Consider the following 57044-nt stretch of genomic DNA (forward strand, 5'->3'; position numbering starts at 1 on the left):
GGGGGATGGTTTGCTCATCGAACAGTCTAAGGCACAGGCGGGGCCGTGTAGGACAGGAAAAACCGCACGGGCCCCGTGCTGCCCCATGCCGGCCCCGCGCTCGCCATCCCGCCGATACTTCGCCAAAACCGATTAATGTCGCCGGATTAATCGCGGGAGCCTTCGCGTGGAGGTGTGCATTACCCCTTCCATGACCCGCGATTATGCCAAGACGCTGACCTTCCTCGCCCTGCACCTGATCGTGGGCTTTACCGTGGCCTATCTGTTCACCGGCTCGATCGCGCTAGCCGGAGGCATCGCGCTGGTCGAGCCGCTGGTAAACGCCGTCGTATTCTTCTTCCACGAACGTGCCTGGGAACAAAAGAACCGCCCCGCCCTGCTGGGCGTGCTGCTGCACAGGCACGGCGCGGAGGAGCGGTCGCGGGTGGGGTAGAGGCGAGGTAGTAGTCGCTGAATTCGGCTCTGATAAAGACGACGAAAGCTCAGACATCGCCTGTATAGCCAACGCCGGCACCATCCGCGCTTCCAAAGATGATTTACGTGCCGCAGGGGACCTATGGGAGGCAACCCGCCGCCGCTCAGCAAGACGGATTGGTGACGAACTTTGTAGGCGCTAGGTTGGGCGCTAACCTTAAATTGGCCGAGGTGACAAGCGCTATACAGTAATGCTGCCAAAATTTCAGTCTTACGCGGGTTCAAACGGTATCGAGAAATTGTTCGTGATATTTCTTGAGGCGCGCAAAATGGACATCAAGGGCGACCGCCATTTCTTTCGAGCTCTTCACATTCAAAAAGTGGTCGACCAGTCGCAAATAATGTTGGATTTGGCGAGGCAAGCGAGCTTCCGGCTCTTTGCGACGGGCAATTTCTTGCTCACTCAAAACCATAACCGTTTCTTCGCATTCGGCGAACTGAAAGCCGACGCTTGATGCGAGCACAGCTCCGTTCATCAATGGAGATTGGACATGAAAATGGTTGAAGAGGCCATTTTCCAGAGTATTTATTTGTTCGACCGCGTCGACTGGCCAAGCTTTGACAGAGGCGATCTCCCAGACATCGATTTGCCTATTGGCAATGACATCAGATCTGGCAGAAGTGAGATGCCTCTGTACCCGCGATCTTATGCCATCTGTCGATTGCCCGATGTAGATTGGGACATGATCGAGATCACAGAGAGCATAGACACCTATAGCATTTGTAAGTTCTGAGAGCGCTTTCGCTCGAAAATTCAGACTTTCGCCAAATTTTGGTTTTTCTGCCATGCAGCCTGCGCTCCATCCATATCTCTTTTAAGGGCCGGCATTAATACATGTTGACTCAGAAACTCAACGACGGGGACCGCTACCCCATCGCCAGAAAGTTGAAATGCATCATTAGGATTGGCGGGTAGTATATAATCATCACTAAGTCCCATGAGGCGAGCTGTTTCTCGTGGTGTCAGCAAGCGAGACTTTACCTCGCCCTGCCCGACACTAAATATAGTCTGCCTGCTCGACCCACCTCCAGGCGTTCTGAGGCACCCAGCCATACCGTCGAAACGAACTTCAATTCGTTGCCGTCGCCTGCCATTCTCGACACGCGTACGTCGAAATGCAGCACCAATCGCGCAATTATTATCGCCGATACGATCTTCAATTTTCGTTCGATTGGTCACGTTCATCAGTTCAAGAAGTTGCTGTGTTTTATCGGCCGAATGCCAACTTACGTCTCCCTCAAGGATATCTGCGAGATCCGCGTTGCGCTTCGGAGGATTGGGGAGATCCCACCAGTTCCAGCGTTCATTCAAAAACGAAGGGAACGATGCTACCGCGTTTTGCATGACATTCGGGTGCCACATGTCATTTGCGGTTCCACCGTCCGGCAGTCGGCACTCGCCTTCCAGAAAGCCAATCAAAAACACGCGTGGCCGCGACTGCGGCACAAAGTGTGATGCATCGATCACAAATCCGCCGATGTGATAATTTTCAATGGCAAGCGCGCGGCAGATGGTTTCAAAATCGCGTCCATCTCGTGAGGTTAAAAGGCCTCGAACATTCTCGAGGACGATTGCACGAGGCTTTCGACGCTCTTCAGCAAGCTCGGTGATTAGACGCCAAAAAGACCAAAATACATTAGACTTGAGCCCGTTTAAGCCTGCACCATTCCCTGCCAATGAGAAATCTTGACAAGGTGATGATGCCCACGCGAGGTCGCATCGCTCGGGCAAATCAGCAGTTGAAACCGCGCCCACATCTCCGGGAAAGAGATCTTCGTCGCCCCAGTTTTCGCGATATGTTTGACATTTCTTTCGGTCAAAATCGTTCGCGAAAGTGCATTTCCAACCGTTGCGCAAACCTTGGCGCGCCATACCGCCACCCGCAAAGAATTCGTAGAAGTGGAGTTTTTGGGTCAATTTGGTTTCCCGATACTGCTCAGAACAAACAGTGAATAACGTATTTAGGTTTGTCCAGAGCCGATGCATCGATTTCGGCGGGATTTTCCCGATCCCGCCAAGGCAGCATCTAGCCCTTCCCAGCTACACCTCATTTATGTTTCCAAGCCCTTCTGTGCTTGCTCGCTTCGAAAAGGGCGTCACCGCTCACCCCCGCTCATCACCCCCATCCGAAGCCAACCGCCGATGTTCGTCCACACTCCGGCGCATTTCCTGCGCCTGCAAGTGGAGCGCCTTGTTCGACAGGCGGATCTCGCGGCTTTGCTGGAAGAAGCCGAGGACCAGCCACAGGAAGGCGAGCGGGCTGGAGACGCCGCCGAGGAAGTCGCCCAGCTCGTTCAGTTTCAGGTCGGCGGGGTTCTGGCCCTGCACCACCAGGTACAGCGCCACGCCCACGACATAGACCGCCGACAGCGCCAGCCCAATCAGCGGCAGGCGGCGGCGTTCGCGGCGCTCCGTTTCCGGGTCCAGGATCGCCGCCGCCGGTGTTTCCGCCGCCATGCGCCTACACGTCGTCCTTCGTGACCAGCGTGTCGGCCTCGTCCTCGTCCAGGTACAGCTTCTCGCCCTTCGCCTTGTAGAGGCGGCTCATCTCTTTCATGCCTTCCAGCGCGGCGGCCTTGCTGGCCTCGGCGGTGTCGGCGCCCCATTTCTCGCTTTCGAGGAAGCCGTCGGCGCTCTGGTTCTGGCGCGAGGCGAAGTCGCGCACTTCCTGGCTGATCTTCATGCTGCAGAATTTCGGGCCGCACATGGAGCAGAAATGCGCGGTCTTGGCGCCTTCTGCGGGCAGGGTCTGGTCGTGGTAGTCCTCTGCCGTTTCGGGATCGAGCGACAGGTTGAACTGGTCGCGCCAGCGGAACTCGAAGCGGGCCTTGCTCAATGCGTCGTCGCGGACCTTGGCCGCCGGGTGGCCCTTCGCCAGGTCGGCGGCGTGGGCGGCGAGTTTGTACGTCACCACGCCGACCTTCACATCGTCGCGGTCGGGCAGGCCGAGATGTTCCTTCGGCGTGACGTAGCAAAGCATCGCCGTGCCGTACCAGCCGATCTGCGCCGCGCCGATGCCGCTGGTGATGTGGTCGTATCCCGGCGCGATATCGGTGACGAGGGGGCCGAGGGTGTAGAACGGCGCTTCGCCGCACACCTCCAGCTGCTTGTCCATGTTCTCCTTGATCTTGTGCATGGGCACGTGGCCCGGCCCTTCGATCATGACCTGCACGTCGGATTTCCACGCGCGGTGGGTCAGTTCGCCCAGCGTGTAGAGCTCGGCAAACTGCGCCTCGTCATTGGCGTCCGCGATGCTGCCGGGGCGCAGGCCGTCGCCGAGGCTGTAGGCGATGTCGTACGCCTTCATGATCTCGGTGATCTCGTCGAAATGCTCGTAGAGGAAGCTTTCCTTGTGATGCGCGAGGCACCATTTCGCCATGATGCTGCCGCCGCGCGACACGATGCCGGTGACGCGTTTTGCCGCCATCGGCACGTAAGGCAGGCGCACGCCCGCGTGGATGGTGAAATAGTCGACGCCCTGCTCCGCCTGCTCGATCAGCGTGTCGCGGAAGACATCCCAGGTGAGGTCTTCGGCCACCCCGCCGACCTTCTCCAGCGCCTGATAAATGGGCACGGTGCCGATGGGGACGGGGCTGTTGCGGATGATCCATTCGCGTGTGTCGTGGATGTTGCGGCCCGTCGAGAGGTCCATGACGGTGTCTGCGCCCCAGCGGATCGACCAGACCATCTTGTCGACCTCGCTCGCCACGTCGGAAGCCACGGCGGAGTTGCCGATATTGGCGTTGATCTTGACCAGGAAATTGCGCCCGATCGCCATCGGCTCGCTTTCGGGATGGTTGATGTTGTTGGGAATGATCGCGCGGCCCCGCGCAACCTCGTCGCGGACGAATTCGGGGGTGATGATCTCGGGGATCGCCGCACCGAAATCCTGCGTCCCTTCGCGGTTGGCAGCAATGGTCTCGCGCGCCATTTCGCGGCCCAGGTTCTCGCGCTCCGCCACATATTCCATCTCGGGCGTGATGATGCCGCGGCGGGCATAGTGCATCTGCGTGACGTTCTGCCCTGCTTTCGCTCGCAGCGGACGCTTCACGACATTCGGGAACGCGGGCACACCCCCACTGCGGTCGGGGCCCAGTTGGCCGTTATCCTCCGGCTTCACTTCCCGCGCGTCGTATTCCTCGACATCGCCGCGAGCTGTGATCCAGTCGCGCCGTAGCTGCGGCAGGCCCGCCTGGATGTCGATACGCGCCGCCGGGTCGGTATAGGGCCCGCTGGTGTCGTAGACCCGCAAGCTGGGCTCCCCACCCTCCAGGTCGATCTCGCGCATGGCCACGCGCACGCCGCTGCCGGTGCGCGCGCCGACATGGACCTTGCGGCTGCCGCGAATGGGCCCGGTCGTGACGCCGATTTCGAGAGGGGAATTGATGTCTGCCATGGGGAGGATCCTTGGGTTTGCGAAAATCAGATGGTCTGCAGCCGCGAAAGCGCGACGAAGATGAGGGCGGCGGCAAGCATGGCGTCCAGCCCGGCGATGAAAGTGGTCTTGTCCCCTGTCAGCACCCGGCGACCGAGCGCCGTCACGCGGTCCGGAGCGGCAAGGAAGAACAGCCCCTTCGCCACCGCCAGCCCGCCGATGACGGAGATGAAGATGCTGAGCCAGTCCCCGGGTCGCCACGGCGAGGCGAGATAGATCGCCGCACCCAGCGTGAAGGTGAAGGCGCCGGTCAGGAAGGAAAGCGCCGGACTACGCTCGAAATCGTCCAGCAGCCGCGCCCAGCCGCCGGGCGCGCGCAGTTCCGCCACGCAGACGGCCAGCATGTAGAGGCCGAGGAACAGCGCGATCCACGCCGGGGTATCCGCAGTGCTCGCCATGACAGCCTCTCCTCTCGCATGGCAGCAGGGCAAGGGAAGCGAGGCGGCTCACCACTGGCGATCACCAACCCTTCCCTCCGCCGGTGCTAGCCGGTTCAGGTTCGACGGGTCGGAGGATGCCAGCCCTCCCTCTCAGCGCAAGGCGCGCTCCCCGGGGATGGCACGGGTGTAGATGCTGCGGGCACCGGCGTAAAGGACGAACGCCCTGCCTCGGTAACTCCGCAACGGACTGCCTGCAAAGCCTCCAAAAAGCCTGAAGTAATAATGTTTTATTTTTGTGCACTATTATACTATTAAGACGTTCTGAAACCATTCATTTCCGCGCTTGCCAAACAATAATTGTAATTTTACTTTAGCTGGGTCGGGAGGGTCCCCGCACTGGGATTCCAAAGTATGAAAAGTTCACTTCACGTCGCGACAGCGCTGCTGCTCGCTATCTCTTCGCTCGCCTTTGCCACATCGTCGGCTCAGGCGGGCGAATGCTTGCTCGACACCAACGACAACGGTACAGCCGACGATCTGGACACGGACGGCGGTGCGTCGTCGACCGGCGATGACGGAAGCATCGCCTGCGGAACGGGCGCAAGCGCGAACGGCTTCGCGGCTACAGCGTTCGGCGGCAATGCCAGCGCTGCGGAAATGAGCGTGGCTGTCGGCTTCGCTGCGCAAAGCGAATTCATGAATACTGCCGTCGGTCACGAGTCCCAGACACTGGGCGGTCAGGCTACGGCGATCGGGACATTGACGCGAGCCAATACGTTCAATTCGACCGCCGTCGGTTATGCCGCGGAAGCGCGCGGAGAAGACGCGGTCGCCTGAGGCACCGGTGCGATTGCGGATGCCTTCGGCACGACCGCTGCAGGCGTCAATGCGACCGCCATCGGTTTCGGGAACATAGCGCTGGGATCGCAAAGCCTTGCGTTCGGCGAACTGAGTTCGGCAATCGGATCATTTTTCGCAACCTTTGCCGACTCCGCCACAGTTATTGGCGCAGGCGCGAACGCCAACGCTATCAACTCGGTTGCGCTGGGTGCGGCAAGCTTTTCTGATCGGGACAACACCGTATCCATCGGCTAGGTCGGCGCCGAGCGCCAGATTACGAATGTCGCAGCCGGCACGGAAGGCACAGATGCGGTCAACCTTGACCAGCTTAATACTGCCATGGGCGCAAGCGGAAGCGTGTATGTCGACATCAACGGCACAGGCGGCCCGGCAAATGCCGACGGGTTCGAAGCGATCGCGATCGGGTCCGACGCGCTTGAACTGGGCTTCAGTGCGATTGCCATCGGCAATGCAAGCAGCGCCATTGATAGTGGCACGATAGCCATCGGGCAGTTCGCTTTTGCGACCGGTGATTTCTCCAGCGCGCTGGGAGAAGGGGCGGCCGCAACCGGCATAAATGTCGTGGCAGTCGGAGCCTTCTCGCAGGCCAACGGCTTCATTTCCACCGCAGTGGGTTCGAACGCTTCTGCGAATACGGATAATTCGACGGCCATCGGATCGAGCGCGGGTGCGAACTTCGCCAATTCCGTTGCTCTGGGAGCGAAATCACGAACGGACAGGGAAAATTCGGTGTCGGTCGGCAACACCGACTTCGACGGGCAGCGACAGATCACCAATCTTGCAGCGGGCACCGCGGATACCGATGCCGTCAACGTCGCGCAGCTCAACGCTGCGGTCGCCGGTGCCGGTAGGCTTTATGTCGACGTAAGCCCCGTGGGCGCCCATGCGCAGGCCAATGGCAGCGGATCGGTCGCCATCGGCTGCGAAAGCGTTTCCAATAGCGATTTCTCGGTCGCGCTGGGGTTCGATACGTCGACCGAAGGTGGCATTGGCGGGGTCGCAATCGGCGTCGGTAGCAGCGCGCTCGATACAGGCGGCGTGGCGATCGGTCTTATTTCGTCGGCAGGCGCTTTCGGCGTTGCGAACGGCGTGGCTGCGAATGCGTCCGGCCCGGGATCGATTGCAATCGGCGGCGATGTCGATCGCAGCGGGCTCGGCGCATCGGCGAGCGGTACGCAGGCCATCGCGCTTGGCGGCGACAGCGAGGCGTCGGGCTTCGGCTCCGTTGCGATCGGTTACGGCTCGTTCGCTGGGGAGGATAACACCGTATCCTTCGGCAATGCGGACACGCAGCGCCGCCTCGTCAATGTGGCGGATGGCGTGGACGACAGCGATGCGGTGACCGTGCGCCAGCTCAACAATGCCGTGGAAGGTGCGACCAGCACGGCGGCTGCTGCACGGGCCCGGGCGGACGATGCCTTTGCCCTGGCAGAAGATGGCAATGCGCTGGCGCTGTTGAATCAGTCGGATATTGCGGACAACACCGCCGCGATTGCGGGCAACACGGCAGATATCGCAGCCAATACAGCGGCAATTGCCGGCAATACGGCCGCCATCAACGATGTGAACGACCGCGTTGATGCAAACGAGGCAGCGATCCAGTCGCTGTCGGGCAGTCTGCCCTATGTCGACGTCAATTCGGACGCGGCACCGGCCTCTGCCACCGGGGCGGAAGCCGTCGCCATCGGCGGCGGAGCGACGGCCGGCGGCGAAGGCGCGGTGGCGCTGGGGGGAGCGGCCGATGCCTCTGCCGACAACGCCGTGGCGCTGGGCGCCGGTGCGACGTCCGCCTTTGCGGGATCGACCGCAGTCGGTGCCGGTTCCGTGACGACGGCAGAAAAGCAGTTCATGCTGGGCGCATCGGGCAGCGCGGTCGTGGTGGCCGATATCGCCAGCTCCACCGCAGCGCAGACGGGTCCGGTCGATGCCGTGACCATCGATGCCAGCGGTGTCCTTGGCCGGGGCAGCTTCGCCTCTGTCGGCGGGCTAGCCGCGGCGAACCAGCGGATCGACTTGCTCGGCACGCAGGTCGGCGCGCTGGGCGCCCGGACAACGGCGCTGGAAGGGCAGGTTTCGACCCTCTTCGACCTCACGGAGACTGTGGACAAGGACGCGCAGCGGGGCATCACCTCGATCGCTGCTGCCGCCCATCCCCACTTCCCCAGTGAAGCAGGCAAGACCAGCTACGCCAGCAACGTCGCGCTCTATCGCGGCGAAGTCGGCTTCTCGGCCGGCGTGATGCACCGCCTCGAAGGGGATTTCGACGTGACGGCGGGGGTCAGCTACGCCGGCGGCAATTCCACCGCCGCACGCGTCGGTATCGCCGGCGAGTTCTGAGGCCGGTTCGCATAGCAGGGCGGGCGCGGCTTCATCGCCGTCGCCCGCCCACCGCAAACCATGGCTTCGATACCCTTTTGCTATCTGGTTGAAAAAATGAGTAGGTAGCCCGCGATCGTAGCGGGTCAGGAAATCCCGCGTCACTTATTGGGGGTTATTCGACGAATACCAATACTCGCCGCGCAAGCGCCCTGCTACTTGCCACCTCTGCTTTTACTATATTTGTCGCCCCCGCTTCGGCGGACGAAACCGCGGACTGTAATATCAGTGCCGGACCGGATGCCACCTTGGGGACCGACGATGACGGGCTGGAATGCGGGGTAGGAGCGACCGCTCCTTCGCAAAATGCTACCGCTGTCGGGAACGGCGCAAGTGCAGCCTGGTTCAATTCGACCGCCATCGGTTTCGGCACCTATGCCGGGTCCTATAGTACTGCTGTAGGTTCGGGCTCCATCGCAGACAGCAACGGAGTCGCTGTAGGCTATCGAGCTTTTGCTGATCAAGGTTATGCCATCGGAATCGGCTGGGGTGCTTCTGCACTCCGCTCAGGCGCGATAGCTATCGGGGGTTTGGTCTCCGGTCACCCGACCGGGTCAGGGGCCAACGCTGCCGAAATCTTCACCATTGCGATCGGCCCCAGCGCACAGGCGTTGCAATTCGGTGCGATTCCCCTTGGCGGAAACAGCGATGCTGTGCAGCTTTACGACATGGCAATCGGTGTCGACACCTACGCGGAAGGCGGGGGCTCCATTGCCATCGGTAGCGGAAATTCAGCAAACGAAGGCGGAGCCCGCGCGACCGGTGGCGCAGATATTGCTATCGGAGCGCTGGCAGTGGCGCGCCCAGAAGCGACTGAGTCCGTAGCGCTTAGATCTGAATCGGTAGCTGTGGAAGAGCGCACCGTCTCCGTGGGTAACGCCGATCTCCAGCACCGTATCGTGAACGTGGCGCAAGGGGTCGACGATTTCGATGCGGTCAATGTCGCGCAACTGAATGCGGCACTTGCCGCAGTTGACGGCGGAGGGTTTGCCGCAGCCGATTGCTTTGCCGCGAATTCCATCAGCACTACAGCCAGCGCGACCGGAACCGGCACGATCGCAATCGGCGGTGGAACTTTATCGACTGCAGCCAATGCCATCGCGTTCGGGACTTCTGCAGGCGCCGAAGGAACTGGCAGCCTTGCCATCGGCAGCGATATGTTCGCTGGCAGCACCAATTCCATGGCAATCGGAAACTATGCCTCTGCCGAGGCTGTCGGCGCGGTCGCCATCGGCAGCACTGCGCAGGTCTTCGGCACGAATGGCCTAGCGATCGGCAGCGACGTGGATGGCAATGGGCAAGGTGCCTTCGTCGATGCAGAAAACGCAGTAGTATTGGGGGGCGAAACCCAGGCTCTGGCAGCGTCAACCGTGTCCCTTGGCGCAAATGCTTCGGCAAGCGGACGCGGTGGATCCGCGATCGGCGCCGACAGCCGGGCGACAGCGGTCAGTTCCACGGCGATCGGGGCCGGCGCGAGCGCAACGGGAGCGACCGCCATCGGCAGCGGTGTAACCGCGGCTTTCGAACAGTCTACGGCGATCGGCAACGGCTCATCCGTCGGGGCGAACCTTGCAACGGCCATCGGCGCGCGCTCCTCCGCACCGGGCCTTAACTTGGTCGCCATCGGCCCCCTGTCAAACGCCAGTGCCGGCGGCACGGTCGCTATCGGACGAAGTGCATCGGCCACCGGAACGCTGGGCGCAGCGACCGGACAGCAGGCGACGGCCGACAACCGTGGTTCGGCCTATGGCACACGCGCCAATGCCACCGGCACCCGTGCCACCGCCCTTGGATTTGAAGCGAACGCTACCCAGGGCTCTGCGACCGTAATAGGCAGCGGGGCCAGCGCGGTCCATGCGAATTCGACCGCAATTGGCGCCGGCGCGGTAACGACCGCGGCCAATCAGCTTGTCCTAGGTGCAAACGGGATGGCCGTCGTCGTTGCAGGCATCGATGCGGGCACATCCGTGCAGGAAGGGCCGGTCGACGTCGTGACCGTAGATGCGAATGGCGTCCTGGGACGTCAGCAAGTTGCGACAGCGGGTGCCCTGCGCACGGTAGAGATGGCGGTCGAACACATCGCCGCTGTGACAGGGGCGCAGTTCGATGCGCTGACAGGGCGCGTCGCGTCGCTCGAAAGCGGGCTGGATGCCATGTCCTTCCGCCTTGACGACCTGGATCAGCGGATGAGCGGCGGGATCGCGGCTGCCGCAGCATTGGGGAGCGCGATTGCCATGCCGGACAAGCGCATCACCATCGACGGCGATATCGCAACCTATAACGGCGAACAGGGCTATGCTGCTTCCGTTACCGGTCGTCTGTCCGATTCCTTCGCCATCGGCGGTGGGATTGCAGGCAATAGCGGCGATGGTGAGGTCGTGGCCCAGGCCGGCTTCGCCGTCGGGTTCTGACGACCCGGCGAAACCCGTCCGGATATAAGAAGGGCGGCTCTTAGCCGAAGCCGCCCTTAATCTCTCTTCGACGCGTCCGGATTTCGTGCAAAAACTGCACGGGCGCGCCGACTGCAGGAAACCGGCGGCCTGCGGCTCAGCGCGGGCCCATACCGGCGGACTGCATTTCGGCAGCGGACATCGTTCCGTCGCGGACCTGGTCGTAGCGATCGAAATTGTCCTGCGTGCGGATGCGGTATTCTATCAGGCTGATGATGCCATCGCCGTCGCGGTCGAAATCGCGCACCGTCGGGACTGGCACGTTGGTGATTCCGGCAGGGTCGGCAAGGGCAGCAAATTCACCCGGCGACAGCGCACCGTTACCGTGCGTGTCGAGCTGCTGGAACGCGGCCCGGTTGACCTGCAACGCGGCGGCCTGCCGCAATTGTTGACTGCGCTGGGCGATCTCGCCTCCGGTGATCGTGCCGTCCTGGTCGCTGTCCAGCGCGGTGAACTGCGCATCCATCTGCGCGATGAACTGCGCGCGGGTCAGGCCCTGGTCCGCTTCCTGCGCGAACGCGGCTCCGCTCGTTGCAAGGGCGCTGAGCGTCGCGGTGGCAACAATGGCGGCGGAAGAAATCTTCATCGGTCGGTCTATCCCCATAGAATGCGCTAGGCTCGTGCGCCCGTGTGCATAGGCCATCGGGTTAGCAGATGAAAGATTGCGCCAGAATGAGCAGCCGGCGACCCAAACAGGAAGGGGCGGCGGCCTGCGCGGCCCCGCCCCTTCCCGGTTCACTGGTGCGTGGTGCGATCTACGACTGACTGGCGACCCAGCGGTCGATCTTGGCTTCCAACACCGGCAGGGGCAGCGCGCCCGTACCCAGCACCTGTGCGTGGAATTCCTTGATGTCGAAATCGTCGCCCAGCGCTTCTTCCGCCTCTGCGCGCAGTTCCTGGATCTTCAGCGCGCCGACCTTGTAGGCGAGGGCCTGCGAGGGAATCGCGATGTAACGCTCGACCTCGGCGACGACTTCGGTCCGGGTCATGCCGCTGTTTTCCAGCATGAAATCGATCGCCTGCTCGCGGCTCCACCCCTTGGAATGGAGACCGGTATCGACCACCAGCCGCATGGCGCGCAGCTGTTCGTCCTGCAGCGTGCCGTACCGGTTCCACGGGTCCTCGAAGAAGCCCATCTCGTAGCCCAGCGTTTCCGAATACAGCGCCCAGCCCTCGACATAGGCGGTGTTGCCGCCGAACCGGATGAAGGCGGGCAGATCCTCGTTTTCCTGCGCCAAGCTGATCTGGAAGTGATGCCCCGGCGCGCCTTCGTGGAGGTACAGCGTGACATTGCCCGTCGTCAGGCGGCTGGGCAGGTCATAGGCGTTGAAATAGAACGTGCCCGGCCGCGATCCGTCGGGCGCACCCGACTGGTACGAACCGCCCGCGCTGAACTGTTCGATCGCCGGGTCGTAGGGCTTGATTTCCAGCGGCGTCTTGGGAAGCAGGCTGAAATAGTCGCCGATGCGGGCGTCCACTTCCTCGCCAATATCGTAATAGGTTTGGGTCAGCGCCTCGCGGCTTTCCGGCTTGAACTGCTCGTCCGTGCGGACATAGTCGAAGAATTCGTTGAGCGTGCCGGTGAAGCCGACCTCGTCCTTGATCTCTTCCAGCCCGTTCTTGATCCGGGCGACTTCCGCCAGGCCCAGCTCGTGGAGGTAATCGGCCTCCAGCGGCAGGGTCGTGGTGCTTTCGATCAGCTGGGCGTAGAGTTCTTCCCCGCCCTTCATCTGCGACAGGCCGACGCTGGTGCGCGCGACCGGCAGGTATTCGTCACGCAGGAAATCGCGCGTCTTTTCCGTGATGTCGTAGATTTCCTGCGTCTTGGCCCGGTACGCCTGCGTCAGCCGGGCCTTGTCCGCGTCGGAGAAATCCTCCGGCATCGCCTTCACCGGCGCCCAGTACTGGGACTCTTCCAGCGGGATGGCGAGCTGCGTGTCGTACTGGCTGATGACCCGTTCGATCGTCAGACGGGTTTCCAGCACGCCTGTTTCCATGCCTTCGCGGAACTTGTCGATCGCACGCTCGCCGATGGCGATGTAATCGTCATGACGCGACAGGTTGTTCTCGTAATCCTCGACCGTCTTGAACGGTGCTGCGCTCTGCCCGCTGGCAAAGGTGGGATAGAAGGTGTGGAAGCCGCTGAAATGATTGATCGGGCGCACTTCGGTCAGGGCGCGGATCTCGTCCGTCGTGCCTTTCAGTGCCTGTTCCTGGTTGTAGAGGAACACGTCGTAGGCGAGCTTGTCGGTTTCCGACAGCTGGCCGCGATCAATCTGCTGGAGCAGCGCCATGTTCAGCTGCGTGTCGGTGCGCTGGGCGAGGAAGAAACTGTCGGTCAGGAAATCGCCCAGCCGGTCCGCCCGCCGCATATCGCCGCGAAACAGCCCGCTGATGGGGTTGAGCGCGAGACTGCGTTCGTCGGATTCGGCAAACAGCGCCTCCAGCTTCTGGCCTTCCGTCATGGCGGTTTCAGCCTCGGCCGCATCGATATGGTCGTCGGCCAGTGCGGGCGCGGCCGGCATTGCGAGCGCGGCGGTCGCCAGCAAGGCGGTGCGGATCAGTTTCATTTGGGTCCCCTGTGCAATCAAGTCATTCCGATGGCGGAAGACACTTCCGCCCTACCATGCCTGTCTATCGCAGGCAGGCCGGGCGGCGAAGATGCACTCTATCAAGTGCTTGGCTGTCCCGACGAGCGGTTATCAGTCGATCACGCGCCCACGCACCATCGTCCAGTCGACATTTTCCAGCACGGTCACATCGGTCAGCGGATTGCCCTCCACCGCGATGATGTCGGCGTAATAGCCGGGGGCGAGCCGCCCGATCTCGTTTTCCAGCCCGATGACCTCGGCCGCGACGGTGGTTGCGCTGGCCAGAGCCTCGCGGTTGGTCAGGCCCTGTTCGCGCAGCAGGGCGAATTCCTCTGCATTGCGTCCGTGGGGGAAAACGCCCGCATCCGTGCCGAAGGCGACCTTCACGCCGTAATCGCGCGCGCGGCTGACCAGCGTTCCCATATAGCTGGATACCTGCCGGATCTTTTCCTCCACCACCGGGGTGTAGAAGCCCGTGCCGAGATTTTCCGACACGCCTTTCAGTGCCATCAGGGTGGGGATCAGGATCGTGCCCTGCTCGCGCATGACCCGCCCGGCCTGTTCGTCGATATAGGTCCCGTGTTCGATCGTCTGCACACCGGCCCTCGCGGCAGCCTCGATCCCGCGTGCACCGTGGGCGTGGGCGGCGACCTTCAGCCCCAGCGTTTCGGCGGTATCGACGATGGATTTCATTTCGGCGTCGGAAAAATGCGCTTCCAGTCCGCGCCCCTGCTGGCTCAGCACGCCGCCGGTTGCGGTGATCTTGATGAGGTCGGCGCCGTATTTCGATGCGGTGCGCACGGTTTCGGCGCATTCGACGGCGCCGGTGCAGGTGAAATCGCTCGCCAGTATTTCCCCTACCCCGCGGCGGAAACCGTTGGTGTCGCCGTGTCCGCCGACGATGGCGATGGTTCGGGCCGAGGTGACGACGCGCGGGCCAGGCATCATGCCTTCCTCCGTCGCGCGGCGCAGCATCTGGGTGACCTGGTCGGTCCGCGAGCCGAGGTCGCGCACGGTGGTGAAGCCTGCGCGGGCCGTGACGCGCGCATTCTTCGCCGCGACCAGCACGTTCCATTCGGGCGGCGTGGTGGCGGCGCGCCAGAACTCGCCGCTGGGATCGCCCGATAGGTGCGTATGCAGGTCGATGAGGCCGGGCAGCACGGTATGATCCGGCAGGTGAACCCGGTCCGCACCGTCCGGCACGGGCGCAAATCCGTCGGCAATGGAAACGATGCGCCCGTCCGTCACCGTGATCGTGGCGGGACCGCTCAATTCCCCGTCCGCGCTGTCCAGCACGGCGCCGGCGTGGATGATGGTCGTATCCGCCAGCGCGGGCGTTGCCATTGCCAGCGTGGCCACCCCTGCCAGCATGATCCTGGTTAACTTCATCGCTTTCCTCCCCTTGTTGATGCGCCCGCAGCCCGTTCCTTCGGCCCGGTTTGCGCTTGTTTTCCCGTTCGCTATAGGCCTGGGCGAAAGATTTCAAACGAGAGAGGTCCCTCCCCGATGCAAACATTCTTCAAGACGCCGCGCTGCTCCGCGCACACCGTGCGCACTGTGCGCACCGCGCTGCTGACCGCCAGCCTGCTGGTCCCGGCCGCCGCCCTCGCCCGCCCGATGACGGCAGAGGACGTGGCGAAGCTGGAAGCGGTCGGGGCCGTCGCCGTGTCGCCCGATGGCAGCCGCGTCGCCTACACCACCGCCAGCCTGCCCGATGTGACCGCCGGGGAAAAGGACGGCACCACGACGCAGGAACTCAAGATGGCCTTCGGGCCCGACAATGCGCGCAGCTTCCTGCCGGACGACATCAGTCCCTCCAACGTGAAGTTCTCCCCCGATGGCCGCATGGTCAGCTTCGTCTGGGCGAAGGATGACGAAGACCGCGCCGTCTGGGGCATCCCGGTCGATGGCGGCGCGCAGCGCAAGCTCGCCGAAGTGGACGGCGCGAACGTGCTGAGCCACGAATGGTCCCCCGACAGTGGTTCGATCTACATGCTGGCCGGCGCCGCAGAGGACGAACAGCGCGAGGAAGAAGCCGATGCCGGCTTCGTCTCCATCGTCTACGAGGAAGAATCCAGGTTCAACCGCCTGTTCCGCGCATCGGTCGGCAGCGATGTCGATGCCGATCCGGTCCGGATCGACGTTCCGGGCTACGTCAGCGCGGTTCGGATCGCACCGGGCGGACAGACGGCCGTGATCGACAGCGCGCCCACCCCGCTGATCGACGACAGCTACACGCAGAAGCGCAGCCACGTGCTGGACCTCGCCACGGGCACGGTCCGGACCACGTTCGAAACGCCGGGCAAACTGGAGGACGTCGAGATTTCGCCCGACGGGTCGCAGGTCTCGATGATTGCCGGGGTCGACATGAACGATCCCGCCGCCACGACGCTGCACCTGGGCTCCATCGCCGACGGCAGCTACCGTGCGCTCAATGCGGGCGCGGCAGAAGCTGCGGTCGATGCCGAGTGGCTGGCCGACGGACGGCTGGCAGCAATCATCCATGTCGGCGCCGATGCCATGCTGCGTATCTACAATGCCGATGGCAGCGTCGCGGAAACCGTCGATCCGGGCGAGCTGATCCTGACCGGGATGGCGCGCGGCGGGAACCGGCTGATGGTCTGGGCCAACAGCCCTTCCCACCCGACGGAACTGTATGAATACGCGAACGGGACCTTCACCCGTTGGACCAATCACAATGCGTGGCTGTCGGACATCGACATGGGCACGCAGCGCACGGTGACCTACACCGCGACCGACGGCCAGCAGGTCGAAGGCATCCTGATCGAGCCGGTCGGCGGCCCGGCGCGCGGCGGCAGCCCGACGATCATGATGGTCCATGGCGGGCCGGAAGCGCATTATTCCAATGGCTGGCTGACCGCCTATTCCATGCCGGGCCAGATGGCGGCGGGCGAAGGCTATGCCGTCTTCCACCCGAACTATCGCGGTTCGACCGGCTACGGCGTCGATTATGCCAAGCAGCACCAGGGTAACTACACCGATCCCGAATTCCGCGACATCGTCGATGCCAAGAAGCACCTCGTCGCCGAAGGCATCACCGATCCGGACCGCACCGGTATCACCGGGGGCTCCTATGGCGGCTATGCCAGCGCATGGGGCGCGACGCATTATTCGGACGAATATGCCGCTGCCGTGATGTTCGTCGGCATTTCCAACCAGACCAGCAAGTTCGGCACGGGCGACATCCCGTTCGAGATGTACAACGTCCACAGCCGCGCATGGCCGTGGGACGACTGGCAGAAGATGCTGGAAGTCAGCCCCATCTACTACACCGACCGGGCGAAGACCCCGCTGCTGATCATGCACGGGCTGGAGGACACGCGCGTCGATCCGGGCCAGAGTTACGAGCTTTACCGCTTCGTGAAGATCCGCAATCCCGATACGCCGCTGCGCATGGTGCTGTATCCGGGCGAAGGCCACGGCAATCGCAAGGCATCCAGCCGTTATGACTACAACAAGCGGATGCTGCGCTGGTTCGACACCTATCTGAAGACCGGCGACCGCGATGCGGAAATGCCTGCCAGCCGCCCGGTCCTGAACCTCGGCGACGAGGACGAGAAATAGGAAGCGCGTAAGGGGCGGGCAGATGCGTGGGTTGTTGGGACTGGCGATTGCCGCCATCTTCCTTGCCATCGCGGCCCACCCCGATCTCCTTATCCTATTGGAGCCAAGCCGCACGGACGAGCTGCCGCTCACCATGCGCATCCTGCTCGGGCTATCGGGCGCCGGTTTGGGCTGGGCCGGCCTCTACCATCTGCGGCTGCGGGCAGACCGTCGAAAAGCGTATGCCGGGGGACGAATCGTGGGAAGCGAGGCCCGGCTTGCGGCGCGGATCGGTGAAGACGACGACACCGCCACGCTGATCGTCGAAGCGGGGGCGATCAACTGGCTCATCAGCACCAACTTGAAGCATCTCCCGCGCGAGAGGTTGGAGGCAGGCGAAAGGATCGCGGTGGTCGGCTATCTCGACTCACAGGACCGAATGGTCGCGCTCGATCATGGCGAACACCAGCTGATGCCGCTTTCGCGTGGCAAGCCCATGAAGCCTGACGAGATCGCGCACCTGAGAATTGCCGACGAGCGGCGGGTGGCCCCCAGCCGCAATCAGAAGGTGTAGCCGATCCCTGCACCTACCAGGAACTGGTCCGCACTGCCGACCACGCTGGTGAAGGGCGTATCCTTCGCATCGCCCATCAGGCGCGAATAACCGCCGATCGCCACCAGGCTCAGCCCGCCATCGGTGATGTCGCCATTGAGGTCGACCGCCACCAGCGCGTTCACACCGATGCTCTGCAGGCCGCCCTCGGCATCGAATGCGGGAAGCAGGCGCGGGTCGGGCCCGATCGTCGCGGCCTGCGGGACCGAGAAGTAATAGTCGGCGTAATCGTCGTCGACGAAGGTCGCGCTCGCCCCGATGGACGCCGCCACGCCCCGGCTTAGCGGGGTGAAATAGGAGACAGACGGGCTGACGGTCATGCCGCCATGCGCGCCTGCCACGTCGAACAGCGCATCGACACTGACGGTCACGCTGTCGAACCGGTTGAGCACGCCGGGCACGCTGATACCCGCCGTGGGGCCAACCTCGACCGCGCGGTCCAGCTCGCCATAGAGTTCCACCGTCTCGTCCTCGATCTGGTCAGCACGGTCGCTGCGCAGCCGCCCTGCCACGCCCAGGTCGAACGACACGCCTTCATCCGCATCGGGAATGAAGTCGATGGCGAGGCCCGCCGGGCGCGGATTGATGTCTATCCCCTTGTAACTGGCCTGCACGATGGGCAGCGGGAAAACGACGTAATCGTCGGACCCGGTATAGCTGGGGCCGAAGCCCGCCCCGACCCCGATGCTGAGGAAATCGCCGTCGAACACCGTTTCGGAAGGCAGCGGCGGCCCTGCGGGTCCCGTTTCCGGCCCGGCGTCCTGCGCGGCTGCGGGGGTGGAGGCTGCAAGGATGGCTGCGCTGGCAAGAAATGCCGCGTTACGGATGGTCATGATACGGAATGCTCCCGGGATTATGCCTTCGAGAACGGCGATACGCCATGCGGGTTCCTCGCCTCACCACCTTTAAGCCGGATTGCCCGCTCACCCCGCGCGCCCTAGGGCTGGCAGGAATGACGGATCGCAGGGTCGATATTGCCATCGCAGGGGGCGGACTGGCCGGGGGGCTCATTGCCCTCGCGCTGCGCCGTGCCCGGCCCGAACTGTCGGTCGCGCTGATCGAACGCGGCGACGCAATGGGCGGCAATCACCGGTGGAGCTGGTTCGCAAGCGACCTGCCGGATGGGGGCGAGGGCTTGCTGGCCCCTTTCCGCAAGACGTCATGGCAGGGCTACGACGTCCGCTTTCCCACGCATGAGCGGACGCTGGCCGCGCATTACCGCTCGCTTTCGTCGGAGGATTTCGATGCCGCCCTGCGGCGCGAACTGGCGCAGGACACGCTGCTGCCGGGGCGCGAGATCGCGAACCTCGACGCGCGCGGCATTACCCTGGCGGATGGATCGCGGGTCGATGCGCGTGCGGTGATCGACTGCCGGGGCTTCCTTCCGCATGACAGCCTGCGCGGCGGATGGCAGGTCTTCATGGGGCGCCACTTGCGCACCGATGCCCCCCACGGGCTGGAACGCCCGGTCATCATGGACGCAGCGGTCGACCAGCTGTCGTCCGGCGGGGCGGGCGGCGGGGCGGGCGGCGGGGCGGGCGGCGGCGCATACCGTTTCGTCTACGTACTGCCGCTGGGCGTTGACGAGCTGTTCGTGGAAGACACTTACTACGACGACAGCCCGGTGCTGGACCGGCGCGCCCTGTCCTCTCGCATCGACGCCTATTGCCGCGAAAACGGCTGGCAGGGCGAGATACTGGGCGGGGAAACGGGCATCCTGCCGGTCATCACCGGCGGCAGCATCGCGGGATACCAGCAGGCGCATGGCACGCCGGGCGTGGCGAAAGCGGGCGCGGCGGGGCTGATGGTCCACCCGCTCACCAGCTATACCCTGCCCCATGCGGTCGAGACCGCGCTGCTGATCGCGGACAATGCCGACCTGCCGGGCGACCAGCTGGCCGCCCTGCTCGACGCGCAGGCGCGGCGGGTCTGGAAGCGGACCGGCTTTTACAGGCTGCTGGGCCAGATGCTGTTCGGCGCTGCCCGTCCCGCCCACCGCTACCGCGTTTTCGAGCGCTTCTATCGCCTGCCCGAGCCGCTGATCGAGCGGTTCTATGCAGCGCGCAGCACTTTTGCCGACCGGCTGCGGATACTTTCGGGCCGTCCGCCCGTTCCCGTCACACGCGCCATCGGCGCCCTCCTTTCCTCGCGCGATCCCCTGACTGCGCCACAGCAACAGAAAGACCCGTCTCCATGAGCTCAGAAGGCAAGACTGCCTGCGTCATCGGTTCCGGTTTCGGCGGCATGGCGCTCGCCATCCGCCTGCAGAGCGCCGGCATCCAGACGACCGTGATCGAGGCGCGCGACAAGCCCGGCGGCCGCGCCTATTACTGGGAGAAAGACGGCTTCACCTTCGATGGCGGGCCGACCGTCGTGACCGATCCCGACTGCCTGACCCAATTGTGGGAACTGACCGGCCACGACATGGCCCGCGACGTGGAACTGATGAAGGTGTCGCCCTTCTACCGTCTCAACTGGCCCGACGGCACGAATTTCAACTACTCGAACGACCACGAGGAACTGTTCGCCGAGATCGCCAAGCTGAATCCGGCCGACGTGGAAGGGTACAAGCGGTTCCTCGAATACAGCGCGGGCGTGTACGAAGAAGGCTATGTGAAGCTGGGCACGGTGCCGTTCCTCGATTTCAAGTCGATGATGAAGGCCGCGCCCGCGCTGGCGCAGAAACAGGCCTATCGCAGTGTCTATTCCATGGTCAGCAGCTTCGTGGAAAGCGAGAAACTGCGCGAGGCGCTGAGCTTCCACACCCTGCTCGTCGGCGGCAACCCCATGAAAACCAGCAGCATCTATGCGCTGATCCACAAGCTGGAGATGGAAGGCGGCGTGTGGTGGACCAGAGGCGGCACCAACCGCCTGATTGCCGGCATGGTCCGCCATTTCGAACGCCTCGGCGGACGCATGATCGTGGGCGATGCGGTGGTACAGGTGCACGAGGAAAACAACCGCGCGACCGAGGTCGAGACGGCCAGCGGCTTTCGCGAGCGGTTTGATGCGGTCGCCAGCAATGCCGACATCATGCATTCGTATCGCGACCTTCTGAGCCGCAGCCAGCGCGGCTGGCGCATGGGCAAGCGGCTGAAACGCAAGAAATTCTCGCCCGGCCTGTTCGTCGTCCATTTCGGGCTGGAGGGTACATGGCCCGGCATCGCCCATCACCAGATCCTGTTCGGCCCGCGCTACAAGGGGCTGCTCGACGACATCTACGACCACGGCGTGCTGCCGCAGGATTTCAGTATCTACCTGCATCACCCGACCGTGACCGATCCCGGCATGGCACCGCCGGGCAAAAGCACGTTCTATGCGCTGGTCCCCGTGGCCCACATGGGCAAGCTGAAGGTGGACTGGGACACCGTCGGCCCGCAGCTGGAAAAGCGCATCCTGGACGAGATCGGTCGCCGCCTCATCCCCGACATACACGACCGCATCGTGACCAAGTTCAGCTACGCGCCGAAGGATTTCGCGCATGACCTGAACGCGCATCTGGGCAGCGCCTTCAGCCTGGAGCCGCTGCTGACGCAAAGCGCCTGGTTCCGCGGCCACAACCGCGACGACGTGATCCGCAACTTCTACCTCGTCGGCGCGGGCACACATCCCGGCGCAGGAATCCCCGGCGTGGTCGGCAGCGCCAAGGCGACGGCCGGCCTGATGATCGAGGATCTTCTGGAAAGCGTCCCGGCATGAGCGAACGGCCAGCCAATCCGATGCAGCGCCTCGCCGTCTATTGCGGTTCCGCCACGCCGGACGACCCGCGTTACATGGAACTGGCCCGCAATGTCGGTGCAGGCCTGGCTGAGCGCGGCATCGGCGTCGTCTATGGCGGCGGCAGGCTCGGCCTCATGGGCGCGGTTGCCAACAGCGCGCTGGACGCGGGCGGCGAGGTCATCGGCGTCATTCCCGAAGCGCTGGCGGGCAGCGAAGTCGCCAATCGCGATTGCACCGAACTTTATACGGTCGGCGGAATGCACGAGCGCAAGCAGCGCTTCACCGACCTCAGTGACGGGTTCGTGACCATTCCCGGCGGCGTCGGCACGATGGACGAATTGTGGGAAGCGATGAGCTGGGCGCAGCTCGGCTATCACACAAAACCGGTCGGCCTGCTCAACGCCTTCGGCTTCTACGACGACCTGATCGCCTTCAACCGGCGCATGGCGGAGGTCGGTTTCGTGCGGCCCGCGCACCAGGGTATACTGATTGCTAGGGAAACCCTGCCACAGCTACTGGACGCAATGGCCGATTATGAGCCACATACGCCGATATTCCGCATGAAAGCCGACGATCTTTGAGCCAGAACCGCCGTCTCCTCAGTGACCTGAAAGTCGCCCCCGTTGCCGCAGGCGGCGGCAGGAACCGCGATGCGCTGGTGGAAAAGGCGCATGAGGCCATTTCCGAAGGTTCGCACAGCTTCGCGATGGCGTCCTCGCTGTTCGACAAGACGACGCGCGAGAGGGTGTGGCTGCTCTACGCATGGTGCCGCCGCTGCGATGACCTGGCCGACGGGCAGGACATGGGCGGCCAGCTGGGCGACCAGGCCGGGATCGAAGACCGTGTACAGGCCGTGCGCGTCCTTACCCGCCGCGCCCTCGAAGGCCAGCCGACCGCCGATCCGGCCTTCGACGCGCTGGGGCAGGTTGCCGCCGAAACCGGCTTGTCCAAGGACATGACCGACGACGTAATTGCCGGTTTCGCGATGGATGCGGGCGATTTCCAGCCGCGCACGGAAAAGGACGTGCTGCGTTATTGCTACCATGTTGCGGGCGCGGTCGGCGTCATGATGGCGCGGGTAATGAACGCACCAGACGACAGCTTCGTCTACGACCGCGCCTGCGATCTGGGCATTGCGTTCCAGCTGTCCAATATCGCGCGCGACATCGTGGAGGATGCGGAGGCCGGGCGCTGTTACCTGCCCGCCGAATGGCTGGCGGAGGCGGATCTGGAGCCGGGCCGGCACGCCGCGCCGGAGAACCGCTTTGCCCTCGCCGCGGTCAGCGCGCGGCTGGTCGGCCTGATGGAAATCTACGAGCAGGCAGCACGCTGCGGGGCGCAGCGCCTGCGGTTCCGTAACCGCTGGGCGATCTATTCCGCCGCGCGCATCTATGGCGCGATCGGTCGCAAGGTGCGCCGCCAGGGGCAATTGGCGTGGAACAACCGTGTTCGGGTCTCGCGCATGGCGAAGATCGGCCATGTTATTGCGGGCTTTGGCGAAGCGGTGGTCAACCGCCCCGTCCCGCCGCGCGACTGGCCGGAATATACGCGGCCCGATCTGCAGCCGATCCGGGGCTGGTAACAGGACTGGCCAAGGGCGGGCACGCGGACTAATCCCGTCGCCATGATTGCAAAACTCCTGATCGCCAACCGCGGCGAGATCGCCTGCCGCATCATCCGCACCGCGCGCGCCATGGGGATCGCCACGGTCGCGGTCTATTCCGATGCCGACGCCAAGGCGCTGCACGTGCGCTCCGCCGATGAGGCGGTGCATATCGGCCCGTCCCCCGCTGCCGAGAGCTATCTTGTCGGAGAGAAGATCATCGCAGCGGCGAAGGAGACAGGCGCCGAGGCGATCCATCCGGGCTACGGGTTCCTGTCTGAAAATGCGGGCTTCGCGCAGGCCGTCATCGACGCAGGGCTTATCTGGGTCGGCCCCAAGCCGTCCAGCATCGAGGCGATGGGCCTGAAGGATGCCGCCAAGAAGCTGATGCGCGAGGCGGGCGTGCCCGTCACGCCGGGCTACGAGGGCGAGGACCAGTCCGTCGAGCGTCTAAAGGAAGAAGCGGACGCCATCGGCTATCCCGTGCTGATCAAGGCAGTCGCGGGCGGCGGGGGCAAGGGGATGCGCAAGGTCGATGCGGCGGCGGACTTCGAAGCAAGCCTCGAAAGCTGCCGGCGCGAGGCCAAGGCCAGCTTCTCCAATGACGAAGTCCTGCTGGAAAAGTGGATCACCTCGCCCCGCCATATCGAGGTGCAGGTGTTCGGCGATGCCCACGGCAATGTCGTCCACCTGTTCGAACGCGATTGCTCGCTCCAGCGCCGCCACCAGAAGGTGATCGAGGAAGCCCCCGCCCCCGGCATGGACGAGGCCACGCGCGAGGAAATCTGCGCCGCCGCCTTACGCGCCGCCAAGGCCGTCGATTACGAGGGCGCAGGCACGATCGAATTCATCGCCGACGCCAGCGGGGGCCTGCGCGCCGACCGCATCTTCTTCATGGAAATGAACACCCGGCTGCAGGTGGAACACCCGGTGACCGAGGAGATCACTGGGGTGGACCTGGTGGAATGGCAGCTGCGGGTTGCGAGTGGGGAGCCGATCCCGCTCAAGCAAGAAGCGCTGAGCATCAACGGCTGGGCTATAGAGGCGCGTCTCTATGCCGAGGACCCGGCTAAGGGTTTCTTGCCGAGCACGGGGCCGCTTGAACAATTCCATTTACCTCGATCGACACCGAGAAGCCCAAACCGGGTCGATACTGGGGTTGAGAAAGACGGTGAGATCACACCATTCTATGATCCGATGATCGCCAAGATAATTGTGCATCGGACTGATCGGTCGACCGCTTTGCAGGAACTTGCGAGTGACTGCGCGCGTGTCATTTCGTGGCCAGTAAAGACAAACGCGGCATTCTTGCATCGATTGCTGTCAGACCCTGATGTTCGGTCGGGCCAGCTTGATACAGGATTGATTGCGGAAAAGGGCGACGGTCTGCTCGCTTCCGAAGACGACTCCAGAGAACTCGCCGCAAATGCCGCCTATTTTGAGTTTATGCGAGGGAAGCGAGACCCCCAACTCTATGACGAGGAGGCTCTTGCTAGACTGCCTATATGGCAACAGCCATCCGGACTACGGCTAAACTCATCGAAGCGTCCCTTCTCGTTGGTGATGACAGACGGTTCTGATCGATATGACGTCGAACCGGATGAAACGGGATGGACCGAAGAAATTCCGCAAGGAATACTTGTTCGGTTAAAGGGCGAGACGCGCGTGTTTAAACCGTATCGCTATGACGCGGGCGGAGCAGCCTCCGCCGCCGACGGCGCTATCCTCGCCCCCATGCCGGGCAAGGTCATCGCGGTCGATGTGGCCGAGGGCGATGCGGTCACCGCGGGTCAGCGGTTGATGGTGCTCGAGGCGATGAAGATGGAACACGCGCTCACCGCGCCGTTCGACGGGACCGTGACCGAGCTTTCCGCTGCGACAGGCGGTCAAGTGCAGGTCGAGGCGGTCCTCGCAATCGTGGAGCCAGACGAAGAATGAGCACTCTCCCCACCCCGCCCCGCCGCCGCGCGCTTGGCGCTTCTGGCATTGAAGCCTCCACCATCGCGTGGGGGATGTGGCGCACAACCGATATCGACGACGGCGTGCCGAGCCTCGCACGGCTCGCCCATGCCGCGCTCGATGCCGGGATCGACCTGTTCGACACCGCCGACATCTACGGCTTCGACGGCAAAAACGGCTTCGGCGATGCGGAGGTCATGCTGGGAGAGGTTTTCGCCAGCGAGCCTAACCTTGGCAGCCGCATCGTACTGGCGACCAAGGGCGGCATCATGCCGCCGCTGCCCTACGACCAGTCGCGCAGCTACATGGACAGCGCGCTCGACGCCTCGCTGAAGCGGCTGCAGGTCGAGCGGGTCGAGCTGTACCAGATACATCGTCCCGATATCCTGACCCATCCGCAGGAACTGGCGGGCTTCCTCGACGCTGCACTGGCCAGCGGGAAGGTCGGCGCGGTCGGTGTGTCGAACTTCACCGTCCACCAGATCGAGACGCTGTCCGCCCTGCTCGGCACGCCGCTCGCCACGACCCAGCCGGAAATCAGCCCCCTGCGGATCGATGCCATCGACAATGGCGAGATGGACCAGGCCATGCGGCTGGGCCTCACCCCGCTCGCGTGGTCTCCGCTGGGCGGAGGACGGCTGATGCGCCCCGAAGGGGACCGGGAGCATTCGGTCGCCCGCGCGCTGGCCGACTGGGGCGAGGAACGCGGCGTCGACCGCACTGTCGCGGCCTATAGCTGGCTGATGGCGCATCCCGCCGGCATCATCCCCATCATCGGCTCCCAGAACGCGGGCCGCATCGAAGCCGCGGCAAAGGTCTGGGACCTCCAGTGGTCGCGCGAAGAGTGGTACGCGGTGTTCACCGCTGCACGGGGCGCTCCGCTTCCGTGAGCTGGGCACGCGAACTTGGCGAACTGCGCCGCCGCGAGGCGCTTGCGGAGGAAATGGGCGGCGAGGAAAAGGTCGCGCGCCAGCATGGCCGGGGCAAGATGGATGCCCGAGCGCGCCTGTCCGCACTGGTCGATGACGGCAGTTTCCGCGAAATCGGCAAGATTGCGGGCAAGGGCGCGTATGACGACAATGGCGACTTGGCGGGCGTCACCCCTGCCCCCTTCCTGTTCGGCAAGGCGCTGGTGAACGGCCGCCCCGTCGTTGCGACCGCCGACGATTTCACCATTCGCGGCGGTGCGGCGGATGCCGGGATTTCCCGCAAGATGGTGCAGGCCGAGCGCATGGCGCACGAGCTGAAACTGCCGATCATCCGCATGATCGACGGCACGGGCGGCGGCGGCAGCGTGAAGACGCTGGAACAGATCGGCGCGACCTACATCCCCGCCGTGCCCGGCTGGGGCGAAGTGGTGCAGAATCTCGACAGCGTGCCCGTGGTGGCGCTGGCGCTGGGCCCGACGGCAGGCCTTGGCGCGGCGCGCACGGTCGCCAGCCATTACTCGGTCATGGTCAAGGGGCTGAGCCAGATCTTCGCCGCCGGTCCCGCCGTGGTCGATGGCATGGGCGATGCGTGGAAAAGCGAGTCCGCCAGCTATGCCGATGCCAAGGAAGACCTCGGCGGCAGCGGAATCCATACCCGCAACGGCGTGGTCGACGACGAGGTTGCAAGCGAAGCCGAAGCCTTCGCCCGGGCGCGGCATTTCCTGTCCTTCATGCCAGAATATGTCGGCCAGGCCGCAGCCCGCATCGACACAGGCGACCCGGCGGACCGGCGCGAGGAAGCGCTGCTGAACCTCGTCCCGCGCGAGGAGAAGCAGGTCTATTCCATGCGCCGATGCCTCGACATGGTGTTCGATTCCGGCACCGTGTTCGAAATCGGGCGCCACTGGGGCCGGGCCTGCATCACCGCGCTTGCCCGGCTGGACGGGTGGCCGGTCGCCGTGCTGGCCAGCGACCCCAGCTACCTGGGCGGATCGTGGGATGCCAAGACGTCAGAGAAGGTCGAGCGCTTCGTGAAGCTGGCCGACCAGTTCCGCCTGCCGATCATCCACATGGTCGACAATCCGGGCTTCATGATCGGGCGCGAGGCCGAAATGGCTGGCACGATCCGCTACGGGGTGCAGGCGATGAACGCGGTCTACCGCGCCAGCGTGCCGCTCGCCACCGTGGTCATGCGCCGCGCCTATGGCATTGCGGGCAGCGCGATGAGCAATGCCGACCGCCACCAGTACCGCTATTGCTGGCCGTCGGGTGACTGGGGCAGCCTGCCCATCGCGGGCGGGATCGAGGTCGCCTACAAGTCGGAACTGGAAGCATCGGACGACCCGGAGGCGGAACTGGAAGCCATCCGCGAACGCCTGGGCAAGGTCAGCAGCCCCTTCCGCAGCGCCGAGCGGTTCAATGTCGAGAACATCATCGACCCGCGCGATACCCGCCCGCTATTGTGCGAATTTGCGCAGCTCGCGTGGCGGCGGCTGGACAGCGAGCGTTAGTCGGGGCGCTGCATTTCTTCCTGCGGCGGGCCGAACAGGCGTCCCCGCTCGCTGAACAGTACCAGCGCCAGGCTGGTCAGGCCTGCGGCCAGCAGCGCGAGCGCTAATGGCCTCGCCGTCCCGTCGTAGAGATAGCCGATCAGCGACCCCAGCACCGCGCCGGTCGTCAGGCGCAAGCTGGCATGGACCGAACTGGCCGCGCCTGCGATGTCGAAGAAGGGGTTCATCGCGATCGATCCGAAATTGGTCCCGATGAAGCCCAGCAGCGCCATGTTTGCCGCCATCAAGGGCACGAATTGCCACAGCGACTGCTCCGGCTGGAACGCGAAGAATACCTGCAGCGCGGCAATGCCGACAAAGGCGAACAGCGCCGTATGGCTGACCCGGCGCGCACCGAAGCGTTCGACGATGCGGGAGTTCGACCAGTTGGTGACGGCCATGGACCCGGCGCACAGCCCGAAGATCAGCGGGAAGCTGTCGCTCGCGCCGAAGGTCTCTCCGATCAATTGCTGGCTGGAATTGATGAACCCGAACAGGGCGCCGAACACCAGCGCGCTGCCGAAGATGTATCCGATGGCCTGCCGCAGGCCGATCGCGCGCTTCATGTTGCCGCCGATGACGGACGGGCGGATGGGCTGGCGGTTCTCCTCCGCCAGCGATTCCGGCAGGCGGAACCAGACCCATGCGAAGATCAGGCAGCCCTGCAGCGCCATGGCGAGGAAGATCAGGTGCCAGTCGCCCAGCAGCAGGATTGCCTGCCCGATGCTGGGCGCAACTGCGGGCGTCAGCAGGAAGATGACGAAGATGAGGCTCATCATGCGGGCCATCTTGTCCCCGCCCACCCGGTCGCGGATGATGGCGGGCGGCAGTGCCACGATCCCTGCGCCGAGAAAGCCCTGCGCTGCGCGAATGCCCACCAGCACTTCGAACACGTTGGCGAAGGCACTGGCGAGCGACAGCACGATGTAGATCGCGATGGAGGTCAGCAGGACCGGACGCCGCCCGAACCGGTCGGCCAGCGCGCCGGGCACCAGTGCGCCCGCCCCTGCGGCCAGCAGATAGGCGCCGACGACGAATTGCCGTTCGTTTCCAAGGCCGCCGAAATCGGCCGCAATCTCGTCGAGCGCGGGCAGTATGGCGTCGATCCCGAAGGCCTGCAGCGCCATCAGCATGGCCATCATCCATATGAGCTCGGTCTCGCCGATGGCTTTCCGGATCGCCTGCATGGCAGGGGCTGGGGTGTTGTCGCGCGCCATGACTGTTTCCTTGGCGACCGCATCGCCCCTTGACCACCCGTTTTGTTGCATGTGCGAAGAATTCGCAAATCGGCGAAATGGTTCCCCTGCCGCAGCCCGCTCCCTAGATAGGAAGGCGTGGACGAAACGGGCGAACAGAACCGCGAGGGCGACCCCAAGGGCGAAGTCGACAGCGAAGCCGATGGCCTGCGCAAGATTGTCCATGTCGACATGGACGCCTTCTTCGCCAGCGTCGAACAGCGCGACAATCCCGAATTGCGGGGGAAGCCCGTGGCCGTCGGCGGGTCCAGCGGGCGCGGCGTGGTCGCGGCGGCCAGTTACGAGGCGCGGCAGTTCGGCGTGCGCAGCGCCATGCCCTCCATCACCGCGAAACGCCTATGTCCCGACCTCGTATTCGTGAAGTCGCGCTTCGATGCCTACCGCGAGGCGAGCCAGCAGATCCGCGAGATCTTCCGTTTCTACACACCGCTCGTCGAACCGCTCAGCCTCGACGAGGCCTATCTCGACATCACTGAAGACCTGCAGGGCATGGGCTCTGCCACCGCCACCGCGCAGGCCATCCGCAAGCGCATCCGGGAGGAGACGGACCTGACGGCCAGCGCCGGGGTCAGCTACAACAAGTTCCTGGCCAAGCTGGCGAGCGACCAGAACAAGCCCGACGGCATCTGCGTCATCCGCCCCGGCGAGGGCGAGGCCTTTGTCCAGTCGCTGCCCGTCCGCCGCTTCCACGGCATCGGCCCGAAGGCGGAGGAGAAGTGCAAGCGGCTGGGCCTGGAGACAGGCGCGGACATCGCCGCGAAGGACCGCGCATGGCTGCGCCAGCATTTCGGGAGCTTCGGCGATTACCTGTTCCGTGCCGCACGCGGCGTGGACCTGCGCCCCGTGCGATCGAACCGCCTGCGCAAATCCGTCGGCGGGGAGCGGACCTTCAGCGAGGACATCCACGAAGCGGACCCCCTGCGGGAGACGCTGGAACGCATCGTCGACATCGTGTGGGAGAGGATCGAGCGGGCGCAGGCAAAGGGCAAGACCGTGACGCTGAAACTGAAATACAACGATTTCACGCTGCACACGCGCGCCCAGTCGGTCAGCCAGCTGGTGGAGGACAAGGACACTTTCGCCCGGCTGGGACGCGAATTGCTGGAGGAGGAAATCCCCCTTCCCCGCCCGATCCGGCTGATGGGCCTCACCCTGTCGAACCTGGAGCGCGACGGAGACGAGGAATCGCGCCGCCGCGATGGGAAGACCGGCCAGTTGGCCCTGTTCTAGCGCGAACCTGTTCCAGCCCCAGCCTGCCCCAGCAGGGCGATTCGGGTCGCCGCAAGCGTGCTGAGCGGCTGCGGGAGGGCGTCCAGGGCGAAGAATGCTGCGCTTTCGATCTCGCGCCGGTCGGCGGCCGGCGGTGCATCCAGTCCAGCGATGACGACATGGGCGCGGTGGGGAGAGCCCGACAGCGTCTCGTCCACGAAGCCCAGATAGCGCGCATCGACCAGCACGGCACCGAGTTCTTCCTGCATTTCGCGCCGTGCGGTCTCGACCGGCTCTTCCCCGCGTTTCATCCCGCCGCCCGGCAGAGTCCAGACCTGCGGTCCGTAAGCGTGCCGGACCAGCAATATCTCTCCCGCACGGCTGCGCAGGATCACCGACACCCCATCCAGTTGCACCTTGCGCCAGAGCCGCCAGCGATGGCGGACCCTGTGCGCGCCCTTCAATGCCGCACGGTGCAGGGGCCGCGGGACCAGGGACTGGATCAGGTAAAGCACGTAACGTCCTGCGCCGCCGCGCCCAGCAGGCGGGCCACCGGCAGGTCGTTCTCTCCCTTCGCTGCGGCGCCGAAGATACGAGCCTTGTCGGCGTTGCCGCCGAGCGTGAACAGGATGTCGTCGCTGTCCAGCAGCGCCGGTATCGTCAGGGAGATGCGATCGAACGGAGCCTCGGGCGGCAGCGGGTCGGGCGTCAGTCGCACGATCTTTTGCGGGGCATCCACCTGCGGATCAGTGTTGGGAAACAGCGAGGCGATATGCCCATCGCCGCCCATGCCGAGCCAGCACAGCGCGAAATGCGGGATCTTTTCCATGACGGTCAGAGCCGCGACCTCCGCCCCTGCAGGCTCGAACAGGGCACGCAGCTTGCCGGTGTTGGAGGCAGCGTGATCCTCCGGCACGATCCGGTCGTCGCCCGGCCAGACCACGATGCGCTGCCAATCGAGCGAACGGCGGACCAGTTCCTCCATGATCGGGAAGGGTGTCGACCCGCCGGGCACGGCGATCGGAACGGGCCCGTCGGCATTGGCCAGGGCTTTTAAAAGCCGGGCCTCAAGCCAGTCGGCAATGTCGCCGGGCTTTGCGTTTTCGTTGATGGTAAGGTTCTGCATGGGCGCATTCTAACGCAAAGGCCGCGCCCGGGCATCCCCGGACGCGGCCTGTCGCATTCGTATTTCGCGAAGGACCTTACTTCAGCGTCTGGCTGAGGAACCAGACCCGCTCTTCCGCCATGTCGGTCCAGTCGTCGAGCAAGCCGTCGGTAGCATTATCGCCAGCCTTCTCGGCCAGTTCCTTCATGCCCTTCAGGCGTTTGACCAGCGCGGCGTTGTCGTCGCGCAGTTCGGTGACCATCGCATCGGGCGTCAGGGTCACGTCGTCCTGGTCCTTGACCTGCGTATGCTTTGCGACGGAGCCGACCGAAGTCAGCGTCATCATGTCGTTCTTGCGTACGCGTTCGCCAATGTCGTCGATCTGGTCGCGGATTTCCACGGCCTGCTCGTCGAACAGCAGGTGCAGGTCGCGGAAACGCGGTCCTGCAACGTGCCAGTGGAAATTCTTGGTCTTGATGTAGAGAGCGAAATGATCGGCCAGGAGCCCGTTCAGTTCGTCAACCAGTGCCCGTTTCGAATTGTCGCCTGCGTCTGCCATATGTCTTGCCTCCGGATTGTTTTGGGTTTCGCATTGGTAATGCGCGAAAGCCCCCGCGGGTTTCCGGCGAAGTCGCATTCAGAGCAATCGATATAGTCGATTAAAGTATTAGTCCGCGTGCGGATAATCCGATTACAACCCCGGCCACCAATGTCGCCGCTGCCAGTGCGAGGCGAAGCGCCCGTAAAGGCACGGTTTTTTCCAGCCGCTCCCCGGCTAGCCAGCCCAGCGTGATGGCCGCCACGCCGCCCAGCGCGCCGCCCAGCGCCACAAGAGCAGGTATCGCGGTAGCGGCGGCGAGTGCGAAAATGATGAAGCGCGAGGCATCGCCGAACTGTCTCAGGCACAGGACGAGGAAGGCGGCGAAGACGGATCGTGTCGGCTCCGCCGCAGCGGTGTCCCGATTGGGCCACGCCAGTTCCACTGCCGCTGCGATCAACGAGAACGCGACCAGCATCCGGCGGCCCGATGTCGGCAGGATGCCCGCGATACTGGCCCCGGCGAATGCCATGACCACGGCCGAGGCTGCGGCTGCGGCCCATCCTGCCGCTAGAATCGTGGTCCTCGCCCGCGCGGCCATCTGCGCCACCAGCAGCTGGTCACGCGCGCCCTGCCCGATCAGCAGCGCGGCGACGAAGGCGAACAGGAAACCGGACATCGTCGCGCCGGGAAACGGGAGCCTGTTTGCAGCCCCCGCCCCTGCCTCCTCAGACCCAGGGGCCGGTGATCGCCACCGTCACCGTGGGACTGTAGGCATTGACGAAGAACCACTTGCCATCGGGGGAGAAACAGCCGCCCGCCAGTTCGGTCTGCATGTTCAGCCGGCCGAAGGGATAGGCCACACCTTCGGGCGTAATGCCGCGCAGGTAATTGTTGACCGGATCTGTATACTGGTCCTCGCACACGATCAGGTCGCCGAACGGGGCGATGGTCAGGTTGTCGCCGTAATTGAACTGCTCTTCGCTTTCGCTTTCGAAGAACAGCTCGAACCGGTTGTCCGCGCCGTCATAGCCGGGCCGGATGCGGAACACCTGCCCCAGCTTCTTCGCCCCGCCGCTGGTCGAGCAGACGTAGAATTCGTCCTCGCCCATGTGGATACCTTCGCCGCGCGCGATCAGGACACCGCCCTCGGCCGCGGCACGCATGCGGAGGTCGTCCTCCGGCGCTTCGACATTGTCGATATCGATCCAGCGCACGGCCTTCGATACGCCGACCTGCATGGCGCTGCCATCCCAGTTGCGGCTGTCGCGCGTGCCATCGGTAGCAACCATGAACTGCAGGCGTCCACCGGCAGCCAGATTGCCGGGCTCTTTCGGCAGGAAGCGATAAAGGACCGAGTCGTCCCGGTCCTCCGTCAGGTAGACGATGCCCGAGCGCGGATCGACGCAGGCGGCCTCGTGGTTGAAGCGGCCCATGGCGGTCAGCGGCACCGCCTCCACCTGCCGGCCCGCAGCGGCGGGGACTTCGAACACCCAGCCATGGTTCTTCGCCAGCCCTTCGCCAAAGCGCTGGCCAGGCCCGGTCGGCGCTTCCTCGCAGGTCAGCCAGCTGCCCCACGGGGTCACCCCGCCCGAACAGTTCCGGATCGTGCCCGCCAGACTGCGATATTCCTGTTCGACGGCAAGCGTTTCCGCATCCAGCACGATGGTGGTCGTCCCGCCGGGAACGATGGCCCCGTCCCGCGTGCCGTATCCATGTGCCAGCGTGCCGCCCGCATCGTCGGTCGGGATGAGTTCGTGGTTGCGCACCAGCGCGATCCTGCCATTTCCGAGATCGAGGCAGCCCATGCCGTCCGCCTTGTCCGGCACGGCGCCGCCATCCGACATGGCGTTGCCCAGCCGCGAAAGCACGCGGTAGGAGAAGCCTTCCGGCAGATCGAGCATGCCCGCCGGGTCCTTCACCAGCGGACCGTAACCGGTCGCCCCGCGCCCCGGATTGCCGGCGCGCGCGATCTGCGGCGCGGGTGCGGTGCTGCACCCGCTGGCGGAAAGGGCAGCGAACGCGCTGCCCGTCGCGGCGAGGAACCGGCGGCGGCTGGTATTGGAGAAAGCGTTCATCGTCTCGAAGATCCTGTCGAATGGGTCGTTTGACATCAGCCTATCACGGCTACAGCGTTATGACAGTCAATAAGGAGAGAGCCTCGTGAAACTTGAAGATGGACTAGGTGCGGTAGTGACCGGCGGCGCGTCGGGCCTGGGCCTCGCCAGCGCCCGGGCACTGGCCGCAGAGGGGCTGAAGGTCGCCATTTTCGACATCGATACCGAGAAAGGCCCGACTTGCGCCGAGGAGATCGGCGGCACGTTCCATCACGTCGACATCACGGACGAGGCATCGGTGGAGGACGGCTTCGCCGCGGCCCGCAGCGCGCACGGGCAGGAACGGGTCACGATCCACTGCGCCATGACCAGCCGCCGGGGCAAGACGCTGGGCTGGGACAAGGAGAACGGGCGGTACAAGCGGCTCTCTACCGAAGACTATGCCTATGGCGCGGAAGGCATCCTCGTCTCCAGCTACCGCATCGCCAGCCATTCGGCGCTCGGCATGGCGAACAGCGATCCGCTTAACGATGACGGCGAGCGCGGGGCCATCGTCCTGACCGCCAGCGTCGCGGCACAGGACGGCCAGATCGGCCAGGTGATCTATGGCAGCTGCAAGAGCGGGGTGAACGGCCTCGTCCTGCCCATGGCGCGCGACCTGATGGATGTGGGCATCCGCGTGAACAGCGTCATGCCGGGCATCTTCGCAACGCCGCTGATGCTGGGGATGAAGGACCGCAATCCGCAAATGTGGGACCAGCTCAATGCCAGCGTCTCCTTCCCCAAGCGGCTCGGCGAACCGGAGGAATTTGCCAGCCTGATCGTGGAGATCGCGCGCAACACCTACATAAACGGCCACCAGTTCCGCCTCGACGGCGCGATCCGGATGCCGCCGAGATAAGGTTGAGCCCGTTCTGCTGCCGCAGACCTCAGCTACACCGCGCCAGCTGTTCGCCGGATGGGATGATACGGTCGAACTCCACAGCTTGGCGCAGCTTCGCAATCCAGCCGCGGTCGACGAACGGCATCCATTGCAGCATTCCGCGATACAGGTTCGGCTTGCGATCGATCAGTTCCGCCCGGACCTCCCGCGCTTCGCCTGTCCGGCCCATCGCGGCCAGCGATGCCGTTTCCAGAGCGTGGGCGAGGACATAGCCGGGATGGGTTGCCTGTATCGTCTGGGCTGTCGCCAGGCTTTCCTCGTAGCGTCCCAGCATCCAGTAACTCGTGCCAAGCGCACCGAGTGCCAGGAAACGTTTCGGATCGAGCGGGGTCAGGAAAAGCGCGTGCTTCAGCAAGTCAATCGCCGGTTCGGGATCGCCCGCCAGATAATAGGTCGATCCCAAATGGACATAGGCCTGTCCCAACCCGGGATCGAGCGTGCAAGCCTGCTCCAGATGAGTCCGTGCAGAGCCGGATCGTCGCTGCCATGTTTCCAGTATGCCATTGAATAGCGGGCCGCGCGCATCCAGCGGGTCGGCGCGCATTGCGGCGCGGATCAGGACCGCTAGGGCCCTGAAGATAGTAGCCTTGGCGCAGTCGACCCAGTGTTGCCACAGTTCCAGATTAGCCTGGGGCATCAGCAACTCGCCGCTTTCCGGCGTTTTGCGCATTCCCTGATCGATCAGAATCCGCGCCTTGGCGAAGGATTCCCGATTGAACTGGTTGATGTGGAACCTGATACGCCAGAGTTCCTCGTTCACACTGTCGATCGCGCCGGAGGCAGAGGTGTCGAAATGGCGTTGTTCACAAACATCGAAAGACGCCCCCACGCAATTGGCGGTCCGGGCGATCTCGTCCGCCGCCGAGGCAGGGTCCTGCGGACTGATGGTCCGCGTGTCCGTCCAGCGGATGATCCGCCCGGGCATTTCGAGGAACGAGAATGTCGCCCGCATTTCGCCTTCCGACGGAATGATATTCGTTTCCAGCAGATACCGGCAAGCAGGTGTTTGCCGGTCGCTCTCGCCGTCACCCGATACGATCGGAAGCCACCGCATTCGCGTAAGAGCAACAGACAGGCCGTCACCGATCGAGCGCGCCATCATCGCGGCGGCCGCATCATGCCCTGCTGCCGTAGGTGGTACGACCGCGATGTAAGGCGGCAATGCAGATCGGTCCGAAACCGGTTCCACACGCTGGACGCTGCGCGGGCGGTCGTATGTTTCCCGGTCGAAATGCAGCCGCATATCTCGCAGCCACTCCTCGAATTCCTCCTCGCTGGCAAGATCGAGGCCCTCACAGAATTGCAGCTTGCCACCCCTGCCATGCTCGTCGGACACATCGACATGCACACGGGTTTCGTCGAGGCTTACTATCCGGTTATCGGACCGGAGAACGTCCAGCCCGGCCCGCGCGAAAACGGCACGCAGGTTTGACAATTCCCGGCGCAGGCTGCTTTGCGCCTGCTTCTGCGCGCGCGAGCCCCACAGGACCCGTTGAAGCCAAGTGCGCGAGCGCTCGAACCGGTCTGCCTTGGCCAGTGTCGCCAGAAGGGCGATGGCTTTCTTGCTGCTGATTTCCACGCGTCGCCCCGCAGACGATTCCACACGTGGCGTGCCGAAAAGGTAGATCAATGCATCTGGCTGGTCGCTCATTACGTACCCCGAAATGTCTCCCCGCCGACCCGAATAAAGGCGGAAAGCTCAAGCTGGTTCGACGCGACCAAATTTCACTCTGTATTCAGAGCATTGTTCTTGCCGGTACCGATAATCAGGAATGAGGAAACTATAAAGCCTGATTAGCCCAGAAAAGTTATTTTTCACGCGATTCGAACGCTTTGCTCACGCGAGACGAGCGCCTTTCGAACGCAGCTTCGGTCATACCCCGCCGCAATCCGCACCAGGAAGGTCTGCGGAGTTGGAATCGTAAACTGCACAGGGGTAATTCAATGCAGAAGAAGACGCAGCTGGCGCTGGGCGTAGCCACCGCCGCAATCATCACGGGCCTGGCGACACCGGCCAACGCGGCCTGCACGGTAGACGGTTCGACCGTCACCTGCACTGCCGACAGCACGGCCACCGAAGTCAACGCCGCCCTAGCCGGCGTCGCAGGCAATGACGTCACGCTGGAATTTGTCGACGACGCACTCGTCACCCAGCCATTCAGTCAGATCTTCCCGACGCAGCAGGGACAGGTCGCCATCGATAATGCAGGGGCGATCGGCACCGAAGATGCGCCTGTCGGGATCGGATATTTCGGAACGGCCGACGATGCCGACAACACGTTCTCCCTGGATAATAGCGGTTCGATTACCGGCAATGTCTCGGTGCAGAATGTCGGCGGCGAAGTCGCTTTGACTAATAGCGGCCTCCTGGCAGGCGGAGTCTTCGTCAACGTGACGGGCCCCGCGACGCTGATCAGCACCGAGCAGATCGACGGCTTCGGATCGCCGGCTGTCTATCTTGGCTCGCGAACCTCTGCCGAGGCCGTCATCGAAGGCGATGTCGGCACTGCGGCAACGGCCACGGACGATTCCGACCTCCGTGATATCGTGGTCCAGTCGCAGGTATTCGTATCGCAGCCTTTCACCAGTGACACCGAAACCGAAGACGGCGTCACCACCACGACCACGTCTTCCGGATTCACCTACGAAGGTGGCAGCGCATCGGTTGTCATCGACGAGGAAGCGAATACCGGATCGGTCCGCGCCGTCGGGCTGGAAAATGCAAGCGTTTCGATCGACGGATCGGTCGGATCGCTGACGCAGTATGATAGTGCCCGCGCAAATTCCGATGTCACGGCGCGGTCGACGGTTTCGGTCAGTACCAGTGACGGCACCAACAGCACCTATGACGAGACGACCACGCAGACTGCCCTGGGCGGCGACGCGTCGGTCGCCGTCGGCGAGACCGGATCTGTCAGCGGCGATGTGCAGGCGAACGGCCTGAATTCCGCCACGGTGATTATCGACGGCTCGGTCGGCAACGAGACCTTTATCGGCGCTGCATTCGCCACGTCTTTTGGCACGGACCGCGTCGACACCTTTTCCAGCGAAAGTGATGGAACCGCGTTTTCCAACACGTCCAGCCAGCAAAGCAGCAGCTCTGGCGGCGATGCCTCGATTACCATCGGCGACACCGGCTCCGTGAGGGGCGATGTCGGTGCTTTAGGCAACGACGATGCCAGCGTTTCGAACGAAGGCGTCGTGACAGGTTCGATCAATGCCAACGCATCGGGCAGCGATACGCTCAGCCAGTCCTCGTCGTCGTCCGACGGAGCGGGCAGTAGCGCTTCCGCCAGTTCGTCGACTTCGGAACGGACGGGCGGTACGGCATCCATCGATAACGCGGAAAGCGGTCTGATCGGTCTGGACGCGACCAGTCCGGTCCTGGTGTCTGCCTTTGGCCATACCGCCAGCAGCGTGACCAATGCCGGCCGCATAAACGGCGATGTCCGCGTCCTGTCCAATGCGACCAATTTCGCAAGCGCGCAGACAAGTTCTTCCGACAGCGATACCGATGACGACGGCGTCACGACGACCGTCGACCGGACCACCAATAGCAATTCGAGCACGAGCGTCGGCGGCGATGCCAGCTTCGCCAATGCGGAAGGCGGCCGGGTTACGGGGTCGATCACGGTGTTGGGCGGCAGCAGTGCCAACTACGTGAACGAAGGCGCTGTAATCGGTATGACGAACGTCGAGAGCATTCGCACCGACAGCACTTTTGCCGAAACCAGGACGGATACGTTCGCCAACACGCCCGGTCCCGAGGGTGGCTTTGTCCGGACCATCGAGCGGGACAGTGAGCAATCGAGCACGTCGAGCGGCGGAGATGTGACCGGGCTTTACGCCGGCACGAACGGAGCCGTCCAGTTCGCACCGTTCGGAGGCGCCAGCGACGGATCGGTCACCCAGGTTAGCAGGGGTGGCAACAGCGCCGCCACGGTGACCGGCACGATCTTCGGCAGTTTCTATGGCGAGGCAACCGGATCCGAGATCACATCGAGCTTCTCCGAAGACACGACCCTGCAGTTCGATGCGGACGGCGATATTCGCCGGTTTGAATCGGATACATCCTCGACAGACACGAACGACCAGACCGAAAACGACAGTTCGCTTATCGTGGACGGCGGCCGGATAACGCAGGACGCACGCCTTTACGCAACGGGCGATGCAACGGCAGTCATCGACAATGGCGGGATCGTGGAAGGCAGCCTGACCGCTACCTCGCAGGGCTTCGGCGGTTCTGAAAACAGCAATTCGAGCAGCCAGCTCGTCATCTATGACGAGGACGGCAATTTCACCTCAAATGACTTCGTCAGCACGTCTTCCAATGCCCGTTCGGTCGCTGATGGCGATGTGGCCGTGACCATCGGCGAAGGCGAAGTCGGCGGTTCGGTGTTCCTGAACGGTTCGGGCGGCAACAATTCGTTCGTCCTGGGCGCGGATGGCGCGGTCGGCGGCTCGGTTGTGCAGAGCAGCCAGACCTCCTCGTTTATGTCCGAAAGCACCTTCAGCTTAAGCAGCAGCCCGACCGGATCGTCCAGCACCAACGACTACTCGCAGACCTCCACGGCGGCGGGCGGAAACGTGACGGCATACGTGGCCGGTACGATCGGTGCCGGCGAGGAAGGTCCGCTGGGTTATGGCGATGTCGCCACCAGCGGCGGGGGCAGCCTATTTCTTGCGACCACTGCCGGGAACGCAGATGCGGTCCTGACCGGTCAGGTCCGGGGCTCCGTCTCGGTGTTTGCCGCAGGCGACGACTCCTCCTTCGCCAGCCAGCAAACGGAGGTCAACGGAACAACGGTCGCGCGTTCTTCCCAGTCGACGTCGACCGCAACCGGTGGAACGGCTAGCCTGACAGTCGATGCCGAAGATCGCGATGTTCCGGCCAATTTCGGCGACATCACGGTTATCGGCCGCGATGGCTCCAGCGTCGTCATCGGTGAAGACAGCACTGTCCTCGCAGCAACGAACGGTGCCTTCCTGCAGGTCGGCGATGTCTTCTACGACAGCGCATCGAGCAGCGACGAAACCGATTTCATCGGCGGAACCCCCGACACCGTCACGGGAACTTCCGAAGAAATGGGAACCGGCGGCCCGGCCAGCCTCGTCAATGACGGGCGCATCGGCTTCGACGGCGGGGCCGAGTTCGACGGCACAAACGCCTCCGTTTCGGTCGTCAGCGCAACCGACGCATCGGCCGTCAACAACGGGCAGATCTTCGGATCGCTGAGCGCGTCCTCGTTTTACGAGAACACGTCGTCGCTCACGACCGAAACCGACCGCAACGACGTGACCCGTGTCAATACGACCACGACGACCTATGCCGCGACCGGCGGTTCGGCCTCGATCGCCAACAATGGCCTCGTTACCGGCAACGCTTCCCTGGAGGCGCTGGACGGAACACTGGTCAATAATGGCGTGATCCGCGGAGATATCGAGCTGGGCAGGAGCGTCGATAACTACACGACCCAGTCGGTCGACACGCTGACCCAGCTTGGCGAAGAAGAGGTCCTCGACCTCGCCGAGGCCATCGAGCAGGGGTATGCCGTCGAGCAGAACGGCCTTGTCGGCGGCACGATTTCGGTGGCGGGCGTCTTCGGACAGCTCGACGACCGGGAGCAGACGAGCGCCATCACGGCCGACATCGCCCTGAACAGCGGATCGGTCACCGGCGGCGGTGTGTTTGCCGAATATGACGAGGAAACGGGTGAGCGCTTTACCGCGACGAACGTGACCTTGAACGGTGCCGGCTTCCTCGGCCTCGGCAATGTGGCCCTGGCTCAGCTGGAAACGGCGTTTGGCGATGCCGATCCGGGCATCGTTGCTGCAGGCGACCTGTCTGCCTATGCTGGCGGAGCGCGCGTTCTGGGCGTCGAAACCCTGACCAAGACGGGTGACGGCGTGTTCCTGATCACCGGTGCGCCGTTCGCCCCGATGACCAACACCAACACCGTGGCCGACTATACGCTGGACCTCGGCACCTTCGCCATCGACGGCGGGGAAATCCAGCTGGCCACAGCCGGAAGCGATGCAGTGTTCGGCATCCGCGGCGACATCGTGAATTCGGCCGGGCTGGTCCTGGGTAACCGGATCGACCTTCCCGCGCCGCTGTTCGGCACGAATGCATCGGTGAATGCGATCGACGGTGTCGAAGTCTACCAGAACGGCGACTTCGTCCAGACCGGTAGCGGAACGCTCTCGGTGGGCGTCATGCCCACGCTGGTACGGGTCGTCGATCCGGCATTCTCCAGCATCAGCGTGTCCACGAACCCGTTGGCGGTCCAGTCCATCGGTCTGGCATCGGGGCTGTTCACCACTCCGGAAAATGCCTTCGGGCAAGCTTTCACCGAACTCGGCATGGGCTTCCTGACGGTTGACGGAGACATGGACCTAGCCGGCACGGTGGAACTGGTCAGCCCGACGGGCGGCCTGTTCACCAATGGCCAGACGGTCGACATCGCAAGCGTGTCCGGTACGGTAACGACCAGCGCAGGCGTCGACGTCAACTCCAGTTCGAACTTCGTAAGCTTCGATCTCGATACCCGTTCCGAAGGTGGACGGACCATCGTGTTCGCCAGCGCAGACCGTGCGGGGTTCGAAACGGCGGGTAACAACCAGAACGCAATTGCTGCAGGCTCGGCCCTGAGCGACGCGTTCGACGATGTGGTGACGGCGATCCAGGCTGGTACAGCGGGCGGCATCGGCATTGCCGGCGACCGGTTCGTCCTGGCCCAGGATCTCGCCAATATCTTCGTCGGCTTCGATACGCTGCTGACGATGGACCAGGTCGGTACGGCTCTGAACGAACTGGCGTCCGGCGAATTCTACGGTTCGCTCACCACGCTGGAGACGACGGCACCGTTCGTCGATGCGATCAGCAGCCGGCGCGTGCCGGATGGCGCAAGCGGCTTCAATGTGTGGCTCGCCCCGTCGGGTGACTTCGTCGACCTCGAAGGCGACAGCGCCGTCGGTTCGCGCGACATCGAAGCCGATAACTACGGCGGGTCCGTGGGCTTCGGTATTGCCACCGACAACGGAGAAATCGGCGCCGGCGTGGGCTATGGCCGCATCAGCGCCAATGCCGACAACGACCTGCTGATGGCAGAAGCCGATACCTGGATGCTGGGTGCCTATCTGCGACAGGGCTTCAGCAACTTCGCCATCAGCGCAGATCTGGTCTATGGCTGGAGCGACTGGAACGCCTCCCGCGTCATGCCGACCCTGTCCCGGACCGCATTCTCCGAATTCGACAGCACCGAGCTGCGCGGCGATCTGCGGGCCGAGTACATGGTCGATTTCGGCAATGGCTGGGTGGCCCCGTTCGGCCAGCTGACCTTCCGCCAGTTCGACTTCGACGGGTTCACCGAAGACGGTGCCGGCGCGGTCAATCTGGTGGTCGAGGATGCCGATGAAACGGTGCTTACCCCGACGCTGGGCCTGCGGGCAGGCACCCGGTTCGAAACCGGTCTCGCCACGCTGCGTCCGGAACTCACGCTGGCTTACAGCTTCGATGACGACAACGCCTCGTTCCGCAATGTCGCCTATCTCGGCGCTCCGACGAACAGCTTCCGCCTCCAAGGCGTCGATCCCGATCTATACTTCACCATCGGGGCCGGTCTGTTCGCGGATATCGGTGTGAACTCGGGCGCCTTCCTGCGCGCCAGCTATGCGACCGGCAGCAATGTCGATGTCACGAGCGTCAATGCGGGCGTCACGATCGGCTTCTGACCCCGGCCGACGAGACGAGAAGGCGGAATTCCCTTTCGGAGTCCCGCCTTCTTCTTTTTGGATGACAGGACAGCCAAGTGACGAATTGCGAGGAATTGTTTTCCGCTTTAGGCATCGTCTTCCCCGGCAGGGTCAGAGCCCTTCTGTCGGACGGCGTACTGGAAGGAATCGCCGGGCGTTTCGAGGCGGGAACGTTGCAGGCCATAGGCACCGTTATCGAAAACGATTGTCCTGCCCATGCGTCGTTCGGCTCGGCAGGGGAGGAAGCCCAGATTTCGTGCCGTGACGTGCTCCCTTGGACGGCAGAGCGTTCCAGCTTCCTGGTTCGTTACGTCGATTTCCCGCACGCGCCAGGGGCCTGCCGGATGCTGGCCCTCACCACGGGCCCCCTCAAGGCAGCGCGCAAATTGCCGGTGCCGGCGGAAACCCTTTGCCCCTGACGGACAAGGAATTGGAAGTCGCCTTTGCGGTCGCCACCGACAAGAGCGCGTTAAGAATTGCCAGCCAAACCGTTCATTCGGTCCATACGGTCCGCAACCAGATCAAGAGCGCCCTGCGCTCTACCGGCAGGCATTCGCAATCCCAACTCGCCTCTCTCGTGCGTGACTGGCTGTTCTAGGCCTAACGAAGCGCAAAAGCTCTCCACTGTTGCCGAGCAGCGCCTTTAGGAAAAAAGCGCTGGAGCGGGCGAAGGGAATCGAACCCTCGTCGTCAGCTTGGGAAGCTGCTGCTCTACCATTGAGCTACACCCGCGCGTGCGCCGGGCGATGCCTGTGGCCGATGGACGGGGCCCGGTCAATATAAACACCGGTCGCACGCCCAGCGGCGGCTGGCGGGATCGGGCGCAGCTGGTCGCGCCTCGGCCCTCGGCATACCGACTTATCTTGGCCGCCCGGCTTGTGTGAGCGCGGCGGGGGTTTAGATACGCTGCAAAACCAGAACCGGAGAGACTATCATGCGCCAGATCGACCACCTGATTGCCGGGGGCTCCCCCGCCGCCACGGGCCGCACCCACAAGGTCTGGAACCCCTCCACCGGCGAAGTTCAGGCCGAGGTCGTGCTGGGCAATGCCTCCACGCTGGACGCTGCCGTTGCGAAAGCGAAGGAAGTGCAGCCCGGCTGGGCCGCGACCAATCCGCAGAAACGCGCCCGCGTGATGTTCGAGTTCAAGCGCCTGGTCGAGGAAAACAAGCAGGAACTCGCCGAACTGCTCTCCAGCGAGCATGGCAAGGTCGTCGAGGACTCGCATGGCGACGTGCAGCGCGGGCTGGAAGTCATCGAATTTGCCTGCGGCATCCCGCAGGCGCTGAAGGGCGAATACACGCAAGGTGCCGGGCCGGGCATCGACGTCTATTCGATGCGCCAACCGCTGGGCATCGGCGCAGGAATCACGCCGTTCAACTTCCCCGCCATGATCCCGATGTGGATGTTCGGCATGGCGATTGCGGCAGGCAACGCGTTCATCCTCAAGCCTTCGGAGCGCGACCCCAGCGTGCCTGTGCGGCTGGCAGAGCTGTTCCTGGAAGCGGGGGCGCCGGAAGGCCTGCTGCAGGTCGTCCACGGAGACAAGGAGATGGTCGATGCCATCCTCGATCACCCCGACATCCCGGCCGTCAGCTTCGTCGGATCGTCGGACATCGCGCAGTATATCTACGAACGCGGCGCAGCGAATGCGAAGCGCGTGCAAGCGTTTGGCGGGGCCAAGAACCACGGCATCGTGATGCCCGACGCCGATCTCGACCAGGTTGTGAACGATCTGGCCGGCGCTGCTTTCGGCTCTGCCGGCGAACGCTGCATGGCGCTGCCGGTTGTCGTGCCGGTGGGCGAGGACACCGCCGACCGCCTGCGCGAGAAGCTGATCCCGGCAATCAACGCCCTGCGCGTCGGCGTCGCCACCGATGCGGACGCGCATTACGGCCCCGTCGTCACGCCGGAACACAAGGCGCGCATCGAAAGCTGGATCGACACGGCCGAGAAGGAAGGCGCCGAAGTCGTCCTCGACGGACGCGGCTTCAGCCTGCAGGGGCATGAGGACGGCTTCTTCGTCGGCCCGACCCTGCTCGACCGCGTCACGCCGGACATGGAAAGCTACCGGGAAGAAATCTTCGGCCCCGTGCTCCAGATCGTGCGCGCCAATGATTTCGAGGATGCCCTGCGCCTGCCGAGCGAGCATCAATACGGCAATGGCGTCGCCATCTTCACCCGCAACGGCCACGCAGCGCGCGAGTTTGCGAGCCGGGTGAATGTCGGCATGGTCGGCATCAACGTGCCAATCCCGGTCCCTGTCAGCTATCACAGCTTCGGCGGCTGGAAGCGCTCCGGCTTCGGCGACATCGACCAGTACGGCATGGAAGGCCTGAAGTTCTGGACGAAGAACAAGAAGGTAACCCAGCGCTGGCCCGACGGGACGGCGGATGGCAGCAACGAGAACGCCTTCGTCATCCCGACGATGGGGTGACGGCTGTGCGCTTGCCCATCATTCTCGCTGCGGCGCTCGCATTGCCAGCATGTTCGCAGTCTGCCGCGACCGACGATGCATCGGAAGGAGGGCCTGCGCCCACTCAAACGATGATGCCGGTCGAACCGGACGGAGGCATCGGGGACGGGGCACCGCCAATACGCACTGCGGGTTCGGAATCCGCCGAAGATACCATGCCCGCATCCCTTCGCGGACAATGGCGCGAGAACGACCTTTCGCGCACACCCACCGCAAAGGACTGCGAACAGACGTCGGACACCAATCGCAATTTCGGTAAAGTCCTGACCGTCAGGAATGACGGTTATACTTTGTTTGAACAAGGTGGTCGCCTGATGGAAGTTCATAACCGGACCGACACCATGATCGATGCAACCTTCGACACCACCTATGCGGACACGCCCACTCAGGCGCGCAAGGATTTCGCCCTGCAGCCGGGCGGCACTCTGGCTATCAATCACGATGACGGCGACGGTATCCTGAATGTCACCGAGTACCTGCCGTGCCCGGAATAAGTTCGCGCGGGCAAGCCAACGGGCTGTGCAATCTCGCGTAAGGTCCACCCGTCTTTTCTCTTTACATCAGGGACGCTAGAGCCACTCCATGACAGGACAATTCCAGCTTACCGAAGACCAGCTTGCCATCCAGGACATGGCGCGCCGGTTCACTGCCGACAACATCACTCCACACGCCGGGGAATGGGACGAGAAAAGCCATTTCCCGCGCGACGTGATCCAGTCCACCGCAGAACTGGGCTTCGGCGCGATCTACGTGTCGGAGGAAAGCGGCGGCATCGGCCTCGGCCGGCTGGAGGCGGCGCTCATCATGGAAGCGATGGCCTATGGCTGCCCGACCACCAGCGCCTTCATCTCGATCCACAACATGGCGAGCTGGATGATCGACCAGTTCGGGTCGCAGGACGTGAAGGACCGGTATCTGCCGGACCTGATTTCCATGGAGAAGATCGCCAGCTATTGCCTGACCGAACCGGGCAGCGGGTCCGACGCGGCGGGGCTCAAGACCAATGCCGTGCTGGACGGCGACCACTATGTGCTCAACGGCACGAAGCAGTTCATTTCGGGTGGCGGGGTTAACGACGTCTACGTCACCATGGTCCGCACCTCCGACCACAAGACGAAGGGCATTACCTGCCTCGTCATCGACAAGGATACGCCCGGCGTCAGCTTCGGCGCGCCGGAGAAGAAGCTGGGCTGGAACGCCAGCCCCACCGCGCAGGTCATCTTCGAGGATGCACGCGTCCCGGTCGCCAACCGCGTAGGTGACGAGGGCGAGGGCTTCCGTTTCGCCATGATGGGTCTGGACGGAGGGCGTTTGAACATCGGGGCGTGTTCGCTTGGCGGGGCGCAGCGGTGTCTCGACGAAGCTGTCGCCTATACCAAGGATCGCCAGCAGTTCGACCAGCCCATCGCCGATTTCCAGAACACCCAGTTCATGCTGGCCGACATGGCGACCGACCTCGAAAGCGCCCGCGCCCTGCTCTACCTTGCGGCGGCGAAGGTGACGGATGGCGCTCCCGACAAGTCGCGCTTCTCCGCAATGGCGAAGCGGCTGGCGACCGACAATGGCAGCAAGGTCGTGAACGACGCGCTGCAATTGTTCGGCGGCTACGGCTATCTGAAGGACTACCCGATCGAACGCTTCTGGCGCGACCTGCGCGTGCATTCGATCCTGGAAGGCACGAACCAGGTCATGCGGATGATCGTGGGCCGCGACCTCCTGCGCCAGTAAGGGCACGAAACCATGACCCAAGACATCAACATCCACAAGCACGGCCGCGTCGGCCATATCAGCCTCAACCGGCCCAGTGCGCTTCATGCGCTCACCCTCGACATGTGCCACGCGATGAGCGCGGCGCTGACGGAGTGGGAGAACGACGACAGCGTCGAGGCCATCATCCTCGACCATGCCGAAGGGCGCGGTTTCTGCGCCGGCGGCGACATCAACCTGCTCCGCAAGAGCGCGCTGGAAGACGGCGGCGTGGCGGGACGCCAGTTCTTCCACGACGAATACCAATTGAACCACCAGATGTTCGTCTATCCCAAGCCCATCGTCGCCTTCATGGACGGCATCACCATGGGCGGCGGCGTGGGCATCGCCATGCCTGCGAAATACCGCGTGGCGACGGAGAACACGCGCTTCGCCATGCCGGAGACGGGTATCGGCCTGTTTCCCGATGTCGGCGGCGGCTGGCACCTCTCGCGCCTTGGCGGGCGGCTGGGACAGTTCCTCGCGCTGACGGGCGCGCGGCTCGACGGGAGCGAGTGCCTGTGGGCCGGTATCGCGACGCATTACGTGCCGAGCGAGATGCTGGAAGAACTGAAAGCCCGCATCGTGGAAAAGCCCGACCGGATTTCCGGCATCTTGTCCGAACCCGTCGGCACCCCGCCCAAGGCCCGGATCGACGCGAATGCCGACCTCATCCGCAAGCATTTCGCATCCGACCGCTACGAGGACATTCTCGCCAGCCTGGAAGCGGCGGCGGACGATGGCGACACTTGGGCGGCGAAGGAGCGCGACACGCTGGGCACGAAGAGCCCGCAGACTTGCAAGGTCGCGTTGCGCCAGCTTGCCGAGAGCGAGAAGCTGGACAGCTTCGCCGAGAACATGGCGATGGAATACCGCATCGCCAGCCGCGTGCTGGTGCGCCCCGATTTTGCCGAGGGCGTGCGCGCCGTGATCGTGGACAAGACGAACGACCCGAAATGGGATCCCCCCACTCCGCAGGATGTGAGCGAGGAACTGATCGACAGCATCTTCGCCCCCCTGCCCGCAGACGAAGAATGGAAACCGCTATGAGCGATTACGAAACCATCCTGACCGAAACCGACGGCGCAGTGACGACCATTACGCTGAACCGGCCCAAGGCGCTGAACGCGCTGTCCAGCGTGGTGCTGGACGAGCTGATCCAGGCCTTCGCCGCCTATCAGGCCGACGAGAGCCAGCTCTGCGCGATCCTGACCGGCAGCGGGGATAAGGCCTTTGCCGCGGGCGCCGACATCAAGGAAATGTCGGACAAGGCGGCGGCCGATTTCTACCTGGACGATTTCTTTTCCAAATGGACCAGCGAGATCGTCAAGACCACGCGCAAGCCGTGGATCGCCGCGGTCAACGGCTTTGCCCTTGGCGGCGGGTGCGAGCTCGCCATGATGGCCGACATCATCATCGCCAGCGAGAATGCGAAGTTCGGCCAGCCGGAGATCAAGCTGGGCGTCGCGCCGGGCATGGGCGGCAGCCAGCGGCTCACCCGCGCGGTCGGCAAGTCGAAGGCGATGGAAATGTGCCTGACTGGCCGGATGATGGATGCCGAAGAAGCCGAGCGTAGCAACCTCGTCGCCAAGGTCGTGCCACATGCGGACCTGATGGCAGAGGCGAAGAAGACCGCCGCCACCATCGCCTCCATGCCACCGATGGCCGCGATCGCGAACAAGGAAATGGTCAACAGCGCCTTCGAAATGACGCTCGACCAGGGCCTGATCGTCGAACGCCGCATCTTCCAGATCCTTACCGCGAGCGAGGACAAGCAGGAAGGCATGGCCGCGTTCATCGAGAAGCGCGAGGGGAACTGGAAGGGAAGGTGACGTGAAATCGTTTACGTTCTTCCTGATGGTCCTTTGGGGCGCTCTCGCTTTTTATACCGGCTATGTTGTCGTCAATGACGGATTGAATCTCTTCCCTGCGTTTTTCGGCGACATGGCCGAGTGGACATGGCCCGGGCAGTTCAATTTCGATTTCATGATCATGCTCTTCCTGTCGGCATGCTGGACGCTATGGCGCAACGGGCCCAACGCGGCCGGTATCTTGCTCACGGTCGTGGCGTTTTTCGGCGGCGCCGGCTTCTTGCTACCGTACATCACCTACCTGTCCTGGAAGCACGATGGCGATTTCACCGCCGTGCTGCTTGGCAGGCATGCGAAGGACACTGCTCTATGAAAATCGCCTTCATCGGCCTCGGCAATATGGGCGGCGGGATGGCCGCGAACCTCGTGAAGGCGGGGCACACCGTGAACGCCTTCGACCTCAGCGGGGATGCACGCGCAGCTGCCGCCGACGCAGGCTGCGAGGCGCATGATACGGTGGAAAGCGCCTGCGAGAGCGCGGAAGCGGTCGTCACCATGCTTCCCAATGGCGAAATCGTTCGCAGCGTCTATGGGGACCAGGTCATTGCCGCCACGCCTAAAGGCGCGATCTTCCTCGATTGCTCGACCATCGACGTGACCACGGCAAAGGAAGTGGAAGCGATTTCCGTCGGCGCAGGGTTCGAAATGGTCGACGCGCCCGTTTCCGGCGGCATCGCTGCAGCCAATGGCGGCACGCTGACCTTCATGGTCGGCGGAACGGACAGCGCGTTCGAGCGCGCCAAGCCGATCCTCGAAGGCATGGGCAAGGCCGTGATCCATGCAGGCGAGGCAGGCGCGGGCCAGACGGCAAAAATCTGCAACAACATGCTGCTCGCCATCCACATGATCGGCACGGCCGAAGCGATGAAGATGGCCCAGAAGCTGGGGCTCGACCCGCAGAAATTCTACGAGATCTCTTCGCAATCGAGCGGCTACAACTGGTCGCTCAATGCCTACACCCCCCTGCCCGGCGTCGGCGTCGAAAGCCCGGCGGACAACGATTACCAGGGCGGGTTCGCGACCGGCCTCATGCTGAAGGATCTGCGCCTCGCGATGGAGGCGGCCGACAAGGCAGACGCCGCCGTGCCGCTGGGTGCCCGTGCCGCCTCGCTCTACGAAGACTTTGCCGGGGCGGGTAACGGCGGACTGGATTTCAGCGCGATCATCAAGACCTATTGATCTCGTCGATCACGGTTTCCAGCCATTCGCGCGGCGCCCTGCGACGACCGACATCGGCAACGAATTCCTGACCCCGCGCAACCGAACGCAGGCGGCCACCGCGTAGCCAGCGGTCGGCGCGGTCGTGATAGCTGAGCCCGCCCTTCTTCAGCCAACCGGGCCGGTTCCACAGGCTGGGCGGACCTTCGGGAACGGTGAGCCGCAATGGGTCCGAAGCCCTTTGTGCCGTCCGCCCTTTCCCAACATAAATACAGTCATTCTTCGCATGCATCCCCAGCGCATGCGGATGGCCCAGCGCCGCCAGTTCGGCGCGCCGTGCCTCGTCGCAGGCGCTCAGGTCGACGATGTCCTCGACCCGCTGGTAGCCGAAAATGCGGTGATGCGGATCGCCGCTTCCCTCTCGGAACAGGCCGAAGAACAGGAACACGTCGCCCACGCCGACGCCCCTGTTGGCGAGATGCGTCTGCGCGGCGCCGCCCTGTCCGAACAGGCACATCCCCTCGTCAGTGAACATGGGATCGTGGTGGCACGGATCGCCTGCGCCCAGCACGCCGCGGCTGGCGGCTTCGGCGGCATCGCCCAGCCCCAGATCGCCATAGGTCGTGCGGGAATACCGGCTGGCCGGTATCGGCAGGCTGACCGGACGTCCCCCGATGATGGGCGATGGCCCGCCGCCGCTCGCGCTGTCGAAGCCCTTCCTGCTGAAGACGATCCGCATACCGATCCCTTTGGCGCACAGTCCAGGCGCTCACAAGTTTTGCCAAGGCGGCGTCTACCGTCTAAGTGCCGCCTTCACCGCAAACCGCGCGAGACCGGCCGCACTTCATGCAACGTATCGTCAGGAACATGGGCTGGCTGCTGGGCGGGCGCGGGGTCAATGCCGCGCTCAGCCTCGTTTACATTCCGCTGGCGACGCGCACGCTGGGCCTCGACGGGTTCGGTTATTTCGCGATCATCATCGCGCTGGGGCAGATCGTCACCGGCATTGCCAATTTCCAGACATGGCAATTCGTCGTGCGATGGGGGGCGGAAGGCGAAGGTCCGGCAAGGGCGACCGGTTTCGCCATCGCGCTGGACCTTCTTTCGCTGGTGACGGGCGCGCTGCTGGCCGCGATCCTCGTCGCGTCTGCACCGCTGTGGCTGCCGCTGCCCGCGGACCTGCTGTGGCTGGCTTTCGGCTATTGCCTCGTCTCGCTGTTCGCCTTGCGCTCCACGCCGACCGGGCTGCTGCGCCTGCGCTTCCAGTATGGAAGGGCAACCGCGGCAGAGGCGACGCAGCCCGTTGTCCGGGCCATCGGGGCCGTGCTCGCCTTCCTCTTCATGCCGACGGTGACGGGCTTCGTGCTGGCCTTCGCCGCTTCGGAAATCGTGGTCGCCGCCGCGCTGTGGATCGTCGCCGCGCGCAGCGAAAGGATCGAGACCTCGGAAATATCGCTGCGCCGCATTCCTGCCGCGCATCCCGATGCCTGGCGGTTCGTCCTGTCCACCAACCTGTCGGGCAGCCTGCTGGTCGCGGGCAAGCAGGTCATGATCCTGCTGGTCGGGGCGATCGGCGGGGAAGCGGCAGCGGGCGGGTTCCGCATTGCAAGCCAGTTGGGACAGGCGCTGGTCCAGCTGGCCCAGACGATCATAAAGGCCGTCTATCCGGAGCTTGTCCATGCAAAGGAAGACGCGGTCGCCATCGCCCGCCGGATTGCCAATGCCGCGCTCATCGGAGGTGTACTGGCCGTCGGCGTCGCCCTGCTGTTCGGGCGCGAGGCGCTGGTCCTGATCGCGGGCGAGGAGTTCCGCGTCGTCTACTGGGCGATGGTCATCCTCGCCATAGGCGGCGCGGTGGAACTGGTCGGGGCGAGCCTGGAATCGTTGCTGGTCAGCGCCGGGCGTGCGGGCACGGCCTTCCTGTGCCGGGCCCTGCCGATGGGCCTCGCCTTCGCGCTGCTGGAAACGGCGATGGGCTGGCAGGGGCTGAAAGGTGCGGCGCTGTGTGTTCTGGGGGCGAGCGCGCTTGCCGTGATCGGGTTCTGGGTCTCGATCCTCAGCCGCCTCGATATCCGGATCAGGCCGGAGGATGCCGCGAAGGCACCGCCCCGGCCCGTCGAATAATCGGCAGCGCCTGATCCGGGCCGGCTAGCGGCCGCCCTGTTCGGGCATGGCAGGCTGGCCGCCCTGCGGTTCCGGCTCTTTCCAGGCCAGCACCGGTTTACGCGCCGCCTGCGTTTCGTCCAGGCGGCGACGCGGTGCGTAATAGGGGGCCTGCTTCAGTGCCTGGTCGCCTGCCTTGGCCCGCTCCGCCACGGAGCGGAAGGCGGTGATGAACTGGTCGAGCGACGCCTTGCTTTCGGTCTCCGTCGGTTCGACCAGCATCGCGCCATGCACCACCAGCGGGAAATAGACCGTCATCGGGTGGTAGCCTTCGTCGATCAGCCCCTTCGCCAGGTCCAGCGTCGACAGCCCTTCGCCAAAATCCCTGTCGCCGAACAGGGCCTCGTGCATGCACGGCCCGCTCTTGGCATAGGGCGCGTGCAGCAGGTCTTCCAGGCTGCGCAGGACGTAGTTCGCATTCAGCACCGCGTCCTCGGCCACCTGTTTGAGGCCGTCGGCTCCGTGGCTCAGGATGTAAGCCAGCGCGCGGGTGAACATGCCCATCTGCCCGTGGAAGGCGGTCATCCGGCCGAAACTGTCCATCCGTCCGCCGAAATGCTCTTCGGAAAACGCGTCCGCATCCTCTTCCTCGACGAGGTGCACCATGCCGTCTGCGGTGCGCGCCGTGTAAGGCAGCGGCCCGTAAGGCGCGAGCGCATCGGACAGGACCACCGGGCCGGAACCCGGGCCGCCGCCGCCATGCGGGGTGGAGAAGGTCTTGTGCAAATTGATGTGCATCGCATCGACGCCGAGGTCACCCGGGCGCACCTTGCCGACGATGGCGTTGAAGTTCGCGCCATCGCAATAGACGAAACCGCCCGCCTCGTGCACCGCGTCCGAGATCGCTTTCATGTCGCGTTCAAACAGGCCGCACGTGTTGGGGTTGGTAATCATGACGCCCGCAACGTCCGGGCCCAGACGCTTCTTCAGAGCCTCCAGATCGACCCGGCCGTCTTCGGTGCCCGGAATGTCTTCCACCCGGTATCCGGCGAAGGCGGCGGTTGCGGGATTGGTGCCATGCGCGCTTTCGGGGACAAGGATGACTTCGCGCGCATCGCCGCGTGCTTCCAGCGCGGCGCGGATGCACAAGATACCGCACAGTTCGCCATGCGCGCCGGCCTTGGGGCTCATCGCGACGCCGGCCATGCCGGTCAGCTCGATCAGCCAGAAAGCCAGTTCGTTGACCACTTCCAGCGCGCCGCGCACGGTATCGACCGGCTGCAGCGGGTGGACATCGGCAAAGCCGGGCATCCGCGCAACCTTCTCGTTCAGGCGCGGATTGTGCTTCATCGTGCAACTGCCGAGCGGGAACAGCCCGAGGTCGATGGCATAGTTCTGGCGACTGAGGCGGGTGTAGTGGCGCACCGTTTCCGGCTCCGTCAGACTGGGCAGGCCGATCGCACCGGAACGCTCCAGCCCGCCGAGACGGCTGGCGGCCTGCGTTTTCGCCGCGCTTTCGGGCGGGGCCTCGACCCCGGCCAGCGGCAAGGGTGCAGGGAAGGCGAAATCGACGCCGGTCGTCTCGCTGCTGCCGATTTCGAAGATCAGCGGCTCTTCCAGCATCAGCGCACGGTTGCCTGTGACCGTTTCCGGCCCTTCGGCTGCACCGACGGTCATTTCGGGCTTCCAGCCGGACTTGTTCGGGGCGTTCATGCCGGCTCTCCCTGCGTGAGTTCGGTTGTCAGCGCGGAGCAGAGGGTGTCGATATCCTCCTCCGTGGTCGTTTCGGTCACGGCGACCAGCAGGCCTTGCGACAGGTCGGAAACATTGGGGAACAGGCGTCCGAGCGACACGCCCGCCAGCACGTCCTGCTTCGCAAGGTTGCGCACCACCGTGCGTGCGTCGCGGCCCAGCGTGACGGTAAATTCGTTGAAGAACGCGGTGTTGAGAACGGAGACGCCGGAGATCTTAGCCAGCCGTTCCGCCGCCACGCAGGCGAGCCGGTGGTTTTCCGCCGCCAGCGTGCGCAGGCCTTTCTCGCCCAGCAGCGTCATGTGGACACTGAAGGCCAGCGCGCAGAGCCCGCTATTGGTGCAGATGTTGCTCGTCGCCTTTTCGCGCCGGATATGCTGCTCTCGGGTGGAAAGCGTGAGGACGAAACCGCGTTTGCCCTCCGCATCGGTCGTTTCCCCGCACAGGCGCCCGGGCATCTGGCGCACATGCTTGGGATCGCGCACGGCGAACAGGCCGAGATAGGGCCCGCCGAATTGCAGGCCGACGCCGATGGACTGGCCCTCGCCCACGACGATATCCGCGCCCATTTCGCCGGGAGGCGTTATCGCGCCCAGTGCCACCGGTTCGGTGTTCACGGCGATCAGCAGCGCGCCCTTCGCGTGCGCGGCTTCCGCGACCGGCGTCAGGTCGGTGATGCGGCCGAGGATGTCGGGATACTGGAGCACCACGCAGGACGTGTCTTCATCGATCCGCGCGATCAGGCCATCGAGGTCCGGCTCTGCCTGGATGGACGGTTTCGCATCGGCAATGGTGTCGCCGGTGAATTTCGCCATGGTCTTCACGACCTCGGCATAATGCGGGTGCAGAGCGCCCGACAGCACGGCCCGGCTGCGCTTCGTCACGCGGCCCGCCATCGCGACCGCTTCCCAGCACGCGGTCGAGCCGTCATACATCGAAGCATTCGCCACCGCGCACCCGTAAAGCCGCGCGACCTGAGTCTGGAACTCGAACAGCATCTGCAGCGTACCCTGCGCGATTTCCGGCTGGTAGGGCGTGTAGGCGGTCAGGAACTCACCGCGCTGGATGATGTGGTCAACCGATGCGGGCACGTGATGCTTGTACGCGCCCGCCCCGCAGAAGAACGCCGCATCGGATGCTGCAAGGTTCTTCTTCGACAGCCGCCGCATGTGCTTCTCGACCGCCATTTCGCTGGCATGCAGCGGCAGCCCCTCGATCGGCCCGTTCAGCCGGGCCGCTTCGGGCACGTCGACGAACAGGTCGTCGATACTGTCCGCACCGATGACATCCAGCATTTCGCCGCGATCGGCGTCGGTCAGGGGCAGGTAGCGCATTCGATATGCTCCAGAATCACCTCCCGATCTCGGGAGCGCCGCGCGAGGTCGGGCTGCACGGCGAAGGAGGGGAAGAAATCAGAGTCCGTCGACGAAGGCCTTGTAGCCTTTCTCGTCCATCAGGCCGTCCAGCTCGCCCTTGTCGCCGATGGTCAGCTTGAAGAACCAGCCGTCTTCCTCGGGCGAGGTGTTGACCAGTGCGGGGTCTTCCTCGAGCGCATCGTTGGCCTCGGTCACCTCGCCGGAGATGGGCGCGAACACGTCGCTGGCCGCCTTGACGGATTCGACGACGGCCGCGTCCTTGCCCTTCTCGACCATGGCGCCGACGTCGGGCAGTTCGACGAAGACGATGTCGCCCAGCTGTTCCTGCGCGTAGTCGGTGATGCCGACGGTGGCGGTGTCGCCCTCCACGTCGATCCATTCGTGTTCATCGGTGAAGTAACGGGCCATCGGTTCAACTCCCTCGGAAATATTTGTGCGGCACGAAAGGCATGGGGGCGACGCGTGCAGGCAGGCGTTTGTTCCTGACCGCGACTTCCAGTTCGGTGCCGATTTCGGTGTGAGCGGCATCGACATAGGCCATGGCGATCGGGTGGCCGAGCGTGGGCGAGAAGCCGCCGCTGGTTACTGCGCCAATCTTCGCATCGCCGGCGAACACGTCCGCCCCTTCGCGGGCAGGCAGGCGGCCTTCCAGGACCAGGCCGACGCGGTGGCTGGCGGGGCCGTCCTTCAACGCATTGGCGATGGTGGCATGGCCCTTGTAGCCGCCAGCCTCGCGGCGTTTCTTGCTGAGGGCGAAGGAGAGGTCGGCGCTGACCGGATCGATCTCGGCCGTCAGGTCGTGACCGTACAGCGGCAATCCCGCTTCCAGGCGCAGGGAATCGCGCGCGCCCAGCCCCGCCGGACGCACCTCGATTTCCGCCATCAGCCGGTCGGCAAGGCTTTCGGCGAACTCCGCAGGGACGGAGATTTCGAAGCCGTCTTCGCCGGTATAGCCAGCGCGGGTGATCCGCAGCGGCCATTCGCCGAACTGGTATTCCACCGACTGCATGAAGACGAGATCGTCGGGCACGCCGCGCATCACGCGGCCGAGCGCCGTCGCCGCATTCGGGCCCTGCAGCGCGAGCAGCGCGTGATCGTCCATATGCTGCAGGTTCACCTCGTCCGGCAGGTGTTCGCGCAAATGGGCGATGTCGTCCCACTTGGTCGCTCCGTTGACGACGAGGTAATAGGCAGGCTCGCCCCAGTGCCCTTCGGTTCCGGCATCCTCGTCACCCTCGATCCACGGCGTGACATTGGTGACCATCAGGTCGTCCAGGATGCCGCCTTCGTCATTCAGCAGCAGGGTGTAGCGCACGCGGCCGGGCTTCAAGCTGGAGATCAGGCCCGGGACCAGTTCTTCCAGCGCTTCGGCCGGGTTCTCGCCGGTCAGCAGCAGCTGCCCCATGTGGCTGACATCGAACAGCGCCGCCTGCGTGCGGGCCCATTCGTGCTCTGCAATCAGGCCGCCGCCATGCTCTGCCGAATATTGCAGCGGCATATGGTAACCGGCGAAGGGGACCATGCGCGCACCGCGGCCGCGATGCCAGGCATCCAGCGGCAGTGTGCCGGTTTCTTCGGGCGTTTCAGTTTCGGCTTCGCTCAAGTCCATACGCTCCCGACAGGGCCGCGCGCCGACAACCGGCACGCTGGCCACCCGCCCCCTCTGTCGGGAAACCTGAGAGCTTGCTCCCGAGCCGATCCAGGCACGGGGCTTTCTCCTTCGGTGGCGGCCCGACAGGCGGACGCGCGCTTTCCAGAGTGTCGATAGCCCGCGCGGTCCGGTGGCCTGAGAGTTTCCGGGGCGGTTGCTCCTTCGGCGTCGCGGGTTTCCCCGCAAGCTCTCCCGCGCGCGCCTGCAAGGGAATCGCTTCCCCCGCCGACGGGCCCGCGATGCGGGAAGTCGGCGGGGCGGTCAATGCGTTTGAAAGGCGGTGGTCCCGATTATTCCCCGGCTCCGTTTATCCCCCGGCCCACTGCGGGGTCGGCGGCATCGCTCAGTCCAGATTGGGCCGCAGCCAGCGCTCCGCCGTCGCCAGATCGACCCCGCGGCGCTTCGCGTAGTCTTCCAGCTGGTCGCGCCCCACCCGGGCGACACCGAAATACTGCGATTCCGGATGGCCGAAATAGAACCCCGAGACCGCCGCCGTCGGCCACATGGCGAAACTCTCGGTCAGGGTCAGCCCGGCATTCTCC

The 57044-nt window shown here is 64.1% G+C and carries 49 protein-coding genes, 1 tRNA gene and 2 riboswitches (1 of these 52 running past the window's edge); of the genes, 27 read left to right on the forward strand and 23 right to left on the reverse strand.

Features of this window, described 5'->3' with window-relative positions; translation table 11 throughout:
- Window positions 1-190 precede the first annotated feature (190 nt).
- Window positions 191-433 (forward strand): DUF2061 domain-containing protein, encoded by a 243-nt coding sequence (locus ACGHJ7_RS08370; RefSeq protein WP_390476304.1) that lies wholly within the window; start codon window positions 191-193, stop codon window positions 431-433.
- 262 nt (window positions 434-695) lie between these two features.
- Here the strand turns inward: ACGHJ7_RS08370 and ACGHJ7_RS08375 are convergent, their stop codons facing one another.
- From ACGHJ7_RS08375 to ACGHJ7_RS08395, 5 genes are all read right to left on the reverse strand, one after another.
- Entirely contained in the window at window positions 696-1262 is a 567-nt protein-coding gene (locus ACGHJ7_RS08375) for a GIY-YIG nuclease family protein (protein ID WP_390476306.1), read from the reverse strand.
- The gene (locus ACGHJ7_RS08380; RefSeq protein ID WP_390476308.1) at window positions 1229-2392 is read right to left on the reverse strand and encodes a DNA cytosine methyltransferase; all 1164 of its coding nucleotides are present in this window, start codon (window positions 2390-2392) and stop codon (window positions 1229-1231) included. The genes ACGHJ7_RS08375 and ACGHJ7_RS08380 overlap by 34 nt, the downstream gene beginning before the upstream one ends.
- 186 nt (window positions 2393-2578) lie before the next feature.
- Entirely contained in the window at window positions 2579-2932 is a 354-nt protein-coding gene (locus ACGHJ7_RS08385; RefSeq protein ID WP_390476310.1) for a hypothetical protein, read from the reverse strand.
- A gap of 4 nt (window positions 2933-2936) precedes the next feature.
- The gene (gene thiC / locus ACGHJ7_RS08390) at window positions 2937-4871 is read right to left on the reverse strand and encodes a phosphomethylpyrimidine synthase ThiC (protein WP_390476312.1); all 1935 of its coding nucleotides are present in this window, start codon (window positions 4869-4871) and stop codon (window positions 2937-2939) included.
- A 26-nt stretch (window positions 4872-4897) separates the two neighbouring features.
- Window positions 4898-5308, reverse strand: coding sequence for a hypothetical protein (locus ACGHJ7_RS08395; RefSeq protein WP_390476314.1), 411 nt, complete (start codon window positions 5306-5308; stop codon window positions 4898-4900).
- 55 nt (window positions 5309-5363) lie between these two features.
- Window positions 5364-5472, reverse strand: a riboswitch (TPP riboswitch).
- A gap of 229 nt (window positions 5473-5701) precedes the next feature.
- Between ACGHJ7_RS08395 and ACGHJ7_RS08400 the strand changes: the two genes are divergently transcribed.
- The 4 genes from ACGHJ7_RS08400 (at window position 5702) to ACGHJ7_RS08415 (ending at window position 10938) form a co-directional block, all read left to right on the forward strand.
- Window positions 5702-6127 carry a hypothetical protein gene (locus ACGHJ7_RS08400; protein ID WP_390476315.1) on the forward strand — a complete coding sequence of 142 codons (426 nt, stop codon included), beginning with the start codon at window positions 5702-5704 and terminating at the stop codon, window positions 6125-6127.
- 123 nt (window positions 6128-6250) lie between these two features.
- Window positions 6251-6385 (forward strand): hypothetical protein, encoded by a 135-nt coding sequence (locus ACGHJ7_RS08405; RefSeq protein ID WP_390476609.1) that lies wholly within the window; start codon window positions 6251-6253, stop codon window positions 6383-6385.
- Between the two features lie 18 nt (window positions 6386-6403).
- Window positions 6404-8488, forward strand: a complete 2085-nt coding sequence (locus ACGHJ7_RS08410; RefSeq protein ID WP_390476611.1) for a hypothetical protein — start codon at window positions 6404-6406, stop codon at window positions 8486-8488.
- A 569-nt stretch (window positions 8489-9057) separates the two neighbouring features.
- Window positions 9058-10938, forward strand: a complete 1881-nt coding sequence (locus ACGHJ7_RS08415; protein ID WP_390476317.1) for a hypothetical protein — start codon at window positions 9058-9060, stop codon at window positions 10936-10938.
- 136 nt (window positions 10939-11074) lie between these two features.
- On the opposite strand, the gene ACGHJ7_RS08420 is transcribed toward ACGHJ7_RS08415, so the two are convergent.
- The 3 genes from ACGHJ7_RS08420 to ACGHJ7_RS08430 form a co-directional block, all read right to left on the reverse strand.
- On the reverse strand, window positions 11075-11563 hold the full coding sequence (locus ACGHJ7_RS08420) for a hypothetical protein (protein WP_390476319.1): 489 nt from the start codon (window positions 11561-11563) through the stop codon (window positions 11075-11077).
- A gap of 169 nt (window positions 11564-11732) precedes the next feature.
- Entirely contained in the window at window positions 11733-13547 is a 1815-nt protein-coding gene (locus tag ACGHJ7_RS08425; protein WP_390476321.1) for a DUF885 domain-containing protein, read from the reverse strand.
- Between the two features lie 132 nt (window positions 13548-13679).
- Window positions 13680-14957: an amidohydrolase family protein gene (locus tag ACGHJ7_RS08430; protein ID WP_390476323.1), complete on the reverse strand. Its 1278-nt coding sequence runs from the start codon at window positions 14955-14957 to the stop codon at window positions 13680-13682.
- Between the two features lie 117 nt (window positions 14958-15074).
- Here ACGHJ7_RS08430 and ACGHJ7_RS08435 point away from each other — a divergent pair, with 117 nt between their 5' ends.
- Both ACGHJ7_RS08435 and ACGHJ7_RS08440 read left to right on the forward strand, forming a co-directional pair.
- Entirely contained in the window at window positions 15075-17153 is a 2079-nt protein-coding gene (locus ACGHJ7_RS08435) for a prolyl oligopeptidase family serine peptidase (RefSeq protein ID WP_390476324.1), read from the forward strand.
- A gap of 22 nt (window positions 17154-17175) precedes the next feature.
- Complete coding sequence (locus ACGHJ7_RS08440) at window positions 17176-17706, forward strand: hypothetical protein (RefSeq protein ID WP_390476326.1); 531 nt, start codon at window positions 17176-17178, stop codon at window positions 17704-17706.
- Here ACGHJ7_RS08440 and ACGHJ7_RS08445 read toward each other — a convergent pair.
- Window positions 17694-18578, reverse strand: a complete 885-nt coding sequence (locus ACGHJ7_RS08445; RefSeq protein ID WP_390476327.1) for a MipA/OmpV family protein — start codon at window positions 18576-18578, stop codon at window positions 17694-17696. The two genes, ACGHJ7_RS08440 and ACGHJ7_RS08445, sit on opposite strands and share 13 nt — an antisense overlap.
- Before the next feature lie 119 nt (window positions 18579-18697).
- Here ACGHJ7_RS08445 and crtY point away from each other — a divergent pair, with 119 nt between their 5' ends.
- Genes crtY through ACGHJ7_RS08480 form a run of 7 tightly spaced genes read left to right on the forward strand, consistent with a single transcriptional unit; the run spans window position 18698 to window position 27467 of the window.
- Window positions 18698-19942, forward strand: a complete 1245-nt coding sequence (gene crtY / locus ACGHJ7_RS08450; RefSeq protein ID WP_390476329.1) for a lycopene beta-cyclase CrtY — start codon at window positions 18698-18700, stop codon at window positions 19940-19942.
- A complete protein-coding gene (locus tag ACGHJ7_RS08455) occupies window positions 19939-21444 on the forward strand; it encodes a phytoene desaturase (protein ID WP_390476331.1) in 1506 nt (501 codons plus the stop codon). Before crtY ends, ACGHJ7_RS08455 begins: the two co-directional genes overlap by 4 nt.
- Before the next feature lie 20 nt (window positions 21445-21464).
- Window positions 21465-22046: a TIGR00730 family Rossman fold protein gene (locus ACGHJ7_RS08460; protein ID WP_390476613.1), complete on the forward strand. Its 582-nt coding sequence runs from the start codon at window positions 21465-21467 to the stop codon at window positions 22044-22046.
- Window positions 22043-23047, forward strand: coding sequence for a phytoene/squalene synthase family protein (locus ACGHJ7_RS08465; protein ID WP_390476333.1), 1005 nt, complete (start codon window positions 22043-22045; stop codon window positions 23045-23047). Before ACGHJ7_RS08460 ends, ACGHJ7_RS08465 begins: the two co-directional genes overlap by 4 nt.
- A 42-nt stretch (window positions 23048-23089) precedes the next feature.
- Entirely contained in the window at window positions 23090-25006 is a 1917-nt protein-coding gene (locus tag ACGHJ7_RS08470; RefSeq protein WP_390476335.1) for an acetyl/propionyl/methylcrotonyl-CoA carboxylase subunit alpha, read from the forward strand.
- A complete protein-coding gene (locus ACGHJ7_RS08475) occupies window positions 25003-25917 on the forward strand; it encodes an aldo/keto reductase family oxidoreductase (RefSeq protein WP_390476337.1) in 915 nt (304 codons plus the stop codon). Before ACGHJ7_RS08470 ends, ACGHJ7_RS08475 begins: the two co-directional genes overlap by 4 nt.
- Window positions 25914-27467, forward strand: a complete 1554-nt coding sequence (locus ACGHJ7_RS08480; RefSeq protein ID WP_390476339.1) for an acyl-CoA carboxylase subunit beta — start codon at window positions 25914-25916, stop codon at window positions 27465-27467. Before ACGHJ7_RS08475 ends, ACGHJ7_RS08480 begins: the two co-directional genes overlap by 4 nt.
- Here ACGHJ7_RS08480 and ACGHJ7_RS08485 read toward each other — a convergent pair.
- Window positions 27464-28723: a multidrug effflux MFS transporter gene (locus tag ACGHJ7_RS08485; protein WP_390476341.1), complete on the reverse strand. Its 1260-nt coding sequence runs from the start codon at window positions 28721-28723 to the stop codon at window positions 27464-27466. The two genes, ACGHJ7_RS08480 and ACGHJ7_RS08485, sit on opposite strands and share 4 nt — an antisense overlap.
- A 117-nt stretch (window positions 28724-28840) precedes the next feature.
- On the opposite strand from ACGHJ7_RS08485, the gene dinB reads away from it, so the two are divergent.
- Window positions 28841-29992 (forward strand): DNA polymerase IV, encoded by a 1152-nt coding sequence (dinB, locus tag ACGHJ7_RS08490; protein WP_390476342.1) that lies wholly within the window; start codon window positions 28841-28843, stop codon window positions 29990-29992.
- Here dinB and ACGHJ7_RS08495 read toward each other — a convergent pair.
- From ACGHJ7_RS08495 to ACGHJ7_RS08515, 5 genes are all read right to left on the reverse strand, one after another.
- Window positions 29989-30486 carry an NUDIX domain-containing protein gene (locus tag ACGHJ7_RS08495; RefSeq protein ID WP_390476344.1) on the reverse strand — a complete coding sequence of 166 codons (498 nt, stop codon included), beginning with the start codon at window positions 30484-30486 and terminating at the stop codon, window positions 29989-29991. The two genes, dinB and ACGHJ7_RS08495, sit on opposite strands and share 4 nt — an antisense overlap.
- Window positions 30474-31097, reverse strand: a complete 624-nt coding sequence (locus ACGHJ7_RS08500) for a 6-phosphogluconolactonase (RefSeq protein WP_390476346.1) — start codon at window positions 31095-31097, stop codon at window positions 30474-30476. Before ACGHJ7_RS08500 ends, ACGHJ7_RS08495 begins: the two co-directional genes overlap by 13 nt.
- Before the next feature lie 76 nt (window positions 31098-31173).
- Window positions 31174-31635: a Dps family protein gene (locus tag ACGHJ7_RS08505; RefSeq protein ID WP_390476348.1), complete on the reverse strand. Its 462-nt coding sequence runs from the start codon at window positions 31633-31635 to the stop codon at window positions 31174-31176.
- Window positions 31636-31735: 100 nt separating this feature from the next.
- Complete coding sequence (locus tag ACGHJ7_RS08510) at window positions 31736-32293, reverse strand: TMEM165/GDT1 family protein (RefSeq protein WP_390476350.1); 558 nt, start codon at window positions 32291-32293, stop codon at window positions 31736-31738.
- Window positions 32294-32342: 49 nt separating this feature from the next.
- Entirely contained in the window at window positions 32343-33728 is a 1386-nt protein-coding gene (locus tag ACGHJ7_RS08515) for an alkaline phosphatase PhoX (protein ID WP_390476352.1), read from the reverse strand.
- A gap of 49 nt (window positions 33729-33777) precedes the next feature.
- Here ACGHJ7_RS08515 and ACGHJ7_RS08520 point away from each other — a divergent pair, with 49 nt between their 5' ends.
- Window positions 33778-34572, forward strand: coding sequence for an SDR family oxidoreductase (locus ACGHJ7_RS08520; RefSeq protein WP_390476353.1), 795 nt, complete (start codon window positions 33778-33780; stop codon window positions 34570-34572).
- Window positions 34573-34600: 28 nt separating this feature from the next.
- On the opposite strand, the gene ACGHJ7_RS08525 is transcribed toward ACGHJ7_RS08520, so the two are convergent.
- The gene (locus ACGHJ7_RS08525; protein ID WP_390476355.1) at window positions 34601-36265 is read right to left on the reverse strand and encodes a hypothetical protein; all 1665 of its coding nucleotides are present in this window, start codon (window positions 36263-36265) and stop codon (window positions 34601-34603) included.
- Window positions 36266-36558: 293 nt separating this feature from the next.
- Here ACGHJ7_RS08525 and ACGHJ7_RS08530 point away from each other — a divergent pair, with 293 nt between their 5' ends.
- From ACGHJ7_RS08530 to ACGHJ7_RS08540, 3 genes are all read left to right on the forward strand, one after another.
- On the forward strand, window positions 36559-42348 hold the full coding sequence (locus ACGHJ7_RS08530) for an autotransporter domain-containing protein (RefSeq protein WP_390476357.1): 5790 nt from the start codon (window positions 36559-36561) through the stop codon (window positions 42346-42348).
- Between the two features lie 77 nt (window positions 42349-42425).
- Window positions 42426-42788, forward strand: coding sequence for a hypothetical protein (locus tag ACGHJ7_RS08535; RefSeq protein ID WP_390476358.1), 363 nt, complete (start codon window positions 42426-42428; stop codon window positions 42786-42788).
- Window positions 42779-42967 carry a helix-turn-helix transcriptional regulator gene (locus ACGHJ7_RS08540; RefSeq protein WP_390476360.1) on the forward strand — a complete coding sequence of 63 codons (189 nt, stop codon included), beginning with the start codon at window positions 42779-42781 and terminating at the stop codon, window positions 42965-42967. Before ACGHJ7_RS08535 ends, ACGHJ7_RS08540 begins: the two co-directional genes overlap by 10 nt.
- Before the next feature lie 60 nt (window positions 42968-43027).
- Here the strand turns inward: ACGHJ7_RS08540 and ACGHJ7_RS08545 are convergent.
- Window positions 43028-43101: transfer RNA gene (locus ACGHJ7_RS08545), tRNA-Gly, on the reverse strand.
- A gap of 202 nt (window positions 43102-43303) precedes the next feature.
- Here ACGHJ7_RS08545 and ACGHJ7_RS08550 point away from each other — a divergent pair.
- From ACGHJ7_RS08550 to mmsB, 7 genes are all read left to right on the forward strand, one after another.
- The gene (locus ACGHJ7_RS08550; protein ID WP_390476362.1) at window positions 43304-44806 is read left to right on the forward strand and encodes a CoA-acylating methylmalonate-semialdehyde dehydrogenase; all 1503 of its coding nucleotides are present in this window, start codon (window positions 43304-43306) and stop codon (window positions 44804-44806) included.
- A 110-nt stretch (window positions 44807-44916) separates the two neighbouring features.
- Window positions 44917-45339, forward strand: coding sequence for a hypothetical protein (locus ACGHJ7_RS08555; RefSeq protein WP_390476364.1), 423 nt, complete (start codon window positions 44917-44919; stop codon window positions 45337-45339).
- An 88-nt stretch (window positions 45340-45427) separates the two neighbouring features.
- Window positions 45428-46573: an acyl-CoA dehydrogenase family protein gene (locus ACGHJ7_RS08560; protein WP_390476366.1), complete on the forward strand. Its 1146-nt coding sequence runs from the start codon at window positions 45428-45430 to the stop codon at window positions 46571-46573.
- 12 nt (window positions 46574-46585) lie between these two features.
- The gene (locus ACGHJ7_RS08565) at window positions 46586-47641 is read left to right on the forward strand and encodes an enoyl-CoA hydratase/isomerase family protein (protein ID WP_390476368.1); all 1056 of its coding nucleotides are present in this window, start codon (window positions 46586-46588) and stop codon (window positions 47639-47641) included.
- Window positions 47638-48423, forward strand: coding sequence for an enoyl-CoA hydratase-related protein (locus tag ACGHJ7_RS08570; RefSeq protein ID WP_390476370.1), 786 nt, complete (start codon window positions 47638-47640; stop codon window positions 48421-48423). The genes ACGHJ7_RS08565 and ACGHJ7_RS08570 overlap by 4 nt, the downstream gene beginning before the upstream one ends.
- A 1-nt stretch (window position 48424) precedes the next feature.
- A complete protein-coding gene (locus tag ACGHJ7_RS08575; protein WP_390476372.1) occupies window positions 48425-48775 on the forward strand; it encodes a hypothetical protein in 351 nt (116 codons plus the stop codon).
- A complete protein-coding gene (gene mmsB / locus ACGHJ7_RS08580; protein WP_390476374.1) occupies window positions 48772-49641 on the forward strand; it encodes a 3-hydroxyisobutyrate dehydrogenase in 870 nt (289 codons plus the stop codon). Before ACGHJ7_RS08575 ends, mmsB begins: the two co-directional genes overlap by 4 nt.
- On the opposite strand, the gene ACGHJ7_RS08585 is transcribed toward mmsB, so the two are convergent.
- Complete coding sequence (locus ACGHJ7_RS08585) at window positions 49628-50359, reverse strand: hypothetical protein (RefSeq protein WP_390476375.1); 732 nt, start codon at window positions 50357-50359, stop codon at window positions 49628-49630. The two genes, mmsB and ACGHJ7_RS08585, sit on opposite strands and share 14 nt — an antisense overlap.
- A gap of 107 nt (window positions 50360-50466) precedes the next feature.
- Here ACGHJ7_RS08585 and ACGHJ7_RS08590 point away from each other — a divergent pair, with 107 nt between their 5' ends.
- Complete coding sequence (locus ACGHJ7_RS08590) at window positions 50467-51744, forward strand: lipopolysaccharide biosynthesis protein (protein ID WP_390476377.1); 1278 nt, start codon at window positions 50467-50469, stop codon at window positions 51742-51744.
- Window positions 51745-51768: 24 nt separating this feature from the next.
- Here ACGHJ7_RS08590 and gcvPB read toward each other — a convergent pair whose 3' ends face one another.
- The 5 genes from gcvPB to metH form a co-directional block, all read right to left on the reverse strand.
- Entirely contained in the window at window positions 51769-53436 is a 1668-nt protein-coding gene (gene gcvPB, locus ACGHJ7_RS08595; protein WP_390476379.1) for an aminomethyl-transferring glycine dehydrogenase subunit GcvPB, read from the reverse strand.
- Complete coding sequence (gene gcvPA, locus ACGHJ7_RS08600; RefSeq protein WP_390476381.1) at window positions 53433-54809, reverse strand: aminomethyl-transferring glycine dehydrogenase subunit GcvPA; 1377 nt, start codon at window positions 54807-54809, stop codon at window positions 53433-53435. The genes gcvPB and gcvPA overlap by 4 nt, the downstream gene beginning before the upstream one ends.
- Window positions 54810-54887: 78 nt before the next feature.
- A complete protein-coding gene (gene gcvH / locus ACGHJ7_RS08605; RefSeq protein ID WP_390476383.1) occupies window positions 54888-55259 on the reverse strand; it encodes a glycine cleavage system protein GcvH in 372 nt (123 codons plus the stop codon).
- Window positions 55260-55263: 4 nt separating this feature from the next.
- The gene (gene gcvT, locus ACGHJ7_RS08610; protein ID WP_390476385.1) at window positions 55264-56460 is read right to left on the reverse strand and encodes a glycine cleavage system aminomethyltransferase GcvT; all 1197 of its coding nucleotides are present in this window, start codon (window positions 56458-56460) and stop codon (window positions 55264-55266) included.
- A 155-nt stretch (window positions 56461-56615) separates the two neighbouring features.
- A riboswitch (glycine riboswitch) is annotated at window positions 56616-56707 on the reverse strand.
- A gap of 138 nt (window positions 56708-56845) precedes the next feature.
- Window positions 56846-57044 carry the 3' end of a methionine synthase gene (gene metH, locus ACGHJ7_RS08615; RefSeq protein WP_390476387.1) on the reverse strand. Its footprint extends 2441 nt past the window's final position, so the window shows 199 of its 2640 coding nt (coding positions 2442-2640); its start codon lies beyond the right edge, outside the window — the gene reads right to left on this strand; the stop codon is at window positions 56846-56848.

This window comes from Altererythrobacter sp. MTPC7 (assembly GCF_042851395.1).
GTDB lineage: Bacteria > Pseudomonadota > Alphaproteobacteria > Sphingomonadales > Sphingomonadaceae > CAJXSN01.

What these genes read in the sequence shown, in the direction of transcription:
- ACGHJ7_RS08370 (WP_390476304.1), top strand. Translation starts at nt 191, where the DNA reads ATGACCCGCGATTATGCCAAGACGCTGACCTTCCTCGCCCTGCACCTG.
- ACGHJ7_RS08375 (WP_390476306.1), bottom strand. Translation starts at nt 1,262, where the DNA reads ATGGCAGAAAAACCAAAATTTGGCGAAAGTCTGAATTTTCGAGCGAAA.
- ACGHJ7_RS08385 (WP_390476310.1), bottom strand. Translation starts at nt 2,932, where the DNA reads ATGGCGGCGGAAACACCGGCGGCGGCGATCCTGGACCCGGAAACGGAG.
- thiC (WP_390476312.1), bottom strand. Translation starts at nt 4,871, where the DNA reads ATGGCAGACATCAATTCCCCTCTCGAAATCGGCGTCACGACCGGGCCC.
- ACGHJ7_RS08395 (WP_390476314.1), bottom strand. Translation starts at nt 5,308, where the DNA reads ATGGCGAGCACTGCGGATACCCCGGCGTGGATCGCGCTGTTCCTCGGC.
- ACGHJ7_RS08400 (WP_390476315.1), top strand. Translation starts at nt 5,702, where the DNA reads ATGAAAAGTTCACTTCACGTCGCGACAGCGCTGCTGCTCGCTATCTCT.
- ACGHJ7_RS08420 (WP_390476319.1), bottom strand. Translation starts at nt 11,563, where the DNA reads ATGAAGATTTCTTCCGCCGCCATTGTTGCCACCGCGACGCTCAGCGCC.
- ACGHJ7_RS08425 (WP_390476321.1), bottom strand. Translation starts at nt 13,547, where the DNA reads ATGAAACTGATCCGCACCGCCTTGCTGGCGACCGCCGCGCTCGCAATG.
- ACGHJ7_RS08430 (WP_390476323.1), bottom strand. Translation starts at nt 14,957, where the DNA reads ATGAAGTTAACCAGGATCATGCTGGCAGGGGTGGCCACGCTGGCAATG.
- ACGHJ7_RS08435 (WP_390476324.1), top strand. Translation starts at nt 15,075, where the DNA reads ATGCAAACATTCTTCAAGACGCCGCGCTGCTCCGCGCACACCGTGCGC.
- ACGHJ7_RS08440 (WP_390476326.1), top strand. Translation starts at nt 17,176, where the DNA reads ATGCGTGGGTTGTTGGGACTGGCGATTGCCGCCATCTTCCTTGCCATC.
- ACGHJ7_RS08445 (WP_390476327.1), bottom strand. Translation starts at nt 18,578, where the DNA reads ATGACCATCCGTAACGCGGCATTTCTTGCCAGCGCAGCCATCCTTGCA.
- crtY (WP_390476329.1), top strand. Translation starts at nt 18,698, where the DNA reads ATGACGGATCGCAGGGTCGATATTGCCATCGCAGGGGGCGGACTGGCC.
- ACGHJ7_RS08455 (WP_390476331.1), top strand. Translation starts at nt 19,939, where the DNA reads ATGAGCTCAGAAGGCAAGACTGCCTGCGTCATCGGTTCCGGTTTCGGC.
- ACGHJ7_RS08460 (WP_390476613.1), top strand. Translation starts at nt 21,465, where the DNA reads ATGCAGCGCCTCGCCGTCTATTGCGGTTCCGCCACGCCGGACGACCCG.
- ACGHJ7_RS08470 (WP_390476335.1), top strand. Translation starts at nt 23,090, where the DNA reads ATGATTGCAAAACTCCTGATCGCCAACCGCGGCGAGATCGCCTGCCGC.
- ACGHJ7_RS08475 (WP_390476337.1), top strand. Translation starts at nt 25,003, where the DNA reads ATGAGCACTCTCCCCACCCCGCCCCGCCGCCGCGCGCTTGGCGCTTCT.
- ACGHJ7_RS08485 (WP_390476341.1), bottom strand. Translation starts at nt 28,723, where the DNA reads ATGGCGCGCGACAACACCCCAGCCCCTGCCATGCAGGCGATCCGGAAA.
- ACGHJ7_RS08500 (WP_390476346.1), bottom strand. Translation starts at nt 31,097, where the DNA reads ATGCAGAACCTTACCATCAACGAAAACGCAAAGCCCGGCGACATTGCC.
- ACGHJ7_RS08505 (WP_390476348.1), bottom strand. Translation starts at nt 31,635, where the DNA reads ATGGCAGACGCAGGCGACAATTCGAAACGGGCACTGGTTGACGAACTG.
- ACGHJ7_RS08510 (WP_390476350.1), bottom strand. Translation starts at nt 32,293, where the DNA reads ATGTCCGGTTTCCTGTTCGCCTTCGTCGCCGCGCTGCTGATCGGGCAG.
- ACGHJ7_RS08515 (WP_390476352.1), bottom strand. Translation starts at nt 33,728, where the DNA reads ATGTCAAACGACCCATTCGACAGGATCTTCGAGACGATGAACGCTTTC.
- ACGHJ7_RS08525 (WP_390476355.1), bottom strand. Translation starts at nt 36,265, where the DNA reads ATGAGCGACCAGCCAGATGCATTGATCTACCTTTTCGGCACGCCACGT.
- ACGHJ7_RS08530 (WP_390476357.1), top strand. Translation starts at nt 36,559, where the DNA reads ATGCAGAAGAAGACGCAGCTGGCGCTGGGCGTAGCCACCGCCGCAATC.
- ACGHJ7_RS08550 (WP_390476362.1), top strand. Translation starts at nt 43,304, where the DNA reads ATGCGCCAGATCGACCACCTGATTGCCGGGGGCTCCCCCGCCGCCACG.
- ACGHJ7_RS08555 (WP_390476364.1), top strand. Translation starts at nt 44,917, where the DNA reads ATGATGCCGGTCGAACCGGACGGAGGCATCGGGGACGGGGCACCGCCA.
- ACGHJ7_RS08560 (WP_390476366.1), top strand. Translation starts at nt 45,428, where the DNA reads ATGACAGGACAATTCCAGCTTACCGAAGACCAGCTTGCCATCCAGGAC.
- ACGHJ7_RS08565 (WP_390476368.1), top strand. Translation starts at nt 46,586, where the DNA reads ATGACCCAAGACATCAACATCCACAAGCACGGCCGCGTCGGCCATATC.
- ACGHJ7_RS08570 (WP_390476370.1), top strand. Translation starts at nt 47,638, where the DNA reads ATGAGCGATTACGAAACCATCCTGACCGAAACCGACGGCGCAGTGACG.
- mmsB (WP_390476374.1), top strand. Translation starts at nt 48,772, where the DNA reads ATGAAAATCGCCTTCATCGGCCTCGGCAATATGGGCGGCGGGATGGCC.
- ACGHJ7_RS08585 (WP_390476375.1), bottom strand. Translation starts at nt 50,359, where the DNA reads ATGCGGATCGTCTTCAGCAGGAAGGGCTTCGACAGCGCGAGCGGCGGC.
- ACGHJ7_RS08590 (WP_390476377.1), top strand. Translation starts at nt 50,467, where the DNA reads ATGCAACGTATCGTCAGGAACATGGGCTGGCTGCTGGGCGGGCGCGGG.
- gcvPB (WP_390476379.1), bottom strand. Translation starts at nt 53,436, where the DNA reads ATGAACGCCCCGAACAAGTCCGGCTGGAAGCCCGAAATGACCGTCGGT.
- gcvPA (WP_390476381.1), bottom strand. Translation starts at nt 54,809, where the DNA reads ATGCGCTACCTGCCCCTGACCGACGCCGATCGCGGCGAAATGCTGGAT.
- gcvH (WP_390476383.1), bottom strand. Translation starts at nt 55,259, where the DNA reads ATGGCCCGTTACTTCACCGATGAACACGAATGGATCGACGTGGAGGGC.
- gcvT (WP_390476385.1), bottom strand. Translation starts at nt 56,460, where the DNA reads ATGGACTTGAGCGAAGCCGAAACTGAAACGCCCGAAGAAACCGGCACA.